The organism is Chryseobacterium carnipullorum (genome assembly GCF_900142785.1).
In the GTDB taxonomy this organism is placed as follows: domain Bacteria; phylum Bacteroidota; class Bacteroidia; order Flavobacteriales; family Weeksellaceae; genus Chryseobacterium; species Chryseobacterium carnipullorum.
This window is the reverse complement of record NZ_FRCD01000023.1, coordinates 1-57,671: the sequence shown is the minus strand read 5'-3', so window position 1 is coordinate 57,671 and position 57,671 is coordinate 1. Positions and strand designations below refer to the sequence as shown.

Sequence of the window (57,671 nt, the reverse complement as noted above, 5' to 3'; positions counted from 1 at the left end):
ATTCTTTATTTTCATGGAAATAAAAAAATTAGAAAAACTGACTGAAAACCCTGCTCTGAAATGGGGATTGAACGGCTATACCACTGACAAAATACTATCAATCTCTTTTGTTGAGTATTCCGGTTCTTTTGAATTTGTATTGAGAGAAAAATCACTGAGCTACAGCAAGATCTGGGAAACCACTTCTGATGACATGGACGATCTTAATGAGAGGATTCAAAAAGGACATTCTTTCGGAGTTTTTGAGGACGGTGAACTTATGGGCTGGATTATTGGTGAGCACAGAATCTGGAATAATAGTTTTTATATTGAAAATATCCTGATCAGCGAAAAATTCAGAAGAAACGGAGCCGGAGCCCAGCTGATCAAAAGTACGGTGCGCGAAGCCAGAAACTTAAACTGCCGCATCATAGAGCTGGAAACACAGAATACAAATTATCCTGCAATACAGTTTTACAGAAGACTAGGCTTCAGCATTACGGGATTGAATACAAGAATGTATGAAAACCCTGAAGAAACAGCTGTGTTCATGACCTTGGATTTGTAAAAAAACAAACCTGGAATCAGCCGGCAAGTTGAACGATCGACAAAAACTATAAAACCTATTGAAATTTTTATTTTGTACCGAATGGTACAATTATATACCTTTGTCTCAGAAAATGAATCCCGATGGCAGGAAGACCTAAAATATTTAACGAACAGGAAGCTGTGGCAAAAGCCACTGAAGTTTTCAGGGACAAAGGTTATGATACAGCCTCTGCCGAAGAATTGCTGGGCGCTATGGGAATTGGAAAAGGCAGTTTTTATCTTGCTTTTAAGGGTGGGAAACAGGAGCTTTATGTGCGCTCCATCACTCAGTTTTCAGAGCGTTTTTATCAAAAGCTTTCCCAAAGTCTTGCTGCATCTGAAGACAAGATTCAGTTGATCAAAGATTTTTTTATAAGTCTGGCGTATGCTTCGGATTGTGATAAAGAGCGTGGCTGTTATTTAGGTAATGCTTTGGTCCAGCTTTCTGAAAAAGATCAGGAAATTAAAAAGGTCACGGCCCAATTACTTAAAGAACTTCAGTCTCTTTTTGCTAAAACCATCAGACGTGCCCAGGAAAAAGGTGAGATGAACAGCACAGAAGATCCGGAAATCATCGGATGGCACCTCAGCAATCTGTGGAACGGAATTCATGTTACCAGAAGAATGGAGAGTTCACCGGAAATCCTGAAAAGCATCATTGAAATGAATCTTAAAATACTGGATTAAAATTTTTCATTCAATTTTGTACCGATTAGTACAATTTAAAATACTTATTAATTTAATACAAAAATGTCATGAACATTACCAACAACATTATTCTTATCACGGGTGGAGGCTCAGGAATCGGATTAGAAATTGCGAAAGCACTTCACACCTCCAACAAAGTTATCATTGCAGGAAGAAATAAAGCTAAACTTGATGCAGCATCAGCGGGTCTCGAAAATATCTTTACCATCCAGGCAGATATTACTGATGAAAAAGATGTAGAGCGACTGGTTGAAGAAATCAAAGTCAGTTTCGGTGGTCTGAATATCTTAATCAACAATGCCGGACACGCTTACGTGTATACTCTTTCTGATACATCAGACACGTACCATAAGGCAACAGCAGAATTTGAAACTAATTATTTCGCTCCGATACGTCTGACCGAAAAACTCCTTCCATTACTAAAAAAACAGGAAAACGCAGCAGTTGTGAATGTCTCTTCCATCGTCGCACTGGCCCCGGGATCACATCTTCCTACCTATTCTGATTCTAAAGCGGCTCTTCATTCCTATACGAAACTTTTAAGATATGAACTGGCCAAAGACACCCCTATTAAAGTTTTTGAACTGATGCCGCCATTGGTTAACACTGATTTTTCTGTTGAAATCGGAGGCCGGGAAAATGGTATTCCTGCTTCGGAAGTGGCAGAAAACCTTGTGAAAGGGCTCCTTGAGGATACTTATGAAATCCGAGTAGGGAATACAGAAGTTTTATACAGCAGTTTCTTTGCGGACTCTGAAGGTGCTTTTGATGTGATGAACCAATAGCCGTTTACATCCATTCTATACTGCGGGAGAAAGAAGAATCTTTGCCCGCAGTTTTATTAGTGAAGTATCCTAACCCACTACTTTATCATCATTTTTTTCAATTATTTCAATATTAAATCTTTAAATATTAAATCATATTGATTAAATCACATCATCGTGTATTAAAATTTCTTATATTAGTAATCAACAAATTAAAAACAGTAACTGCTATGAAAAAATTTAAAGAAATTAACTAGAAAGCAGCTTGAACTCATCAGCGGAGGAGATACTGCTTACGCCATTTGTGATGCTGACGGTTATTGTCCGCCCACTATCGGATCCTATTATTGCAGTGGCGGTATGTGCTACAGATCTTCAGAAGGAGGAGGCAATCCGGGAGGAAGCTGCACGGAACCTAAGCGTTTATGTCAGCCGTGGGAAACGGGATGTGGATGTGTTTACTTTTAAAGGAAATATTGTTAGATAAAGAAGGGGGCGGTTTTTACTGCTCTTTTTTTGTCACTTTTAATGATGAACACAGGTCTTTTACCAGGGTCTTGTGCAATAAAATATAATCTTGCAGGAAATCAACAATCTCTGACAGATGAACAGTCCCTTAAGAAAGATAATTGAAGTGTGTAAGAATCATTCGGACGAAACTCTTTTAAAAGGTTTTAAATTTCTTCCTAACGGAAAAAAGTTTATAATGATTCTTTTGATGTGAACTACTGGCAAAGAAAAGAACTGATTTTTGAACTGTAATACGTAATAAATATTGTCTCTCAAATGTTATTACTATATGAAAACCATGCACTTAATTCTATCCATCTTCCTTTCTTTGACGTTTGCTTCAGCTCAGAAAAGCAGTTACAAAAGTGTTTTTGAGACTTCCGATCACGTTAAAATCAACTATAAAGTTTCGGGAAACGGAGAAGCCTGCATCTATGTTCCGGGAGGTCCTGGACAAGGATACCCGTCATTTGAGCTCATGGGCGGAAACCGTCTTGAAAAAAACATGAAAATAATCTATATGGATCAACGGGGATCCGGTGAATCGGGAACATCAGAGAATTATCATCTGGAAACTATGGTAAGGGATATTGAAGAACTGAGGCAGCATCTGAAACTTGACAGAATTTTTCTGCTGGCGCATTCTTTCGGTGGCATTATTGCAGTTAATTATGCTAAAAAATATCCTCAGCATACCAAAGGATTGATTTTAACTAATGTGACGCTTCATTTTCTCAATAATGAATCCGTCAAAGAACAGATTGAATACGGAAACAACCTTCTTCTACAGGAAAATAAAGCTGTTCCTGAAGACCGTCTTTCTGCAGAACTTTCAAAAATAAGCGCTGCATTAAGAAAGAAGAGAATAGGCTATAAGTTTCTTACGGAGGATATTGAAACCATCAAAAAAATGGACAAAATAGATTCCCTTCATCCAAGGATTATAGATTTTGGAATGGCTGTGATCTCAAAACCGAAGGAATATCCGGAATATTATACTGATTATGCACCGGTTACAAAAGACATTCGTGTTCCTGTATTAATTATCACCGGAAAAAAGGATAAAGCTGTAGGAAGCAGACACTATCAAACGTTTCAGTTTCCCTGTCAGAAGGTAGTTTCTATCGATGGCGGACATATTTTGTATTACGAGAAAAACAGGAAATTCATCAATTCTGTTTGGAATTTCGTCTTCAGACATTATTAAACTTAAATAATAAACACTCAACACCCCCCCAATAAGTGTGTTGTATTTTTTATACTGACTTTGAAATTGTATCACCATAAAATCATATCTTTTCCCCGTTATTTACAGTAAAAATATGAAAAAACTACTATCCATTTTTTGCATAATTCTTGTCCAGTCATCAGTTTACGGTCAAAAAGACCAATATCGTCTTTTGATAAAAACATGGAACTTTCTAAAATATTACCATCCGGATCTGGCCAGCGCAAAAAAAGACGCTGACAGTTTATTTTTAACGACTGTGGAGAAAGTAAATGATCAGTCAGACGCCAACTCAGTAATTAAAGTCCTGACTGAAAACCTGAATCATAAATTTTCAGGAACTCCTGTTAATGATCAGGAAAAAGATATTCTTTCTGCCAATCAGGATTTCAAATGGTACCAGAAAAATAAAAAGATCAGTACCGAAAATAAAGCACTTCTTAAAGACATTTATGATCACAGATTCATTAGTGATACAGGGGGAAAACAAAAGCCCGGAGATAAGAAAAAAGATTCATCTCCTAAAGATAAAAACTTCGCTTTACCAGAAAGACTGCTGATATTTGCAAAAATTCAGGGATCCATCGATTATCTGTATCCTCACAAATATCTGATGCCAAAAAATTCTGATGCCTACTTTACGGATCTTTTGGATCAAACCATTCACTGCTCGTCAAGAAAAGATTTTGATATCATTCTGGCTAAAGCGGTTGCTAAAATGGAAGACAGCCATGCATTCAATTTTTATAATCAGCTGAATTATAAGAATGAAATTTACCATCGGTTGTATTATCCTCCATTTGATTATGTGATTTTTGATGATCATCTGCTCATTACCGATCTTATTTTTCCTGAAATCTGTTCTAAAGCCAATATCCATACGGGAGACAGGATCATGAAGATCAATGGCAAGAGTATTCCTGAGGTCATTAAAGAAAAACAGGAATTGCTTTCATCCTCCAACAGAGAGACTCTTTTACATATGCTTTCAGATTATCAGAGAAATCTGATCTGGACAGACGACAATTTACAGAAAGAACTTACAATACAATCAAAAGAAAATCATACATCCTACCCGGCAAAGGTTGATTTTCTCAATTTCACCGATAAGCAGCAACTGGCAACGGTTACGGAATACATAAAAGGGAAAATCCGCACCAAAGATAATCATACGATGAATCATAAGGATATTGCTTATTTTAAAATAAATGACGTGATCTCCTTCAGTACTGTTCCGGAAGATAAACAGGATGGCTATATGGACAGTATCTTTACGGAAGCGTCATCCAAAAAAGCAATGGTATTTGATATGAGAGGTTATCCCGATTGGGGTGGATTTGTATTTCACTATATCTACAAATACTTTTCTCCTGTAAACAATCATTTCGGAAAATACTACAAACCCAATATTAAAAATAGAGGCACTTACATTGCCATCAGCTATAAAGAGTTTGGACATTACTATCCAAAGATTGAAGATAAAACCGTTCATCCATACAAAGGAAAAGTTTTCATCATCGTCAATCCAGAAACATTAAGCATGAGCGAATGGAATACCATGAATCTGCAGAAGGTCTTCCCTCAAGCCCTTACAATCGGTCAGAAAACAGCCGGAGCCGATGGTGACACCACCACTGTACCCCTCACCGATGATTATGATCTTGTATTTACCGCGAACGGCATTTTCTATGATGACAATACACCCACTCAAAAAGTCGGCGTACGAATCAATGAAATGATAAGATATACGGATGATGATCTTATCCGGAAGAGAGATCTGGAATTTGAAAGGGTTTTGAAGGAGATAAAATAGAAGATTATTAAAAGGTAACTAATTTCGGAGCGGCCTTTGGCCGCTCCGAAATTAGTTACCTACTTATGAAACCCTTTATAAAAAAGCTCAGCGCGGCCTTTGGCCGCGCTGAGCAAATATTATGTAGAGCTAATCTAATTAAAACTTAAGATCTCCGTTCACCTCTCTTACCGCATTAGCAGCTTCAGCAAACTTCAACTGCTCCTCTGCAGTAAGCGTTACGTTAACAATTTTTTCTACTCCGTTGGCTCCGATAATAGCTGGAACACCTAAGCAGATATCATTTTGTCCGTATTCACCTTCAAGCATTAAAGAACATGGGATCATTTTTTTCTGGTCGCAGGCAATCGCCTGAACCATTACAGAAACCGCTGCACCTGGAGCGTACCAAGCTGAAGTTCCTAATAATTTTGTTAAAGTAGCGCCTCCTACTTTAGTTTCTTCAATAACATATTTCTGCTGCTCATCATCTAAGAATTCAGTTACAGGAACACCATTTCTTGTAGCTTTGCTTAATAATGGAAGCATTCCGGTATCACTGTGTGCAGCGATCACCATACCGTCTACATCAGAAATAGGGCTTTCCAAAGCTTCAGCCAATCTGTATTTGAATCTTGCAGAGTCTAATGCACCCCCCATTCCGATGATTTTGTGCTTAGGAAGACCTGACGTTTTGTGTACTAAATAAGCCATAGTATCCATTGGATTAGATACTACGATGATGATCACTTCCGGAGAGTTTTTTACTAAGTTTTGAGTAACTTCTTTCACGATACCAGCATTGATACCGATAAGTTCTTCTCTCGTCATTCCAGGTTTTCTTGGAATCCCTGAAGTGATAACCGCTACATGAGAACCTGCAGTTTTGCTGTAATCTCCTGTTGTTCCGGTAATTTTTGTATCGAACCCGTTCAGCGATGCCGTCTGCATCAAATCCATTGCCTTACCTTCAGCAAATCCTTCTTTAATGTCTACTAAAACTACTTCTGAACAGAAGTTTTTCATTGCGATGTATTCTGCACAGCTTGCTCCTACAGCGCCTGCACCTACTACAGTTACTTTCATATGGTATACTTTTTTTAAATTATTTTTTAGTTTAGTCTAAAAATTGAAACGCCCAAATTTAACAATTCCTGAAAATGTGGGCAATTTTTCAGGAATTTAGTTAGGGTTCAATGAAATTAATTGACGTTCAGTAAAAACGTATATAGCTTTTTTGCTCCTGAAAGGACTTCATTATAGTTTTCTTCAGTTACTTCAGTATCCAGAACCTCTTTGAAATTTTTCCACATTGGTCCTGTATTTTCCTGATAGCACCCAAAGAAATTGAATGTTACATGATCAAAACCTTCCGTTTTAGAAAGCTGTTTTGCAATTACGTTTCCACCTAATGTAGAACCTTCGATCACATACATTGCTCCTAAAGCCTCATGTTCATTGTCCAGCTGAAGTTCGTGTGAAGCTGTCTGGTTTTCCAAAGAAAGACTTTCAAGGTCTTTCTCGATAAGAGGAAGTTTTACTCTGCTGTTAAGCTGGAGCCTTTCCGAATATTTATCAGCAAGACTTCCGAATATTTTGTCCTCACTGTGAAGAAGCATCAGATAATTCGTACTGATGATCTTTTTATAGTCCTCTAAAGTGAACGTTTTATTAAAAATTTTTTCCGAATTGAAAAGTTTCTCTGCAGCATCGTGATACTCCGCTGTATTTTGCTTAAGATACTCTGATACCATAAATAAGGTTTTTAAAGTTGCCCAAATTTACGGTTTTTTGAACGTTAAAATGAAACAAGTCCCCTCTTTATTGCTATCATATTCCACATTTCCACCAATCCTTTTCATAATACGGTGTACAATGGACAGGCCTACTCCGTTTCCTTTAAACTTTTTAGCATTATCCATTCTGTTGAAGATTTTAAACATCTTGTGCTTTTCTTCCTGTGGAATTCCGATTCCGTTATCAGAAATCCTGTATACAATATTTCCTCCCTCTTCCGTGCCCCAGATTTCCACTTTCGGCTCGTCCCGGTGGGAAGAGTATTTCACAGCATTGTTGATGACATTCAAAAATACCTGATGAAGCATCGTTTTGTCAGCAAGTACCTCAGGACATTCTTTAATAATAATCTCACTTTTAGGACTTTCGAAAGTGATCTTTGCATTTTCCGAAATCTTAAGGATTGTATTCGCAGGCTGCAAACGTTCCAGCTCTATCTCGCTGTGCTTCGCGCGGCTGAGTTCCAGTACATCATGCATCATTTCCGCCATATTGTCGATTTCTTCAACAATAGAGGTCAGTTTATTTCTATTTTTTTCTGTCTTTTCAAAATTCGAAAGCAGCATCTGTGCATTCAGTTTCATGACGGTCAGAGGGGTTCCCAGGTCATGTGAAATGGTATAAGAGAAACTGTCAAGTTCCTCATTTACTTTTCTCAGTTCATTGTTAAGCGCTTTGATCGCATTATACTGCTTGTGAGAAGTTTCAAGGATCACATCCCTAACTGCTTGTACAGAACTGATATCTCTGGAATTCCATCTTTTTGAATTTCCTTTTATATTTTCAGTAAAAAGATGAAAAGATGTTCTTGGTGAAATAATGTGTTTCTCTTCCCCATTCTGCAAAAAGACTCCTAATTTTCTCTCTGGATTTCCCGCCCAATTGATGTGCTCACTGAACTCCTTACGGAACCAGATCAGCATTTCTTTTTTGCTCCTTTCAATAAAATAAATAATGATTCCGGCTGCATTTTCAGTCAGTTCCAGTTCCTCTCCGTAATCCTTAAGAAAAGTTCTGCTGACATACATACTTTCTTTCGTATTTTCAAGAGCCCAGTGCGCAATTCTGTCAATCGTTTCACGTTCCGGCACAGTTCCTACCGTTACTGGTTCTCCGTCTGAAATAATCACCAGACCATCTGCTTCAGGAAGCTTTCGGATCTTTCCTTTATTGTCTGCCAGGGAATCAAAAAGATTATTATGTTTTAAAAATTCTGCTTTCAGCTGTGAAGCTCTTTCGTTCAGTTCAAGACGGTAGTTCAGTTCATTTTTAGATTTAAAGGAAGAATAGGCATTGGAAGCAAGGGCTGTAAAGATCCCCGCCTGCACTCTGTCTTCAAGATCAATATGCTTAGCCTCCGAGTTCTGACAGGTAACCAGTCCCCAAAGATAATCATCAATAATAATGGATACACTGAAACTGGAAGAAGCTCCGGAGTTTTTGACATACTGTCCGTGAACCGGTGACATTCCCCTTGAACCTACAAAAGTAAGATCAATATTTTCATCTGTCCTGCTTATAAGCGGAACGGTCTCCGAATAAACATTACTGAATATTCTTTTCCTTTTCTTTAAATAAAGATCTCTGGCTTGTTTCGGAATATCAGACTCCGGATAATGAAGACCGAGATAACTTTCCATATTCTCATCTCTTTTTTCTGCAATCACTTTACCAGAGCCGTCCATCATAAATTTATACACCATCATCCGGTCATAATTGACGATCTTGGATAGAGTACTCAGCAGCTGCTCCCAAAGCTCCTTCTCATTGTCGATAACATAAAAATTATCATACTTATTGGAAATACGCTTATTGGGATTTTCCTGTACCGCTTCAAATTCAAGAAAAATATGTTTGCCACTTCTTAAGATGGAAAAATGATATTCCTTTCCACTGATGAATACCTTATCAAAATGAGTTTCATTTTCTCTTTTTGTAAAATCATGAATAGAGGTATAAAGGTCCGAATCTATAACAGACCGGAAGATTTCAGGAAAATCCGTAAGCTTCCTGTCAAAAAGCTGTTCTGCATTTTCGACCCTAAATATATCCTCAATATTCCTGCTGAAAAAAGTAATGGTATGAGATCCTGCGTCAATGCCAATCAGATATCCAAAACTTTGTATATACCCAGGGATATGGATGGGTTCTTCATGACACTCTACAAAATTCATATAATTCTTTGATCAATCAAAGATAACGATTTTTTTAACGACATATTGCTTTGTGGTATCAAATCCTGAAAGTACGTAAAACACAGTACCCAAAGATGCCACAGAGGTATAACACCTTGAATTTCAAATAAAAAAAACTTTAATTTTTCAATACCTCCAAAGCATTTTCACCTTTAATATACTAAAATTTTTACGGCAGATCAAGTTTAATTTTCTGATCATGATTCATTACATGAATTTTACATTAATATCCGAAATACTTATGTTAATTAAACAAAATTTATTAAATTTATATCACCAAATAATGAATACATTTAAAAATTCCTGAATTTCTTTGTATTATTTTCAATGAAATATTCTTTAAAATTCAAATAATAGCACTATGAAAAAGTTCCCTTTAATTATCTTCACATTGATCCTTACATTAGGAATTGGAAGCGGGTATGAGGCCTGTACGAGAGTAGTCTACAAAGGTACTGACAACACGGTGATCACTGCAAGATCCATGGACTGGCGTGACGAGATCCCCGCTAATCTATGGGTTTTCCCGAGAGGCATTCAGAGAACCGGCGAAGTAGGACCATCTTCAATACAATGGACTTCAAAATACGGAAGCATCATCAGTTCCTCATGGGACATCACCTCTGCCGACGGGATGAACGAAAAAGGACTTGTAGCCAATATGCTATGGCTGGGTGAATCCCAATACCCCGAGTTCAATCCTAAAGGACGACAAAAAGGACTCGCTATTTCTCTTTGGGCACAGTATTTTCTGGATAATTTCGGAACCGTAAAAGAAGCGGTAGACCATCTGAAAAAAGATCCTTTCATTATCGTAAGCGACTATATTCCCGGCACGGAAAAATTTGCTACCGTACATCTTTCACTGTCCGATGCTTCAGGTGATAATGCCGTATTTGAATACATCAACGGAAAACTGGTTGTGCACCACGACCCCAAATACACCGTAATGACCAACTCTCCTGTTTTCGATGAGCAGCTGGCTTTAAATAGTTACTGGCAGGGCATTCCGGGAACCATCATGCTTCCGGGAACCAACCGTGCAGCAGACCGTTTTGTAAGAGCATCCTATTATATCAATGCGATTCCTAAAACCAATGATACACGTACCGCAGTAGCCAGTGTATTCAGCGTGATCAGAAACTGTTCAGTACCTTACGGAATCACTTCCGATACAGAGCCTAATATTTCATCCACAAGATGGCGTTCGGTTTCTGACCAAAAAAATCTCGTTTATTATTTCGAAACCGTATTTACGCCTAATACATTCTGGGTAGATCTTAAAGATTTTGACCTGAATCCAAAAGCCAAAGTAATGAAACTGGATCTGAGTAATTTCCAGACTTACAATGGAAAATCCAACAAAGATTTTAAGGAATCAGCCCCTTTTAAATTCTTAGGGATCTAAATCATATACTCATTAAACACAAATACTATGACCCCTTTTTCAACAAAAAAAAGAAGCCTGATCTTTTGTGCCCTACTGGCTGGTTTTTTCGCCAGTGCACAGACCCGGGACTCTCTGCAGCAGAACAAACAGGAGGAAGACAACGTTAAATATCCGGTGCTTCAGATTAAAGGCCTTTTCCAGGCCCGCTACCTTGTCGATATGACCAAAGATGTAGACGTGAACGGCTTGCATCATGCAGACGGATCAGGAACCAGTAACAATTTCATGCTCAAATACATGAGGGTTCAGGTACGTGCACAGATCAGCAAAAGAACAGAAGTTGTGGCACTCGCAAATCTGGCTGACTTTAAAAACGATCCTAAAAGCCGGGTTCTTGAAAATGCTTACCTTAAATATACTTTCAATCCTAAACTAGCCCTTACTGCAGGACAGTTCAGACCCTGGTTCGGTATTGAGGAGACCTATCCTATTGATATCATCAAGTCTCTGGACTGGTCCAATCAGTATACAGAGTTCGGAAAACTGGGCTGGACAAGCTTCCAGATCGGACTTTCTGCCACCGGACAGCTTCAATTAGGTAAAATTCCTTTTCAGTACGCTGTTTCAGTCGTCAACGGAAACGGGAAAAATCAGGTAAACGATAATGATAACGGAAAACAATATTCTACAAGACTGGTTTTCGGTCTGTCAAAAAAATATAATTTCAATGTAGGACTGAATGGTGGTATAGGTGAAGTTTTCAGCAAAAAAGTATATGCAGTAGGAGTTGATCTCAGCTCACTGATCCATTTTGATCCGAAATGGAGTCTGGATATGCAACTGGAAGCCAAACAGGCAACCAATCACGTTTTGTATAATGCTGTCAGTCCTGAACTGAGACCTGACAATCCAGATCAATACCTGATCCGTGGAGCTTATTTTCTTCCGAATGTAAGATACGAGATCAATCATAAAAACCTCAGCGCCTTCGAACTTTCTTGCCGTTATGAATATCTGGACACCAACTTCAGACTGAATTCCAACCCAAGACAGACGATCACCCCCATGCTCGGACTTGAATTTCTGAAAAATTATGGGGCAAGGATACAGCTGGGCGTACAGTTCGACCGTTACAAGCATCAGGTAGAAAACACCTCACAATACAACAACAATCTATTCATTGTTCAGGTACAAAGTAGATTTTAACCGCTTAAATATTTAGAGATCATGAAAGAAATTAATATCAGAAATATCGCGATAACGTTTGCCGTTGCGCTGATCATATGGTTTATTCCTGCCCCGGAAGGAGTTGCTGAAAATGCCTGGCATCTGTTTGCTATTTTTGCAGCCACCATCTTAGGAATTATTCTTAAAGCGGCTCCCATGGGAACAATGTGTATGATGGCTATTGCATTTACAGCGCTTACTCAGGTAGTGGCTCCCGGAGATGCAGGAAAGTCAATTACAAAAGCCCTTTCCGGATTCGGGGATAAAGTCATCTGGCTGATCGGAATCTCATTCTTTATCGCCAGAGGATTTATCAAAACAGGATTGGGAAACCGAATCGCTTTTTTATTCATCAGAATATTTGGTAAAAGCTCATTGGGACTGGCCTACGGACTTGGGCTTGCCGATGTATGCCTTGCTCCTGCTATTCCAAGTAATACGGCAAGAGGCGGCGGAATCATTTATCCTATTATGAAATCTATGGCTATAAGCTTTGACTCTGTTCCTGAAAAGCCGGAAACCCACAGAAAACTGGGTTCTTTCCTTACTTTGAACAGTTATTATATGAACCTCATCGCTTCTTCCATGTTTCTTACCGGAACAGCAAGTAACCCGATGTGTCAGAAATTTGCAGCAAATTTAGGAATCAATATCACGTGGATGTCATGGGCTGCCGCCGGATTCGTTCCCGGAATGGTAGCCTTCTTTGTGGTGCCTTTGGTTTTATACAAATTGTATCCACCTGAATTGAAAAAGACAGGGGATGCACCGAAAATGGCAGCTCAGAAATTAAAAGAAATGGGACCTATTTCCAGAAACGAATGGCTGATGTTATTAGCTTTCTTTATCCTGTTGGCCCTTTGGATATTTGGAGGAACATTATCTATTGATGCTACGACAACCGCTTTCATTGGACTTACCATGTTACTTCTTACTTCAGTACTCACGTGGGAAGATATCAAAGGGGAAAAAGGAGCCTGGGACACGATCGTATGGTTTGCGGTTCTGGTGATGATGGCCAGTTCTTTAAATGAGCTCGGTTTTATTGGCTGGTTCAGTGATCTGATTAAAGTAAAAATAGGTGGACTAAGCTGGCAGATTGCCTTTCCGGTGATCATTGTTGTCTATTTCTTCAGTCACTATATTTTCGCAAGTGCAACGGCCCATGTCGCAGCGATGTATGCTGCCTTATTAGGGGTGGGTGTTTCTTTAGGAATCCCACCGATGCTACTGGCCATGATGCTGGGTTTTCTAGGTTCAATTTATGGAGTACTTACTCACTATGGTCACGGTCCGGCTCCGGTATTCTACGGAAGCGGCTATGTAGAGCTGAAAGCCTGGTGGCTGCGGGGTCTTGAAATCGGGATCGTGTTACTCATCATCTATATGGTCGTCGGAGGACTTTGGATGAAAGTTTTAGGATATTATTAATCAAATAAATAAAAAAATATGCTGTCAACCTTGTCAAGAAAAATGCTGATGTGCCTTACAGGACTATTCCTGAGCTTCTTTCTGTTGATCCATTTCTTGGGAAATCTTCAGCTGTTTCTTCCACCGGAGCAGGCGCACCTGCAGTTTAATGCCTATTCGCATTTTCTGTCCGGAAATATTCTGATCAAGATGGTATCCTATGTATTGTATGCAAGTATTATTCTGCATGCACTGGACGGATTGGTCATTACTTTAAAGAATAAAAAATCGGGAGGCAATTATCAGTCGGAAAGACGGGGAAGAGCCAGCAAATGGTATTCCCGGAATATGGGAATTCTGGGTACTTTAATTCTGATCTTTCTGGTGATCCATTTTCAGAATTTCTGGTATGTGTACAAATTTGGGAATCCTCCGCTGGACGATAACGGAAATAAAGATCTGTACATTCTGGTAGTAACTGTTTTCAAAGAATGGTGGTACGTCATCATTTATGTATTGTCTATGATCGCTTTATGCTATCATCTGATTCACGGGATTCACAGTGCGGCCAGAACGCTTGGATTATACCATCCTAAATTCGTAAAATGGTTCAAAACCGCTGGAATCGTCTATTCAGTCATTATCAGTGTCGGTTTTGCGCTGATGCCGGTGTACATATTCTTTACTGCCCATTAAACAGAAAAATTATGATCTTAAATTCAAAAATACCACAAGGCCCGTTAGAACAAAAATGGGATTATTATAAAAAGAAAGCCAAACTGGTTAACCCTGCCAACCGTAAAAAGCTGGACGTTATCGTTGTAGGAACAGGGCTTGCAGGAAGTTCTATTGCGGCTTCTATGGGTGAAATGGGCTATAATGTCAAATCATTCTGTTTTCAGGACAGTCCGAGGAGAGCGCATTCCGTAGCTGCACAAGGTGGTGTGAATGCCGCTAAAAATTATAAAAACGACGGAGACAGTGTCTACAGAATGTTCGTAGACACCCTTAAAGGCGGAGATTTCCGAGCCCGTGAAGCGAACGTCTACCGTATGGCAGAATGCTCTTTAAATCTTATTGATCAGGCCGTAGCACAGGGCGTTCCGTTCGGGCGTGAATATGGCGGCTACCTCAACAACCGTTCTTTCGGTGGGGTTCAGGTAAGCCGGACGTTTTATGCAAGAGGACAGACAGGACAGCAGTTACTTCTGGGGGCGTATCAGGCCCTCATGAGACAAGTGGGAAAAGGTACCGTACAGTTATATTCGAGACATGAAATGCTTGATCTTGTCATGATTGATGGCAAAGCAAGAGGAATTATCGTCAGAAATCTAGACACCGGAGAAATTGAAAGACATGCTGCCCATACGGTAGTTCTGGCCACCGGAGGGTATGGAAAAATCTATTATCTCTCCACTCTGGCGATGGGATGTAACGGTTCTGCGATCTGGCGTGCCCATAAAAAGGGAGCTTTAATGGCTTCCCCAAGCTGGATTCAGGTACACCCTACTTCGCTTCCTCAGTCCGGAGATTATCAGTCCAAATTAACCCTGATGTCGGAATCATTGCGTAATGACGGAAGGATCTGGGTGCCTTCAAAGACGGATGAAACCAGACTGCCTAATGATATTCCTGAAAACGAAAGAGATTATTACCTGGAACGGAGATATCCTGCTTTTGGAAATCTTGCTCCCAGAGATATTTCATCCCGTGCCGCCAAAGAAAGAATTGACGCCGGTTTTGGAATCGGACCTCTGAAAAATGCGGTCTATCTTGATTTTTCAAAAGCAATAAGAGAGCAGGGAAAGGAAAAGATTCAGGAGAAATATGGAAATTTATTTGACATGTACCTTAAAATCACAGGGTACAATGCTTATAATGAACCGATGATGATTTCTCCCTCCGCGCACTTTTCAATGGGTGGACTTTGGGTAGATTATGAGCTGATGACGACTATTCCCGGCTTGTTTGCCTTAGGAGAAGCCAATTTTGCAGATCATGGAGCCAACAGACTGGGAGCCAACTCACTTCTTCAGGCTTCTGTAGACGGCTATTTCATTGCTCCTTATACGATTGCCAATTATCTGGCTGATGAAATTCATACGGGAAAAATTTCTGTGGATGCTCCCGAGTTTGAAGCGGCAGAAAATGCTGTAAAAAAACAAATTAACGATTTTATGAGTATCAGAGGAACCAAAACCGTTGACTACTTCCATAAAACATTGGGTAAAATTTTATACGATTATTGTGGTCTGGCCAGAAATGAAGAAGGCCTGAAACATGCCATTGAAGAAATCAGAAAATTAAAGCATGAATTTTACAAGGATGTGCGGGTTTCCGGAGAGGGAGACCAAATGAATACGGAGCTTGAAAAAGCAGGCCGCATCGCCGATTATTTTGAAATCGGAGAATTAATGTGCTATGATGCTTTAACCCGAAACGAATCCTGTGGTGCTCACTTCAGGGAAGAATTTCAAACTCCGGACGGAGAAGCTTTAAGAAATGATGCTGAGTATCAGTTTATCTCCGCATGGGCATGGGTAGGTGAAAACAATGAACCTGAACTGATCAGAGAACCGCTGGTATTTGAAGAAATACAGCCAACGGTAAGAAGCTACAAATAAAAAACAAAAATTATGGATTTACATCTTAAGATATGGAGACAGAAAGACAAACAGAGTGAAGGAAAACTGGTCAGTTATGATCTGAAAGAACTGAATCCTCACATGTCTTTTCTGGAAATGCTGGATACTTTAAATGAAAAACTCATTACGGAAGGCGACGAACCTGTAGAATTTGATCACGATTGCCGTGAAGGAATCTGCGGACAGTGCGGCATGATGATCAACGGAATTGCCCACGGACCTTTAAAAAATACAACGACCTGCCAGCTTCACTTAAGGTCTTTCAAAAACGGGGAAACAATTTTAATAGAGCCTTTCCGGGCAGAGGCTTTTCCTGTAAAAAAAGATCTTAAAGTCGACCGATCGGCTTTTGACAGAATTATTTCTTCAGGAGGATTTGTTTCTGTGAATACAGGTCAGGCTCCAGATGCTACGGCCATTGCGGTGACCCATCAGATTGCCGAAGAAGCATTTGATTCTGCCGCGTGCATCGGATGTGGTGCCTGTGTGGCTACCTGTAAAAACGGAAGTGCCGCTTTATTCACTTCTGCGAAAATCACGCACATGGTCCTTCTCCCTCAAGGGAAGGAGGAGCGGAGCAGCCGTGTTCTGAATATGGTTTCTCAGATGGATCATGAGCTTTTCGGACACTGTTCGAATACAGAAGCTTGTGAAGTAGAATGCCCACAGGGAATTTCTGTGCTGAATATCGCCAGAATGAATTACGAATTTGGAAGGGCACTGTTCTTCAGGAAAAAGTAACTTGAAAATATCTTTGAATATTCATGGCAAGGTTGTGAACCTTGCCATGGATAATTTCCAGCCTAAGGATTGATGATGGCCACCACTCTGGCAGGAGCTGCGGAACCGCCCACAATTTTCAACGGAAATACACTGACTTTAAATCCTGAAGGAGGCAATGCGCCAAGATTGGTAAGCTGCTCAATATGTAAGTATTCTTTTTCAATGCCTACCCGATGACCTTCCCAGAAATATTCGGGATCATTGAGTTCTCTTGCTTTTTTAGCCATATACTTTAGCGGAAGATCCCATCCCCACTGATCGATTCCCATGACTTTTACTCCCTGATCAATCAGCCATTCTGTAGCTTCTTTACTCATTCCTGTTCCTTTTTCTACAAAATCTGCGGTTCCCATCATTTGATCCCGGTCTGTCCTGATGAGGACAATATTTCCTTCCTGAATGGAAAGTCCGTTTTTATCAAGATCTTTTTTCAGATCATCAATGGTGATGGCTACGAAATCTTCTTTGTGGGTGCAGTCGATGACAATCCCATCGCCATAGCACCATTCCAAAGGGATCTGATCAATTGTTTTGGCGGGTTTCCCTTCTACAACAGGTCCATAATGCCATGGAGCATCAAGGTGTGTTGTTGCATGAAGTCCCATATTTTTGATGGAATCATCTGCCCATCCTGTCCAGTTTTTGGGAAAAAGCCTGAAGGGAAGATTCAATGCCAGACGAATTAACCAGTGAGATTTTTTATGGGCTTTATGTTTAATCTTAACTCTCATAAACCAGGGATCTCCGGCATTATACTGAATGGGTTTGGACAGATCAATAATCGTTGTTTTCATTGAATAAATATAGTGAAAGGTTAAAAAGGTAAGTACTTCCAATCAAACTCCCGGAATGGTTATTTTCTTAGGATTATTTTGATCATACAGGATCTCGATGGTACCTTGTTGCGGGACAGAGGCCAGGTCAAGAAGCCTCACTATTTTTTTGTAAACGGTGATATGCTCAATGCCTTTAAAATCTTTGAAGCTTACCTGAAACAGGAGCTGCGGCTGATCATTAACGGTCAATCCGGTCTGGCTTACGCTGATAATCTGTGCCTGTGCATTTCTTCCGGCAAAAAGAATACGTTCTTCTTTTTTATTTTTCACAAATTTTCCTACGATTTGCTTGTAGACTAAGATCGTCAGCAAAAACATGACCCCACTAAAAATAATAGGATGCATAAAGGTTAGAAACCTCCATCCAAAATCAAATGACTCCCTGAGGTAAAAGTAACTGTAAAGACCCATGATATAAACTATCATGAAGACAACAAACACGATCCTTAAGATCATATTTTTAATTTTAAATCTGGTCTGTACACCGCTCAGAATAAAATAAGGCTCTTTCGACGTGTCAGGATTCAGAAGGACTTTAACGGTCTTTCCCACATCAAATCTTTTTTCCTGTGGTTTTGTATCATAGAACATCATTTCATGCCTGATCTGTATATTGCTGAGATTCTTAAAGGAAAGGACAATATGGATTATATTGATATTCTTCCTGGCATCATACTTTATGAGTTTGTAACTGATAATTTCAGCCTCTCTTGGAATTCCGTTCTGTGCAATATAAGTGATTGTGTTTTTCTCTTTAAAGGTATTAATGAATAGATTTTTAATAAAAAAGAGGAGAACATAAAGCCATACAAGCAAAGAAAAACCGAGATATACATAGCTCAAAGCAGGTGTATTTCTCGGTTCAGTTGTGATTTCCGAAGTCATCATATAGATAAATATCGGAAATGGTATGCAGAAAACAAGCATATAAAGCGTCCAGAAAATGATCATAAATTTCATAACTGTTATTTTGCGATGCATGATAAAGTTATGATATTATTATTTAACGGACTTTCTCTCTATTACACTTCTTTTTCAAAATAAAGTCTGTAGTATTTGCCTTTGTCATCCTCCCCCATTTCCAGTTTCTGTCTGTCGCCATGGATGTAGATATGGAAGTTTTTATCAAGTTTGATGATGCTTTTGAAATGACGTTGTGTTTTCTTCACTGCGGCTTCACTGATCGGGAATTCTTCCGCAATATTAACCTGCATATCCTGCTCGTAATCGGTTTTGAAATTCACGAAACTTTCAATGACATGCTCGTCTCCCAATACTTCTGTAGCAAATTCATCCAACTTAAATTCTTCTTTTTCTTTGAAGAAATTGATGGATTTATTTAAGAAATCGGCCTGATCCGCTTTTGACACTTCAAATTCCTGTGGAAGCTGTTTGGTAATGTAGTCTTTGTAAACCATCAAAGCTTCCTGAGTGTGGAAATATTCGTCGTCACGCTGTTTTACTTTCAGGAAATCTTCAAACCAGTAGTACATATCTCCGTTTTTATTGTTGTCAACCACGGAAAGTACATAGCCGGTCTCTTTGTTATTGTTGTAAATCAAAGCTGCTTTGTCAATTTTAGACAAACCGATTCCCTGATCTTTTTCGATATCAAAAGTTTCTTCCTGAGGGGAAATTTTAAGGAAAGATTCTCTCTTTTCTGTTTTAAAGATTCCAATCTTATCTACTTTATCCGGACGGTCGCTTTCTTCTTCAAAAAGCACAATAAACAATTCTCCGCCCTGAACTCTTGGATTCTCAGCTGCTTCGAAAAGGTGTTTGGCAATATTTTCAGATTCCCAAAGGAATTTCGATTTGTCTTCAAAAATCTCGGATACGGAACTGTAAACCGGATTATTGACCAAATACGTATCGCTGTAAAAATTGAAGGTCTCTTCCGATTTAAAAGAACCTAAAAAATAATCTTCCAGCAGCTCTGCCATTCCTTCTTCCAGCTTGAGCTCTTCCTGAGACAGCGTTAAAGACTCTCCATTGATTTTATTTCCTACTCTGTGTACTATAATTTTTGAAAACATGTCCTGAATAATTTGGAGTGCAAAGATATTCATTCTATTCTTTCTATCATACAAATAAAAAATACAGAAGAAGCTTATTTTCGGGGAACACAGTATCTTTGGGTGAAAATATAGATTAATTATCTTTTTGTATTATATCTGAATTGTAATCAGGCTATAATTTGGTTACCATCTATTTTATACACCCATTTATTTGAAAAAAAACATTAAAAATATCAGGTTCAATCATGAGAAAGCACCGTACGGATGTGAAGTACTGGAACTGGATGATTTATTAAAAAAAATTTCTACCTTCACTTATTTCGGCAAAACAGAACGAATCCATTTTTTCATCGTCATGATTATTACAGAAGGAAAAGGAAAACATTTTGTAGATTTTAAGGAATACCACCTTGAAAAAGGAACGATTCTGTTTATAGCTCCCGGTCAGATTCAAGCCTATGAAACCAAACCCCAATATAAAGGATATATGCTCCTATTTACTGAACATTTTTTCCGTAAACAGGCCAATGAACTTAGTTTTCTGAATCAATCTTCCATATTTGACACCACTTTATCCAATGCCTTAGTAAAACCTGATCCGGATACGTTTTGTCAAATGATTCAGCTTGTACTTTTATTGATGAAAGAAATTTCATCCCACTATACCTTTTCTAAGGAAGAAAGCCTTCAAAAGCTGACCAGTTTATTTCTTATTTACTCTGAAAGGCAAAAACAAATGGATAATAAAAATATTCCCAACCACCACTATTTGTCCCAATACTATCACTTCAAACAATTACTCGAACAGCATTTTCTACAAGAACGCAGTGTAGACTTCTATGCATCGCTAATGGCAATTACTCCCAAAACACTCAACAGGATCACCCGGTCTGCTATTCAGAAATCCGCAAAACAATTCATCGACAACAGGATAATAATCGAAATAAAACGTCTTTTGTTGTTTGAAAGACTCAGTATAAAAGAGATTGCTTATACGCTTCATTTTAATGAACCCACCAATCTCATCAAATATTTTAAGAAACATACAGGACAAACCCCAACATCATACAAGGAATAAAATGTCCGTTTTTTATCATTTTTTGTCTGCTTTAAACCTTTTAAGATTCACCCTAATAATACATCTTTGTGTTTATAACATCTCCATGAAATTATTTCAGATTTAAAAACACAAATTTATTCTACATAAAATCCGGGAGGTTATACAACTTCATACAAACTGATTGCATGTCTTAAACATAAGCTTGCGGGAAGGTAAAAACACAAACAAAAGCTGTCTCTACTATTGAGGCAGCTTTTATTGTTTCAGGTACGGCTTTGCATACCATCTTTTTATCATATTCCCTATTTTCAGTAAAAATCTGTCTCATTTTGATAGCAACCTTATCATTTTGACAGGATTTATAGAATATAAAACCTCAGCGAAAACAAATTAACTAATTGATATACTGATAATTAATAAAATTAAATTCTCAAAGGAACGCCATTCGCTTCATCATCTTCAAAACCTACACAATGGACTTGAAGACTTTAAACCGCATAGACAAGTTAAGAAGATTAAAAAGCAGAGGACCGGCGACTCCAAAGTGGCTAAAACCTTATCACCTGATTCTCATGGCTTTTCTGACTGTTTTAGTCTTTGGAACAATCATTAAACTTTTAGAACAAAATCATTAATTATATGAACTATTCAGAAGCCGTCCGGGAAATTGCAGAAGTGATTCCCGACTTTGAAAATGAACTTACAACTACTACTCCCCAGAATTCTTACAGTGTGATCCGAACTTTCACTGAACGGATCAAAGGGATGATCCGACAGAATGACAGAAATGTATTATTTAAAAGTCTCCACAAGATGGACAAAATTTACACCAATGGAGATCTGGCTTTAAAAAATGCTGTGGAGGGAATTTTCATCTATTCACTGGACAATTTTACTGCTTTTTGCAGTGGCGAATACCGGAAAGTGATCTTTAGTCACATTTCAAAGGACTTGCAACAGACCTACTCGAGACAGATTTACAATCATGGCATTTAAAGTTTTATTACATTTTTCATCTGTTTCGTTACAAAAACAAATTTTGCTTAAAAATTAAAACTACTAAAAATCAATAGGTTATGAAATCAAAAATAAGAAGAATATCCGACTGGAAAACATGGAAAACCACGACCAACAGGCACAATACAGAGGTATTGCTTACTCACATCGCTGTGATTATAGGTGTTTTTATTTTTGCGGCCATGCTGTAAATTTTGGTACACATTTCGCTGCAAGATAAATACTGAAAAATATTAGTTATGATGAAAGTACAAATGCAAGCTATTAATAAAAAAATAGCCGTTGAATACTTAAAATTTTTCTATCCACCACTCCGAAAGGAAATCACACAGTTATCTGTGCAGGAAAACTTTGCCGGCATTATCCAGGCTACGATCAACTATTTAAAGGATATGCTGCAGGAATCGAAAATCTATATTGTAGCCCATCACATCAAACTGATGGACTGGATCTACAGAAACGGCGATTCTTACGTAAGAACCGTGATCGAAAACCTTTTTGTAAGATCATTGGAGAGCTTTAAAAAGCATTCTAAAATCCAGCAATGGAAGCTTCTTTATCAGAACATGCCTGATAATTTTCAGCTTATTTATAATGAGCAACAGAAACAGGACGAGATCTTTTTCGGTAAGTAAGAAATAATTTAATTTGTAAATAGGCTCTTCAGGCATTTTTGTCTGGGGAGTTTTTTATTTTCTAAACGTCAAAGTATTCATTTTCAACAATACAGCTTCTCAATCTTTAATTACTTCATAGCGTAAAAATGAATCTTCATATTCTTTACTATGCATCACTAATATTTTATTAAATTATATTTCACTATGTGGTGCAAAATAGATACTTTTGCAAAAATTATCCGATGAAATACTTTTCGCTCCTTATTCTTGCGGCGTTACCGATGATCTCATGCAGTGGAAATGATGATGCAGTAACTGAAAATATAATGCCTGCAGAAAAGCAGGTGTACACTTTTGAATATAAAAATTATACTGTACAAAGTATCTCAGTCTATAAAGGTCCGTCAGGTCAAAAGACTGATCCTTCAGAATCTTATCTGAACACCTATTGGAGTACTTATCAGCAACCGGCATGGAAGAAAATAAGTTTAGATCTGAAAAACAATTCTTTACAATTGATCTCCGGAACATCTTCAGATGTCACGTATGCCGTGAAGATTGAAAAAGATTCTGTATTTATCAGTGAAAATAATGAGCAGACTTTTGCAGGGATTTTTAGCAGAAGTGAATCTTCTTTCACGCTAAAAAGATCGTTTCGCTACATTAAAAAGATGCCAAGAGACCCTAACAGTGCTCTGACCATTTCCCAGAAAGCTGTTTTCGGAATAACCGGTTACCAGGATATTTTCGGTAATAATGTTTTCAGCAGTCCATCAGAAATGACCGCAAACGGAGATGATATTCTTTGGTCTAACATTGATTATCACTACAAAAACTTATAACAAATTTTGACGATGTGTACTCAGGTCCTAGAAATATCCTTTCATACATTTACTTGATCTGAGAACAGCCTCCCCTAACTAAGTGTTTGGGGAGTTTTTATATGATTTTTATCACTAACAAGAGAACTATATTAATTACAATCAATAAGTTATATTAAATTAATCTTTTATTAATAATGGTTAACAAAGATTTAATCATCATATATTTCACTACAATGTGTAAAAAGTATACTTTTAGGGTCTCAAATTAATTTATGAAAAGAATCATTGTACCTATTGCGCTATTGGTTGTAGCGACTATTTCTTCCATCTCCTGCCGTCAGGATATCAACGAAGAAACAACAACTGTTTTAGAAGGAGCAAAAGCTTCGAAAGGAATCAATCCTGTCGTAAGCGTACCTTCAAAATATTTAAATTATGATGAAGTATCTGTAGGAGGAAAGCAAGTGGCTTCCAAAACGACTACAGTAACTTTAAACAGCGACCAGATGGTGGTAACATCACCGAACAAAACGTTTATTGGCGGGGTTTATAATTCCACTACTCTGGACAATCTTTCGTACACCCCTATTTCTTATCCTGTAAAGCCGATCACGGTTTCTTATTCTTTCCCATCTGATTTTATTGTAGATACGATTGAAAAGCCTACACTTTCGAGCATGAGATCTTCGATCTTCAAAGCGATGCAAAGTGCTAATTTCAGTGGTCAGCAGTCTCTTGCTTTTGACTACAACATCAAGCAGTTCTCGTATTACAGCGAACTTAAGATTGCATTTGGAGCTAACGTGAATATCGGAAGTATTTTCAGCATTGATATCAGCGGAAGTAATAATAAGGTGAAAAGAAATACAGGGATCTTTGCCAAGTTTACCCAGAAGAATTTCACGATCGATATGGATCTTCCGGATAACGGCAATATCTTCAAAAATGAATCTGACCTGAACCTGGCAGCTTCTAAAAATCCGGTTTACATCAATTCTATCACTTACGGAAGACTGGGAATCATCTCTCTGGAATCTGACTATTCGTATAACGAAACAGCGTTTGCTTTAAAAGCGGCATTAAATGCTAAAATGGTCAACGGATCGATCAGCATTGATGTTCAGAGTAAAAAAATTCTTGAAGAATCTGACCTTAAAGTGTACATCCTGGGAGGTATCGGTTCTGATGCCGTACAAGTGGTACAGGGCTACACAGGCTTTATCAACTTTATTGTGAACGGAGGTCAGTTTACAGCCAATGCTCCGGGGGTTCCAATTAACTTTACTGCAGCTCACGCAGGAGACAATTCAGTATACTACACCACGTTTACTGTAGATAAATAAACATGAAAAAATTAATCTATTTAATGGCAGCTATTTCTATAGCTGCCTTACAAAGTTGTGCGAGTGAGCTTGAGGCCTCTGCAGAAGCTCAGGAAATGTCCCGCTCTCCCCAGCAGGTCGTAAATATTACTTCATTCGGAACTTATCCATCTGCTCTATCCGGTAAAAACAGAAGCATGCTCGCTAAAGGTGGTAATGCAGAAGAGTTTACGGAAACGAAGGAATTTGAATCTTCAGAATCGATCGTCCTTCCCCATCTTCAGATGTACATTTTCCCGGGATCTCTGTTGAAAGGTAACTCTATCCAGAATATGGATTTCAAGCCTATTTCAGCCTCTGTAAAGCCTGTTACCGTTTCTATGTCTATTCCTGCTTTGAACAAAAAGACAGCCTTCACCATAGACCAGCCTTCTTTATCCAAAACGAGACAGCTGGTACAGGATTATATTCAGTCTGCAGATTTTACACAGAACGGCACGCTGAGCTACAGTGTGGAACAGTTTACGTCATATGATGAGCTTAAAGTAGCTTTCGGATCAAATGTAAATACAAGGTCTTTATTTGGTAAAAATTCTTCCTCAACGAATATTGAAGAAGGGATGATTGCCAAGAGAACAGGATTCTACGTGAAATTTTACCAGACCTCTTTCACACTGGATATGGATATTCCAGCCGGATCACTAGTTAATGATAACAACTTTGACAGTGGCGGTGTGGAACCTGTATATGTTAATTCTATTTCTTATGGAAGGATGGGTGTTTTAACGATCGAAACGAATGAGCTGGCAGAAACAGCAAGAACCACTATTAATGAATCATTCAGCAAATTGTTTGTAAAAGGAGAAAGCTTTCTGACTCAGGAGGAAAAAAATTTCCTGAACGGAGCCGACTTTAATCTTTACCTGATAGGCGGAAGTGGCGTTACCGCTGCACAATCTTTTAAAGGATATGAAGCTTTTGTGAATCACATTTCAAAGGGAACTTTCTCTAAAAGTCAGCCCGGTGTACCGATCTTCTGTACCTATTCTTATTTAAAGGATAATTCGCCGGTGAAGACTACGTTTAAATTTGATATTAAAAATCCACCGGTTTATGTAAAGCTTGTGAAAGAAAATATAACCAGCGGACGCAACAGAAATGTGGATCTAAAACTGTATTTCTATTCCAGTAAGAGCCAGACGAATACGATTGCCCACCCAAGCATCCGCTTTGTGATCAACAAAATATCAAAAGTAGGGAGAAAAAATGGCGGTATGAACGGACCATGGACTTACACCACTACCAATGAACCTATTATTCTTCAAAATGCGGGAATGAATATTAATATGAGTATTCCCAATCAGGTACTATCCCGTGAAAACGGGCCTTGTGTACCAAGAGGAAGATTCGGGTGTGAGGTTGTACCGATCTACACAGAGGATGTGGAATACAGCATAGCACCAAGTGATAAGTACAATTACCTTGTCATCGATTAAAAAACAAACTTTATAAATGCACGATCAGATTATAGAATATTTTTGGTTTAATCTGAACAAGAACTCCCCGGATAGTGTCCGGGGAGTTTCTTTTTATTTATCCTTTTTGACAAAGACTTTCTGAATAGTCTGAAGTTCTTCTTTATTCATTTTTGAACTCTTTTCGAGCTTGGCCAGAAATGAGGAAACTTCTTCGGGAGTTGCTGGTGATCCCAGGTTATCTCCTTTACTGTCAAAAGAATCGGCAAGCACCTCTCCTTTTGGATTTAGGATGAGCCAGAAAGGAAGTCCGGCATTTTCTCCTTTGTATTTATTCATCAGTTCCTGTCCGCCCGGGTTTTCAAGTTTCTTTTTTTCTCCTCTTTCCTGAACATCGATGTAGGTGGTCACAAATTTCTTCTCGAAAATAGGTTTGGTTTCAGGAAGGTTCATATTTTTTTCCATCAGCTTGCACCAGCCACACCATGAAGCATGGAATACCAGCAAAACATTTTTCTTCTGGGCTTTAGCTTCTTTAAGGGCTTTATTCAATTCTATATCTGCTTTTTCCTGTGCTATACTTAGCTGAAACAGCAACAGGGCAGCAATGACAATAATTTTAGAGTATTTCATTCTGAATTTTGCTTTAATGTTACACGAATGTAGGTATTTTTCTGTAAAAAACGGCTGGTGTTTTTGTATTCAGAATTTGATTGGGGCTGTTCCTTATCTGTAAAAACTCCGGGACTATAAGAATCACCAACATTGGTTTTTTCTTCCGGCAATTATGCAAAAAAAGATAAACCCAGTAAAAAGAATTCAAATGATTATTAATTTCTGATGTTTTCTTTTTTTAGAAGTGTTATGATTTGGGTAATTCCGGTGGACGCATTTTGTATTTATAGCTGTTAAGGGTTTTTAAAAATGCTACAATATCAAAAACTTCTTCATCCGTCAAATGAAGTTTTTCCACCATTTCTGATTTATGGGGAAACTTAGGATCATTGATCTGATCACCTTTTGGAGTTTCTCTGCCCATTCCGGCATTGTACATCATGACAATATTGGCCAGTTCAGGAAAAAGCCCGTTATGCATATAAGGCTTGTTTTCGGATACTTCTCTCAGTGTAGGGGTTTTAAACTTTCCTACATCTTCGTTTTTTTTGGTAACCACATATCTTCCGAGATCCTCATATTTTCTTCCGTAATAGGTGAGCCCAAGATTATGAAATTTCTGATCAGAGAAATAAGGGGTATTATGGCAATTGATACAGTTTGCTTTAGTTCTGAACAGGTGAAGTCCGTTCACTTCAGCATCTGTTAATGCATCTTTCTTCCCGGAAACAAATTTATCAAACTTAGACGGCGGACTTATCACGGAACGTTCGAAAGTTGCGATGGCTTTTGCAATTCTATCTTCTGTCACGTCTCCATTTCCAAAAGCTTTTGCAAAGAGCGGTTTATAATTTTTAATTTTCCGGATATTCTTTACCGCCATTGACATATGAAGATTCATTTCCACAGGATTTTCAATAGATTCTTTCCATATCCAGCATCTAAAAGCACCTTAAACGCTTCGTTTCTGTGATTGAACCATACCAAGCTATTCTTCCACAAAAGATTCTGCTGCTCCAGACGATAGGTTCTATATTCTAAAGGATAATTATAATTGGTATCAAGCTGATCTTTGTAGGTAATTGCCGAAGCCCATCTTTTTCCGTTATAGTTTCCTAAGAAATTAATGTAGAAGCTGTGTAAATCAGTCTTTAGCCCTGAGTATTTTGTATAATCTTTATGGTATACGTAACTGGCATCCTGGTATTCATAGATCTTATAAAAGCGTTCTATCACATTGGTATAATCATATCCGGCAGAAAAGTGAGTATTGCCATTATTGAAAGCATATTCTCCACCCTAGATATAACCTCCCATCTTATATTCGGAAGTTTTATATTGTGTATTACCGATATACTGGTTACCATAGCCTTCGTTATAGCGGATATAAATGCTGTCGTTAGCAGGTATATTTCCCCCTTGATTCACAAAAATAATATCATTATTCTTGTAATGGTTAACGTAACTCAATTTACCAAAAACAGAGTGCTGTAAGTACAGAACTCTTTTAACTTATTATTAATTCAAGAATTTTAAAGTTTATAAACAGTACCTACAAACTTAAGGCAGATGTATTAATTAGGAAAACCAACAATGTAATAAGGAAATGTTTTAATGGAGTCTGAGCTCAAATATTATAAAAAAAAACGACTCCTATTGTAGAAGTCGTTTTCTTATATTTTCCGGAAAAATTATTTTTTTAAATCTGCCTTTACCTCTTTATAGCCATCTGCAACTGCATCTGCTCCTTTTACAGCGGTCTTTTTAACACTTTTCGCACCTTTGGTTGCTGTTTTACCAACCCATTTTGTGCTTTTTTTCACCCCTTTTTTTGTCGCTTTTGCTCCTTTTTGAGCTTTGTCACCCACCCATTCTGCACCATCTTTAACACCTTTTTCTGTTGCTTTCGCGCCTTTTTGGATCGCAGTGCCTACATTTTTTGCTTCTTGCTTTACTGTTTCCTGGGCATTAACAGCTACTGCAAATAAACCGAACGCTAATAAGGCCAATACCTTCTTTTTCATGTTGTATTTTTTTTAAATTAATATAATAAATATAACATAAAGCAAGCCAAACTTGTATGACAAAAAAAAGATTAATGAAAATAATTCAATCAAATTCAAAAAAGACAGTAACAATCGTTTTCTGTACCTGCTTTCTGTGCTAATACATCACTTAAGGACAGTTTCATCTCCTGAAATACTTTGAGGGAGAGTTATTGACTTTTTCTTCTTTAAGATATCCAATAATGCCTGAACTGTAAATGTTAGAATCAAGTATAATAGTATAAGCATTAATACAAATGCAATTCCATGTTGTCTGTATCCAAAGATTCCTTTTCCCCAGGAAATCAATATCCACTGTATCATATACATCGACGTTAGGTTTCTACTGCAGTATTTTAAAAGGCTGGTGAATTTATTTTCTTTCATTTTTGTGGTTATTCTGAAAATAGCCCACAGAAAAATCAAGGTCCATCCTGCAAAATAGATAACACCGCCCGGTCCCATGTGGTAAAAACCATTGTAATGATAGTCGCCGTATAAAAATACTAAAGGGGCACCAAGCGCTACAAACAAAAGTCCCCCATATAACATATTCCTAAATAATTGTTTGCTGTTGTAATTGAGCTCCAGATACCACTTTCCAAAAAACATCCCGATGATAATAAAAGACATCCACGGAAAGACAGGAAAATAAATGTAGGCAGGATAATCATTACTGAAAAAAAGATCTGAGATATAATTAAAGACGGGATAATCTACATGAATTCCGCTCACTTCTCTCGAAACTAAGGCTATCAATAATGCTATAGCCAGAATACCATATTTGTTTTTTACATATTCCCGGATAAAGCCTACAAATAGTAAAGAAATTCCTGCTAACTGCAAGATGTCTCCCAACATGACGAGGTACATGTATTGTTGTTCGATAGGACCATGCCAACCATATTTCTGAATAAAATTATCGGGAGCAAACCCCAAAACCGCGGGAACAATAAACTTCATGAAATTCATAAAAAAAGCGGCTAAGAGAAGTAAAGCTCCCCGTTTAACAGAGCTTTTAAGACTTTGATGGGTAGAAGTCATAAAGGTGATCCCCATGCAGATCATAAAAATTGCCGTTCCTCTGCCCAAAAAGACAATAAAACTGCCAACAGCCGATTCTGATTGTGATTTTACATTCGCAAAAATGAGCATGGTGTGTATAATAATCATTCCGATGACACTCATTCCCTTGATAAGATCCAGGGCTGCGATCCTTTTACTTTTCTGTTCCATAGTTTTTTTTAGTTTTTAACAAGTCTGCAAATCAAATCGAGAATAATTGATTGAGAGGTTCCGATGACCATTTTGCAGAAACACAAAATTAAGTTTTTTCAATATTAATATTTATTTATTCTAAATAAAAACAAATATACCTATTAAAAGTAAATAATAATTGAGTTCATTAATAAATTATTCTGATGCAGATTAAAAATTCCCTAACGATGCTTACACTTTATGTCATATCAACTATAAAAACCTAGTCTACACGTATGTTTTAAACATGCAGGCATTGGAAACAAAAAAACCGCCGCAAACATGGTTTGCGGCGGTTGTATAATCAAATGTAAGTATTATGGTACTTACAATGTACTTATTTCACTTCTTCGAAGTCTGCATCCTGTACATCATCTGCACCTCCTGCATTACCTCCAGGATTTTGAGCGCCTGCACCTGCATTAGCACCTTCAGCCTGTTGTCCTGCTGCATACATTTCTTCTGAAGCGGCCATCCATGCTGCATCTAAAGCTTCTGTTTTAGCTTTTACTTCGTCAACATTTTTAGTTTCAAAAGCTGCTTTCAATTCTGTGTGAGCTGCTTCTACAGCTGCTTTTTTGTCAGCAGAAAGTTTATCACCGAATTCTTTTAACTGCTTTTCAGTCTGGAAGATCAATCCGTCAGCTTTGTTGAAGATTTCAACTTCTTCTTTTTTCTTGGCATCCGCTGCAGAGTTTTCCTGAGCTTCTTTCTTCATTCTTTCGATTTCTTCGTCAGAAAGACCTGAAGAAGCCTGAATCTTGATCGTTTGCTCTTTTCCGGTTCCTTTATCTTTAGCAGAAACGCTTAAGATACCGTTAGCATCAATATCGAAAGTTACTTCGATCTGAGGAACTCCTCTTGGTGCTGGTGGGATATCTGCAAGATCAAATCTTCCGATCTCCTTGTTGTCGTTGAACATCGCTCTCTCTCCCTGTCCTACTCTGATGCTTACAGCTGGCTGGTTGTCAGAAGCTGTAGAGAATACTTCAGATTTTTTAGTTGGGATCGTAGTGTTGGCATCAATTAATTTAGTGAATACAGAACCCATTGTTTCGATGCCTAGAGAAAGTGGTGTAACGTCAAGAAGCAATACATCTTTTACGTCTCCTGTCAATACTCCTCCTTGAATAGCAGCTCCTACAGCAACTACCTCATCCGGGTTAACTCCTTTTGAAGGTTTTTTACCAAAGAATTTTTCTACTTCTTCCTGGATGATCGGGATTCTTGTAGAACCTCCTACCAAGATTACTTCGTCGATATCAGAAGTTGATAAACCTGCGTCTTTCAATGCTTTTGCTACCGGCTCCATAGATCTTCTTACAAGATCAGAAGCTAATTGCTCGAATTTAGCTTTAGTTAAAGTCTTTACCAAGTGCTTAGGACCTGTAGCTGTAGCTGTGATGTAAGGTAAGTTGATCTCAGTCTGAGCAGAAGAAGATAACTCGATTTTTGCTTTTTCAGCAGCTTCTTTTAGTCTCTGAAGTGCAATAGCATCAGTTTTTAATTCTACTCCTTCTTCAGCTTTGAACTCATCTGCCATCCAGTTGATGATCACATCATCAAAGTCATCCCCTCCTAAGTGCGTATCACCGTTTGTAGACAATACTTCGAATACACCGTCACCTAAATCAAGGATTGAGATATCGAAAGTACCACCTCCAAGGTCATATACAGCGATCTTCTGATCTTTATGACTCTTATCCAAACCGTAAGCTAATGCAGCAGCGGTAGGCTCGTTGATGATTCTTTCTACGATAAGACCTGCAATTTCTCCAGCTTCTTTGGTAGCCTGTCTCTGTGCATCATTGAAGTAAGCCGGAACAGTGATTACCGCTCTTGTTACTTCCTGTCCAAGATAATCTTCTGCCGTTTTCTTCATTTTCTGAAGGGTCATTGCAGAAATTTCCTGTGGCGTATATTCTCTGTCGTCGATTTTTACTTTTACGGTATCGTTTGGTCCTGCTACTACTTCATAAGGTACTCTTGAGATTTCTTTAGCATCTTCTTTGAAATGAGTCCCGATAAATCTTTTGATAGAGTATACCGTTTTCTTTGGATTCGTTACAGCCTGTCTTTTTGCAGGATCCCCTACTTTTCTTTCACCATCTTCTGTAAACGCTACGATAGATGGAGTCGTTCTTTTACCTTCAGCGTTAGGGATAACAACAGGGTCTTTTCCCTCCATTACAGCAACACAAGAGTTGGTTGTTCCTAAGTCAATTCCAATTATTTTACTCATAATATTTATATTTTTTCTAATTTTTAAATTTTAATTTACACTCTCAATTTCTCAATATCTGTACCATTTAAAATTTTGTGACAAAATGACAGAATCAAAAATATCTGTAGTTAGTATCGTCTTCCAGATTATGTTAAATTGTACTATTCAAGACAGTTTGAACATCGGATATCTAAAAAAATTAATCAAAGTTTAACTTTAGAAACAAGAATTAAACTGTACGAATTGCTATTTTTGATAAAATATACACTTTAGAATGTCAGTACACTTTAATCCGCGAGATATTACATGGCTTGCCTTCAATGAAAGGGTCTTACAGGAGGCCATGGACGAAAATGTCCCTTTACATTTAAGAATACGTTTTCTGGGAATCTTTTCCAACAATTTAGATGAGTTTTTCAGGGTACGGGTAGCAGGATTGAAGCGTGCAATGGATTTTAAGGAAAAAGTAATTGCAGAATCTTTCTATCAGCCCCCTTCAAAAATCCTTCAACGGATTAATGAAATCGTGATGAGACAGCAACTGAATTTTGATAAAACCTGGAAACATATTCAGGTAGAAATGGCTAGCCTTAAAGTTTCTATTAAAAACTCTAAAAATCTCACCGCCAAGCAGAAAGAATTTGTAAGACAGTATTTTGATGAAGTGGTGGAATCCAATGTCATCCCTATCCTGCTCCATGAAAATACTCCGATGCCTTATCTTAGGGACAAAAGTCTTTACCTGGGGGTAGCCATGAGAAAGAAAGACTGGCAGTATTCCAGCAATTATGCAATTATTGAGATTCCGTCACGATTTGTAGGAAGATTTGTCTTACTGCCAACGGAAGATCCGGAGGAAAAAAATGTCATGCTGCTTGAAGATGTCATCACCTTCAACCTTCCGCATATTTTCTCTTATTTCGGGTATGACGAATTTGCCGCTAATGCTTTTAAAGTAACAAAAGATGCCGAACTTGACCTGGATAATGATATCCGAACCAATTTCGCAGAAAAAATAGAAAAGGGGCTTAAAAACAGAAGAAAAGGAAAGCCTACCCGTTTTGTTTTCGATAAAGATATGGACAAAGCGCTATTGGAGCTTCTGATCCGAAAATTAAATCTAACCAAAAAAGACAGCATTATCCCAGGAGGAAAAATTCATAACTTCAAACATTTTATGGATTTTCCAGACGTTTTTGAAACCTATGAAAGACCGGCCGAAAGATCTTCTTTTACTCATCAGGCTTTTGAAAATGGTGAAAGAGTGACCGACGTTATTTTAATGGAAGATGTTCTTCTTTCTTTCCCCTATCATAAATACAATCCGGTGATTGATCTTCTGCGTGAAGCAGCCATGGATCCTGATGTAAAATCGATTCAAATTACGGCTTATCGTCTGGCGAGCAACTCCAAGATCAGCAACGCTTTGATTTACGCCGCGAGAAATGGTAAGGAAGTAACGGTGATGCTGGAACTTCAGGCAAGATTTGATGAAGAATCCAATCTTAAATGGAAAGAAATGTTTGAACCCGAAGGAATTACCGTACTCGTAGGTCTTCCGAATAAAAAAGTGCACGCTAAACTGTGCATCATTAAAAAAAGATCTCATAACAAAACACTTCAGTATGGCTTTGTGAGTACCGGAAACTTCAACGAAAAGACCGCAAAGATTTACGGCGATCAATTATTAATGACATCGGATCGTGGAATTATGGCAGATATCAACAAGGTATTTAATGTGTTGAAAAAACCAAAAGATGATTTCCTTCCGGTTTTAAAGACCTGCAAAAATTTACTGATCTGCCCGCAGTTTATGCGTGAAAAAATCGTCCACCATATCGATAAGGAAATAGAAGAAGCTAAAGCCGGACGAAGAGCAGAAATCATTGTCAAAGTCAATTCTATGAGTGACCGGGCCTTGATTGAAAAACTTTATGAGGCAGCAAAAGCAGGAGTGATCACAAAAACCATTGTAAGAGGAATTTACTGCCCCGTCAATCAGAAAGAATTTAAAGAAAAAATAAAAGCAATAAGTATTGTAGATGAATACCTGGAACATGCCAGGGTGATGTATTTCTATAACAAAGGGGCGGAAGATCTTTACATCTCATCTGCCGACTGGATGACGCGAAATCTTGACTATAGAATTGAGGCGGCTGCTAAGATCACAGACAAGAATCTAAAGAAGGAATTGAAAGATATTCTCGACATTCAGTTGAGAGATAACGTAAAAGCTCGTATTTTAGACAAAAAATTGAGCAACGAGTATGTCAGGAATGATAAAAAGGAATGCCGTTCTCAAATAGAAACCTACAAGTATTTAAAAGCTAAAACAAGCAAGAAATGAAGATTGCAGCGATAGATATAGGAAGCAACGCCGCCAGACTTCTGATCAATGAAGTAAAGATCAGCAACAGAAAACCGGAATTTATAAAACTTAATCTCTTAAGAATTCCTCTAAGACTTGGCATGGATGTTTTCACCATGGGAATGATCGGAGAGGAAAGAGAAAAAATGGTCATCGATTCCATGAAGATTTTCAGTGACCTGATGAAGATCTATAAAGTAGATCACTACAGAGCCTGTGCCACGAGTGCGATGCGTGATGCCTCCAACGGCAATGAAATCATCAAACAGGTAAAGGAGACTTCCGGGATTAATATAGAAATCATCTCCGGTGATGAGGAAGCCACTCTTATTTATGAAAACCATGTTGCAGAAGGGCTTGATAAAGAATTTGCCTATCTGTATATCGACGTGGGCGGAGGTTCCACAGAGCTGACCTTCTATGAAAACGGAAAAATGGTGTATGAAAAATCATTCAACATAGGAACTATCCGACTTCTGAACAACCTCGTCACTCCGGAAAACTGGCAAGAAATGAACGACGAAATCAAGAAGAATATTGTCAGTAAAAAACCGATCGTTGCCATCGGTTCAGGAGGAAATATCAACAAGGTTTTCTCGATGAGTAAGACCAAAGACGGAAAACCGATGACTCTGGCGCATCTTAAAAAAGTGTATAAAGAGTTCAATGAACTTTCTGTAGAGGAAAGAATGACCAAACATACCCTGAGAGAAGACAGAGCCGATGTTCTGGTGCATGCTTTGAGAATCTTTAACAATGTCATGTCATGGTCTGATATCAGCAGAATCTTTGTACCGAAGATCTCCGTGGCAGACGGGCTTATCCACAACATTTTCAGTCAGCTGCACGAAAAGAAATAGATTTCTGACACCTATATATTAAAAACCAGCTATCCATTAGCTGGTTTTTGCTTTGTATACACTGCCATTGCTAGCAAAACAAAGCCTTCCAACTTATATTTTAAAAAGTAAGAAGGATTTGAATATGTAAAACAATACAATAGGTTACAGATCCATCCTCTCCATCTCTAAAACTTCAATAGATTCATATTATTTTCAAAAATGTAGATTTTTTAATGTAAATTTAAAGTAATACTAAAAGTTAATACGTCATACATACTATCAAGAGAAAAAAATGAATCCGATCAAAATAATTCTTACAGGAGCAACCGGTATGGTAGGTGAAGGGGTTTTAATGGAATGCCTTGAAAATCCTGCCGTTTCTGAAATATTAAGCATAAGCAGAAAACCTTCGGGAAAAACACATGCCAAACTCAAAGAATATTTAGTTCCGGATTTCCTGGCCATCGATCTTCATGATGAACATCTGAAAGGCTATGATGCGTGCTTTTTCTGTGCCGGGATCAGCAGTGTAGGAATGAATGAGGAAGATTATACAAAGATTACCTATGACACTACCCTTCATTTTGCTCAGGCCGTTCTGAATGAAAATCCGGATATGGTATTCAACTATGTTTCAGGCGCTCATACCGACAGTACGGAAAGCGGAAAGCTGATGTGGGCCAGAGTAAAGGGCAGAACTGAAAATGCTCTGAAGAAACTGGGTTTTAGAAATGCCTTCAATTTCCGTCCCGGATTCATGAAACCTGTTGATGGTCAGACCCATGTAAAATGGTTCTTCAAACCATTTATTTGGTTTTTTCCTGTTTTTTTTCCTTCAAAATCATTAACTTTACACGAAGTGGGCAGAGCTATGATTAATGCTGTATATAAAGGCTATCCTACGTCTGCTTTGGAAATTAGGGACATCAAAAACTTAACTATATGAGAGAAATGGTAAAAAGAATTGTTCTGGTGATTTTTGTACTATTGGTTCTGACTGCAATTTCAGGATTTTTCTATATGCAGAAAAATCCCCTGGACGGAAAATCCTCCGTCAATAAAGCATCAATTTTGTCAGGAAATCATGCAAAATAAATAAAAGACTATCCTCTGAAAATTCAAATAAGCTCATTTGCTGTTTTGCTGATTCATTTTTTATATTTTCCCATTTAATGTTTTCTATTTTCATCTCTTTGTAATATTTGTTCCCTTTTTATTAAACATTTATTAAAATTCCATTAAAATACTTGCGAAGTATAAAGTTCATTTTTGCATACATCTAATTGTAAGTAAAAATGATCAACAACTATTTTTTAAAAGGATCTGTCATTGCCGCATTTTTCCTTCAGGGCGGACTTTTCGGACAGAGCCTTATCCATTACTGGAATTTTAATAACAATGCATCTTCAGCATCCATTACAACTCCTTCTTCCACTTTAGTCAGCGGATCTCTTGCTCCGGTACCTGGAGGTACCAGTGAAATAGATTTTGCAGGCGGTACCGGACAAAATTTTAGTGATGCCAATTTAAATACGAGAAACGGTGATCCTTCGGGAACTCATTTAAGATTCAATAATCCTATTGGCGGAGCATTACAGTTTAATCTTCCTACCACAGGGTATCAAAATGCTGTTGTAAAATTTACAACCAGAAGATCGGGACAGGGCGCAGGAACCCAGACCTGGTCTTATTCAACCGACGGAACGACCTTTGTTCCGTATCAAACCGTCAGTCCGCAGGATGCCAGTCCTCAACTGATTACTTTTGATTTTTCTGCGGTTTCCGGAGTTTCCAATAATCCGAATTTCAAATTAAAAGTAGAATTTTCTGCTACGGGAGGCGGAAGTGGAGGCAATAACCGTTTTGATAATTTCACGGTAGATGCTACTCCTGCGGGAGGACCAGATACGACCGCTCCTACAACTTCATATCTTCCTTCACACAACACAAATAATGCTTCAACATCTGTAAATCCAACCATCTCTTTTAATGAAAATGTAAGACTTACAGACAATTCCGCGATCAACGATTCTAATGCACAAAATCTTGTAGATTTCCGTATCGGAAATGCTTCAGGTACTCCAGTTCCCTTCACGACAACTTTTAACAATAATAAGATTACAGTCATTCCGGTATCATCCCTTAGCCCAGGGCAAACTTATTATCTGGCTCTTAAAACCAATACCGTTGAAGATTTAAGTGATAATGGGATTACAACCACAACATCCAGCACCTTTACAACGGCCGGAACAACAGTTTCTCTGGATAAGAATTTTATTAAGGCGAATGAAAATGCAGGAACTCTGGCATTCAAGATCAATGTTTCCAATCCTTCTGCGGCCACGGTCAATCTAGTGGTAAAACCTGCTCCTTTCAGTACTGCCAACAGCGGTGACTTTACATTATCCAATCAAACAATTAATATTACACCTTCCACAACCAGCTATACCGTTAATATCCCAATCATTGATGATACCCTTGAAGAACAGCAGGCAGAATATTTCGTGGTAAGTTTAGAAAACCCAACGGGAACAACCATTTCAGGAGATAATTCGGCGACAGTTTATATTGTGGATAATGATCAGCCTGCACCGGTTCCTTCCGGACAAATCCAGCTGAACTATATCGGCAGCTTTGATCCTTCCGGAAATAATAACAGTTCTACCGAGATTGTAGTTCATGATCCTGCTTCACAGAAACTGTTCACCATCAGTTCGATTACAGATGTTTTTGATATTATTGACTTCAGCACTCCAACTGCTCTATCGGTGGTAAAAACCGTCAATATGGCTCCATATGGTGGAATCACAAGCATCGCGGTTAAAAATGGTATCATTGCTACGGCTTCTCCGAATGCAGATCCACAACAAAATGGTTCTGTCGTTTTCTTTGATATTAACGGAAACTTTCTGAAACAGGTAACTGTGGGTGCTCTTCCAGATATGGTGGCTTTCACTCCGGACGGAACAAAAGTGATCACGGCTAATGAAGGTGAGCCGAACGATGCCTACACGGTAGACCCTGAAGGAACAATCAGTATTATTGATATTTCAGGTGGTATTGGAAATATTACCCAAGCCAACGTCACGACTCTGAATTTCAATAGTTTCGATTCTCAAACCGCTGCTTTAACAGCAACAGGACTACGCAAAGTGAGAACCAATAATACGCTTTCTCAGGACCTGGAACCTGAATATGTTACGGTAAGCGCAGACAGCCAGAAAGCATGGGTAACGCTTCAGGAAAACAATGCGATCGCTGAAGTTAATTTAGCAGCGAAAACGATTTCAGGCATCTGGGGATTAGGAAAAAAAGATATGAGCCTGCCTGGAAATGGTTTTGACGCTTCTGATAATAATGGAGAAATCTTAATTGCCAACTGGCCAGTGAAAACGTATTACACGCCGGATGCTGTTCAAAATTTTAAAGTTGGAAATACCCATTATATTGTAACAGCCAATGAAGGTGATGAAAAAGATCTTTCCGGTTTCAGTGAAAGAACTACTGTTGGAGCCAATGCTTATACTTTAGATCCTGTTCTTTTTCCTCAGGCGTCTGTCTTAAAGGCATCTCATAATCTAGGCAGATTCAGGGTTTCCAGTGCGACCGGAAATACGGATGCAGATTCAGATTTTGAAGAAATTTCAGCTTTAGGCGCCCGTTCATTCTCGATTTTTAATGCAGACACAAAGCAATTGGTGTATGACAGTGGCGACCGATTTGAAAGATACATCGCAACCTATCATCCCCTGATCTTTAATGCCGACAATGAAGGCAACGGTGCCAAAAACCGAAGCCGTGCTAAAGGTCCTGAACCGGAAGGAGTTGCTCTGGGAACGATCAACGGCCAGACGTACGCTTTTATTACCTTAGAGAGAACCGGCGGAGTGATGGTTTATAATATCACCGATCCTAACAATCCTACGTTTACAGATTATAAGCATTCCCGATCTACGTCAGCTTACGGTGGTGATAATGGCCCTGAAGGCATCACGTACATCGCTCTGGGAAACACCACCACCGGAAAGGGTTATGTCATTATTGCGAACGAGATCAGCGGAACATTATCCATGTATCAGGTTGCTTTCCCTGCTACCTTAGCAACGGGAGAAATAAAAACGGAGAAAGCTCCATTTAATGTATTCCCCAATCCGATAACGAAAGGAAATATACTGTATTTCAACAGGGCTCAGGATTATGAACTGTACGATATGTCAGGAAAAATGCTTGGAAAAGAGAAAAACACATTAACCATCGATACTTCAAAACTATCTGCAGGCGTTTATCTTTTGAAACCTTCAGAAGGACCCATTAAAAGGGTTATTGTAAAATAGCCTATAAATATAATTCAGTTGATAGGGTCCCGGATTTTCCGGGGCTTTTTTTTGATCTGCAAATTCAGTAGATTTAAGGCCGTACTATGTCTTGAAATAATTTAAAAAAAATGTTTGGATTTACCTTTGATAGTGAAACAGAGCCGGAAATCATTGCACTTATGGATGATGTAAGAAATATTGAAAGCCCAGCGGGCATTATTTACCGTACCATACGATTAATTAATGTTGACGACGCTCACAATCTTTTATCAGCAATAGAAAATGCTGCAAAAATCTATGAAAACAATGGTTTCATTTGTATGCTTGATGATACAAAATCTATTGTAGCCAGAACTTTTATTAGTAATATCAGAATATTAAAGTCCAAAAAAAATAATATCACTTTATATGGACAGGTATGGTGTCATCCAAATCAAAGAAGTAAAAAATTATTTAAAACTAAGTTTGATGAAATACTTGAAATTTTTGAAGATTACCGTGTACAGGTTGTTTTAAAATAAAAAGTTCCGGGCGGAAAGCTTCGCTTTCTGCCCGGAACTTATCTCTATACTTCAATATTATGCTTTCGGAACTTCAGTTTCCGGATTCATATCATCAAAATTCTTTTTCTCTTTCTTCTCTGGAACGATTACAATCTCCTGTTTAGCCTCATCCGGCTTTCCTTTTAAATACTCCGGTAAATTAAGTCCGGCCATATTAAACAGGTCGTTCAATGGAGGTACAGATTTCATCATTCCCGAAACAAAATTGGCGGTAGAACCATTTCCATCCTGTCCGTTTCCACTGTCCCAAACCGTGATTTTATCGATTTTAATATTTTTAACAGCTTCTACCTGCGTTTTAACCAATTCAGGAAGTTTTTCAATTAAAAGCAACTGGAAAGCACTGTTGGTATCTCCACCTGCAGCCTGTACGATTTTGTCATACCCCTGAGCCTGTTTGGTCAGGATTTCATAAAGCCCTTTTGCTTCAGCTTCCATTTTAGCGAAAATAGCATCAGCCTCTCCTTTCGCCTGCAATCTTATTTTCTCAGCTTCTGCCTCTGCGTCAATGATGGCTTTCTGTTTAGCAATTTCTGCATGTACTACAATATTGGCCTGTTGCGTAGAACGTTCTCTTTCTCCTCTGGCAACTTCCGCTTTCTGTTCTGCAAGGTAAGATTCTTCCAAAGATCTTGCTGCCTGTACTTTTTCCGCAGCGGTAGCAATTCTTAAGGCTTCCGCTTCTTTTTCTCTTCTTTCAGCATCAGAGTTCGCGATAGTGATCTTGGCTTCATTTTCCCCTTTTACCGCAATAGAGTTGGCTAGTGAGGTGGCAATTCTTGATTCCTTTGCGGCTTCTGCTTTACCGATAGACTCATCTTTTATGGCCGAAGCAATACTGATTTCTTTATCTTTTTGCGTGATGGCAATTTTCACATCTCTGTCTCTTTGGGTTTCAGCAATCTGAGTGTCTTTTTCCCTGTCGGCAATTGCTTTACCCGTTTCCCCGATTTTAGTCTGTTCCGCAACACTGATGATGGCTTCGTTAATCGCTTTTGCAGCGGCTTCTTTACCCAAAGCTTCAATATATCCGGATTCATCTCTGATATCCGTAACGTTCACGTTGATCAGCTTTAAACCGATTTTCTTTAATTCCGTATCGACGTTTTTAGAAATATTGTCTAAAAATTTATCCCTGTCTGAATTGATCTCTTCAATGGTCATTGTTGCAATAACCAAACGGAGCTGACCGAAAAGGATGTCTTTAGAAAGTTCCTGAATCTGCTCCTGAGCCAGACCTAGTAATCTTTCTGCAGCATTTCCCATAGAATCAGGTTCTGTAGAGATGGCAATGGTGAACCGGCATGGTACATCTACCCGGATGTTCTGTCTGGATAAAGCATTGGTAAGATTAGCCTCAATGGAGATCGGTTTCAAATCAAGATAAGCAAAATCCTGAATAACAGGCCATACGAAAGCACCACCTCCGTGGATACATTTTGCAGAGCTGCCTCCTGTTTTACCGTAAATCACTAAAATTTTATCCGAAGGACATCTTTTGTACCTTGATATAAGGGCCAAAAACGTGACGAATAGTACAAGTACAATAACTAATGTTAAAATAAGACTTCCTGGTATTGCCATAAATAGTTTTTATAAAATGGTTGATAATGAATTAAATTTTTGAAACGACAAGGATCTTGTCATAAATGTAAGTAACCCTCACAGAATCGCCGGACGGGATTTTTTCTTTTTCTTCTGTCATAGCCGGAAGTTCGTGGCTGGTGCCATTGACAGAAATGGTAATCTTTCCTTTACCACTCATATCCGGAGGAATGGTAAGATAAACTTCGCCTGCCCTGCCAATGAGATTTTCCATCTTAAAGGTATTATCTTCCGTAAGTTTCATGATCTGAAGGATCAAAATAAAGAATAAAAATATAAATCCTGCCCCAACAATGACGGCAACAAATACCAGCAGCGATTTGTTTCCTATGGAATGATAAAATGCAACACCACTCCATCCAAATCCTAAAAGGAAATTGATAAGGTTTCTGAAAGAAAATAACTGAAAAGGGCTGTCAGCATGACTGTCTCCGCTAAAATCAGAATGCATTACGTCTCCATGACTGCCTCCGACAAAAGTAAGAACTGTTTGAATTAAAAAGATAAAGCTGGCAGCTATGGCTGTATACCAGAAGCCTTGCTGAAGGGGTTCTAAATTTTGAAGAAATTCAAACATAAGATGCGTTTTTAACAAATATACTTAAAAAAAACTGATCTTTTAAATTGAAAATAATAAAAAACGAGAAGGCCTGATGGGATAATAAAACGTCACTATTTAAAGCTATCAGTCAATATATCATGTTTCAAACAGGATTGGTTTTTAATATCTTCGCTGCTTTAAGATAACTATGAATAAACTTTTTACAAGTGTAGCAATGGTAGCTTCTTTTTATAGCAACATCAATGCTCAGACAATCAATTTAGACCCCAATTTTGGAAGTGGAGGAATTGTCTCACTTCCATTAAATGGAGAAGCAGATGACCTGCAAATTACCCTAAGTTCTGATAATAAAATCCTTGCGTACGGAAAGGACATTATGACATCCGGGAATGTCAATCCCAATAAAATTTATAAATTAAATCTTGACGGGGCTTTAAACACAAATTTTGGAAATGGCGGAATACTCACACTTCCCGACTACATAGGTGATTTTATTGTCCTACCTCAGGGAAATGGGAAAATTCTTGTGACCTTCCAAAGAACATCCGGTAGTGCTTCTTCTGAAACAAGTATTCTGAGATATGACCTAAATGGTATTTTGGATAACAGCTTTGGAAATAATGGGGAGTTTAAAACTTCTTATAACGGACCAAATGGTTTCAGATCTAACAATGCGGTTGTTCTTTCTGATCTTTCTATTATTTTAGCAACCGGAAGCCAATTCATTAAATTAACTCCGAATGGAAGCATTGATACTTCTTACGGAAATAATGGAAGCATCAGTCAGGTTAACAGTGGGAATATCCAACTATCAAATTCCAATATACTCGCCTTTTACGATCATAAGATTGATAAAATAACTTCCACCTTAACTCCGGTCAGTACATTTGGAACCAATGGAACCTTTACGTACCCTGACTCAGGAAGCTACTTTTCAAAACAGGCTACAGATAACAGTATCTATACTTTAGATTTAGATGGTAACACTTTCTACAATATCAGTTCCAATGGAAACTTATCCAGTACCGTTTTATTGACTGATGACAATAATAGTCTTGATTTCTACAGCAATTTTGACTTTTCAGGAAATAAAATATACTTTGTAGGAACAACATCTGCAGAGATTCCATTCATTGTAAGCTATGATCATTCAGGCAATCTTGTTCCTCTTAATTCCCAAAATTCTTACAAGGAGACATCTTTAGCACAAGGAAATTATACTTCTGTTTTAGCAAAAGACAATGTCATTTACGTAGGAGGTGACCAAAAGGATCTTTCAACCAATAAGTGGTATTATGTAGTGACAAAATACAATGTATCAGCATCTACTTTATCAGCGAATGGAATCCAGCCTGAAAATTCCATTTCATTTGAGAATCCTGCTCAATCCCATTTGGTGTATTCCTCAAAAGAGAAAGTAAGAAAAATTGAACTCTATTCTACAGATGGAAAATTGTTAAAAATAATAACTGAAAATCATTCCAATATTTCAGATCTATCTAAAGGTGTTTATCTTTTAAAGGCTGAATTTGATCATGGAAAAATAGTGACCCGGAAACTGATCAAAAACTAATGCTGTTATAAAAGGACATTAAAGTTTATCATCCATTAGTTTTGAGTCAACACAAAAGCGCAGGGAATTCTGAATAAATCTATTTTAAGGGGAAATCCTTGTGCCTTTTGTTTAAAAGTTTTTAGCAAAGAAGTGATCGTCTACAGTCATCTCATCTTTTTATAAAATGTTTTTATACTTTTAATATCATTCATTTTGTACAAATTATACAACCTGAAAAAGGTAAAAAAATTTAGGTGATCCGTAGGAGATTTTACACCTATACTCTAAATGAAATCAGAACAAAAAAAAGACAGGCTGAAAAAACCTGTCTTTAAAAAATATTTCGTGTAATTTTTTACTCTACATTGATTACTTTTTGAATCTCCGGAGCGTGTTGCTTGATGGTATTTTCAACGCCCAGTTTCAGGGTTGAAAAATTCAGCGAACATCCGGAACAGTTACCCAAAAGTTTTACAAAAACCTGGTTATCCTTCACGTCAATAAGCTCGATATCCCCTCCATCCTTATTCAGGAACGGTCTGATGCTTTCCAGAGCTTCCATTACTCTTGTTACTGTATCTTCGTGTTTTATATTTGTTTCCATATTTCTTTAATTCAATTCGGTTTTTTTTCAAACTTAATTGAAAATCATTATTTTTTAGCTTTCGGCGAGCATCCTGCCATGGTGGAAATCTTTACCGCTTCTGTAGGGGGAAGATTTTTATTTCTTTCCAAAAGACTTTCTACCATTTTTCTTGCGGTTTCGGTGTAGATTTCTGCAATTTTAGAACCTTCCTGAAGGGCTGCAGGTCTTCCTACGTCTCCAGCTTCTCTGATACTTTGAATCAACGGGATCTCTCCCAATACCGGAATTCCCAGATCTTCAGCAAGATACTGAGCGCCCTGCTGTCCAAAGATGTAGTACTTATTGTCCGGTAATTCTTCCGGTGTAAAATACGCCATATTTTCGATTAATCCAAGAACCGGAATATTAATACTTTCCATCTGGAACATCGCAATCCCTTTTCTTACGTCTGCTAATGCCACGTGCTGAGGGGTACTTACGATCACCGCACCCGTTACAGGCACTTCCTGAATGATAGACAAGTGAATATCTCCTGTTCCCGGAGGAAGATCGATCAATAAAAAGTCAAGTTCTCCCCAGGCTGCATCTCTGATCATCTGGTTCAGCGCTTTTGAAGCCATTGGGCCTCTCCACACCACTGCCTGATTGGCACCTGAGAAATATCCTATAGAAAGCATTTTTACCCCGTAATTTTCAACAGGTTTCATCATGCTCTTTCCGTTGACTTCTACAGAGATGGGTTTTTCACCTTCAGTATCGAACATCGTAGGAACTGATGGTCCGTAAATATCGGCATCCAGTAATCCTACTTTGAAACCCATTTTTGCTAAGGTAACTGCCATATTTGCAGCAACCGTAGATTTTCCTACGCCTCCTTTTCCGGAAGCAATAGCAATAATATTTTGAATTCCCGCGATCTGTTTACCTTTGATCTGGCTTAGCTGAATCTCACTGGGTTCCGGAGAAACTATTTTAAGCTTCAGATGAATATCTTCTCCAAACTCACTTGCAAAAGCCTGCTTCATCGCTGCTTCCAGCTTTTTCTTTTCGTGCATCGCAGGAGAATGGGCAGTCATGTCAATATAAACATCATTACCCATGATCTGAAAGTTATTCACCAAATCATCTACCTCTATCTCTTTAAGGAAATCTTGAACCTTTTCTTTCGTCAACATACTAAATATAAATTGTTCACAAATTTACGGATTTTTTTGATAATTTAGAATCAATAAAATCTATAACCCAATGTGATAAATAACATGACAAAACAAACTTTCTCTATATTCTTATGCTCATCTTTAAAACACATTTTCATCATTAAACATATTACCTATGAATTCTACTATCTACCCCTCTAAATATACATCTCCGAAAGGTATTTTCGCGCTGGGAACAACCAGATTCAAATGGTATGACCTCGCAGAAAATCTGGCTGACATCTCACCTCTGGATATCAGTAATGCTAAAATCTGTATTGAAAATGCTGTCGAAAATTTTCAGAATAAAGAAGATCTGGGATTTGTCATACTGCACAGATGTGGCAAAAACTATCTCTTGCTGGTCTGTACCTGGAGAAGTGAAAATGAGCTTTGGGAAAGTGTTTATTATGACGGTTCCGGAACATTTGAAGTCTGGGACAGAAATACAATTCATCTTCCTACGTATTGTGTTTGGGAAATGGGAATTGTATACCACGAATCCCAATCATGGAAAAAATTCCTGGGAACAGACCGTTCGGAAATTCATCAACAGTATTATCTGGATGACCTTTTCGAGGGAGAAGTTTAAGATCGTCTTTCAATTCAATAGCAACGGGCTTTAGCCCGTTTAGCAAATATACCGCCATTCACCTGGCTTTAGCCAAAACCTATTCAAACACAACCATTGTCATATCATTATTACATTCTGTTCTGCCGTTTTTTCAATATATTCGTTGACATAAATTGATGATATGAAAAAAAAATTGGCAGTTTTCTCCTTATTCATTGCTCAGATCATATATTCCCAGAATTACGCTCAATATGTAAACCCTTTTATAGGAACCGGGGGCCACGGCCACACCTTTCCCGGAGCCATTGTTCCTTTCGGAATGGTACAGCTTTCACCCGATACCAGGATAGACGGAAGCTGGGATGGATGTAGTGGCTATCATTATTCAGATGCGGTGATCTATGGTTTTTCGCATACCCACCTGAACGGAACCGGAGTTTCCGATTACGGGGATATCATGCTGATGCCTACGATGGGAAATGCAAGCTTAAACAGCAAAGACTATTCTTCAAAATTTTCGCATAAAAATGAAAAAGCATTGGCCGGATTTTATGCTGTGAAATTAGACAAAAACAATATTGATGTTCGCCTGACGACGACGAAAAGAGTCGGTTACCATGAATATACATTCAATAACTCAGGGAAGGCCAATATCATTCTTGACCTAAACCACAGGGATAAACTGCTGGAAGGCGAAGTAAAGATCATTGATGATAAAACGATTGAAGTTTTCAGGAGAAGTGAGGCGTGGGCTACCAATCAATATATTTACGCCAGAATTGAATTTTCAAAACCAATGAAGATCTCAAAAAAAGAGGTTAATGGCAAGCAGGAAGACCGGTTTTTCACAGGAACAAAACTAGCTCTTGCCCTTTCTTCCGATGTTAAAAAAGGAGAAAAAATCAGCGTAAAAGTTGCCATTTCCCCAACAGGCTATGAAGGAACAGAAAAAAACATGCTCGCCGAAGGACAATCCAATGATTTTGAAACGGTAAAAAAGCAGGCAGAATCAGAATGGAACAAAGAGCTTTCAAAAATTGAAGTTAAGTCTGACGATAAGGATAAACTTTCTGTCTTTTATACAGCCCTTTATCATGTTTTTACCCAACCGAACATCAACATGGATGTGGATGGAAAATACAGAGGTCGCGACAACAAACTATACACCACCACAGGGTTTGATTATTACTCCGTCTTTTCACTTTGGGATACATTCAGAGCTGCCCATCCGCTGATGACCCTGATCGACAGAAAGAAAACAGCCGATTTCATCAATACTTTTATCAAACAGTATGAACAGGGTGGAAAACTTCCGGTCTGGGAGCTGGCTTCCAATGAAACGGAATGCATGATCGGTTATCATTCTGTTTCTGTGATTGCAGATGCAATGGCTAAAGGAATTAAAGGTTTTGATTATGAAAAAGCATTCCAGGCCTCTAAAAATTCTGCCATGCTGGATATTTTTGGGTTAAATGCTTACAAGCAGAACCATTATATCAGCATCGATGATGAACATGAAAGCGTTTCCAAAACGGTGGAATATGCCTACGACGACTGGTGTATTGCACAAATGGCTAAGATTTTAGGCAAAAAAGAAGATCATCAGTACTTCATGAAACGTTCTCAGAACTGGAAAAACCTATACAATCCAAACAGCGGCTTTATGCAGCCCAGAAAGAATGGAAACTGGTATGAGCCTTTTGATGCAAGGGAGGTAAACAATAATTATACGGAAGGAAATTCATGGCATTATTCCTACTCCGTTCAGCAGGACATTCCAGGATTGATCGCAGCACATGGCGGAAAGGAAAAATTTGAACAGTTCATTGATGCTATTTTTGCAGCACCGGATAAAACCACAGGCAGAGAACAGGTAGATATTACAGGATTGATGGGCCAGTATGCTCAGGGGAATGAGCCGAGCCATCACATTGCTTACTTATATAACTATGTAGGCAAGCCGGAAAAGACCGATGCCAAGATCAAATATATCCTTGATCATTTCTATAAAAATACTCCGGACGGGCTTATAGGAAATGAAGACTGCGGCCAGATGAGTGCCTGGTATATCCTAAGTTCACTGGGAATCTATGCGGTTACTCCGGGGCTACCTGAATGGCAGACCACGACACCTTATTTTGATGAGGTTAAAATTCATCTGGAAGATGGCACCACAAAAGTGATCACCAAGAATACCAGTAAATCTGAGCTTCAAAAACTAGGTTTTGAAAACAGCAAACCAACAAAGGATTTCAAATACACCCTACTCACCGCATCACCCGTTATCGCTTCCGACAGGATTTTCGATTTCTCTTCAAAAGTACAGATCACTCCACTGAATTCTGGTGATAAAGTTTATTATATGACCCTTAATTCAGATGATGCGAATGTTAGAAAAACGTTTACGGCATACAAAGGTCCTTTCACCATTAGTAAAACCACTCAGGTTCTCGCGTATTCGGAAAGAAATGGTGAAAAGAGTTCAGTGACCGTAGCCAATTTTAACAGAAGGCCTAATTATTGGGATATCGACATCCACTCAAAAGCAACGCCGCAGTATACGGCTAATGGAAAACTGGCCCTGATCGACGGGATCAACGGTGATGTAAACTGGAGAAAAGGTGAATGGCACGGCTATCAGGGACAGGATTTTGAAGCCGTGATTGATTTAAAATCGCCTCAGCAAATCACCCAATTATCCTCTACTTACCTTCAGGACAGCAGAGCATGGATTCTGATGCCTAAGAAAGTGGAATATTATGCTTCCATGAACGGGAAAGACTTTGTTCTTCTGAAAACTACAGACCATACCATCGATCCAAAAGATGAAAAAGTACAGATCAAAGATTTCGGAGCAGAGATCCTCCCGACGGAAGCCCGCTACATTAAGGTAAAAGCGTACTATTTCGGAAAACTTCCCGAATGGCATCAGGGAGCTGGCGGTGAGGCTTATATTTTTATTGATGAGATTTCTGTGAAATAAATGATCAAACTCAATAGTATAAAAATTCCCCTTTGAAAAGTTCAAAGGGGAATTTTGTTTTTTAATTCATTCTCTCGGACCACTGCAATTCTTCAGGCAGCTCCATATCAGAAAATTCTATATGAATCACTCTTCTTCTCCTGCCATCAGTCGTTCTGTTGGAACCGTGCAGGGTAAGGGGCTTCATGATCATGATACCCCCCTTCTGTACATCGCAGAATTTTTCGATTTCCGTTTTCCAGTCCATGGTTTCCGGTCTGTAGATTCCTTTGGTGTGAGATCCCGGAATGACTTTCAGTGCTCCGTTATACTCATCCGTATCATCCAGATGGATCCTGATGGTACAGATATTTTCAAGAAATGGTAGTGGCGGCTGAACAGCAAACTGATTTTGCTTTGCCGTCCAGGGTCCGAAACCCGCTATTTCCATTTTTTTATCTACTGAAATTGTGAGATCCTGATGATAGGCCACATACCAGTTGGACGTTTCGGGTTTGTCAAAATAAATACTTTTTACAGCAAAATATTTGTCTCCGAAGAGTTTTCTGACAATGGTTTTAATGGTATCATTAAATACCAGATCTTTAATTTCCGGAATTTCTTTCAGGAACTGTCTTATGGCAAAAACGTCAGCAGACTTTCTGAAATTTTCTTTTGAGGCATCGGCCTTTGCGATACTCTTTGTTATCTTTTCAATCTCATCATCAGAAAAGATTGAATTGATTACGGTAAGACCTTTTTCAAGGAAATATTGTTTATGGTTCTCTAAATATTGTTTTGTCATGTGCGTTTTAAACTTCCTGAGGTGTATTTTCAAGCTGTCCTTCCCATTTGGAGACAGCAGAAGTGGCCAGGGCATTTCCTAATACATTGGTCATACTTCTTCCCATATCACAGAAGTGATCGATTGGCAGGATCAAAGCGATCCCTTCCGGTGGAATACCAAACATCGAGCAGGTCGCTACGATGATAACCAGTGAGGCTCTTGGAACTCCGGCAATACCTTTGGAGGTAAGCATCAGTACTAAAAGCATCGTAATCTGCTGACCCAATGACATTTCAATACCATAGATCTGAGCAATAAAGATGGAGGCAAACGTCATATACATCATACTTCCGTCAAGATTAAAAGAATAACCTAATGGCAGAATGAAAGATACAACCCTGTTATTGCATCCGAATTTTTCAAGCTCTTCGACCAATTTAGGGAAAACAGCTTCTGAACTCGTTGTAGAGAAAGCGATCAGCAAGGGTGCCTTGATTCTTTTAAGCAGTTCGAAAAGGCGGTTTCCAAGGATCAGGTAACCTACCAACAGAAGAACCAGCCAAAGAACGGCTAATGCGAAGAAAAAGTCCCGCAGATAGACCGCATAAACGATAAATATCTGGAATCCGTTCATCGCTACTACTGCGGCAATTGCTCCCAAAACTCCAAGGGGCGCAAACCACATAATGTAGGCTACCATTTTAAGAATAGCATGGGCAATAATATCAAAAAGTTTAACCACCGGTTTTGAGTATTCTTCACCCAAATTGGCAAGCGCTACCCCAAACATAATGGAAAAAACCACGATCTGAAGTACTTCATTGGTGGCAAAAGCTTCAAATAAACTTTTAGGGATCATGTGTTTTACAAAGTCTTCCAGAGAAAAACCTTTACTGCTTTTCAGAAGATCTTCTGCAGCAGCAGCATCCTGGATGGGAAGTTTGGTCACATGACCAGGCTCAAGCCAGTTTACAAGTATCAGCCCGATAAACAGGGAAACCAGTGAAGCAGAGATAAACCACAACATGGCTTTTGTCCCTACCCTTCCGATCATTTTGATATCACTCATTTTGGCAATTCCTACCACAAGCGTGGTAAACACCAGCGGTGCGATGATCATTTGTACGAGTCTGATAAAAACAGTTCCCAGCAGTTTGATATTCTTGGAAAAAGGTTCCGCACTTTCAGGATATTGTGTGTGTACAACACCTCCAATGACTACTCCCAGGATAAGCGCAACGATAATGGCTACAAAAAGTTTATTTTGTCCTTTCATATATATTGTTCAATTCCCACAAATATAGCAGTTTTTCAATTGGTACAAGATTTTGTCCGAATCCGGTGAAGTTGAGATTAAGTTTATGATCCATTAAAATTAAATCCCTGATTTATAAAATATTGCAAAAAAATTAAGAAACATTTATTGATTTTTTATTCTTTTGATACAAATTTTATTATTACATTTGATTGTATTAACAACATTAATAAATATACAATATGAAAAAAACTATCGCAATGGCTGCCTTAGCTGTAGCTGTATCTTTCGGAGCAGTTTCTTGTAAAAAGAAAGTTTCTGATGCCGATCTTCAGACTCAGGCTACAACCATCGTAACTTCTAATCCCAATGCTTCTGTAGAAGTAAAAGAAGGAGTGGCTCATTTAAGCGGAACTTTCGCTGACCAGCAGTCTAAGGATGCTATGATCACACAATTAAAAGCGATCAGCGGAGTAAAGGAAGTAATGGACATGTCTACTGTAGCTCCTGCTGCACCAGCACCTGTTGAAACGACATCTGCTGTAGATCCTGCAGTTCAGAAAAAAGTTCAGGATGCTGTTAAAGATTTCCCTTCTGTAAAAGTAGAAGTTGTGAACGGACAGCTTACGCTTACAGGAAATGTTTCAAGCCTTCAGGCAAGAAAAATCAAAGAATCTGTAGATGCTTTGAAAATCGGAAAGTATAACAATAACCTAGTCGTAAAATAATTTTAGAGATGAGTACATTACAAGATAAATATTCAAGCGTAGTTTCAGCAGCACAGTCTGCAGGAATTTCTAACCTTCAGGTTCAGGAGCAGGATGGTATTCTTTATGTTTCAGGAAGTGCTTCCAATACAGCTGCAAAAGATGCAGTATGGAATGCTTTAGGAACTATTGACTCTACTTATTCAGCTTCCGATATCAATATTGACGTACAGGTTTCAGGATTAGCTTCAGGTGCTGCTTTAACAGTAGCTACGGAAGATTCTAATCTTAACATCAGACAGGAGCCTTCTACTGAAGCTGCTGTAGTAGGAAAAGCGGCTAAAGGTACATCGGTAACTTTGATTGAGCAGACTTCTGATGACTGGTGGAAAGTAAAGACTGATGATGGTCAGGAAGGCTATGCTTATTCAAGATATTTGAAAGCATAATTTTTCGAAATATAAAACTTTTGAAAAAATCAATACAGACATCCCCGATCGGGGATGTTTTTTTTATATTTTTACGCCTTTAAAGAAAGCACTGAATGAAGAAAATCTTATGGCTGCTGTTACTGGCATTCAATGGTATGGTCCTGTATGCACAAAATTTACAGATCAACGGGAAAGTGTCTGATTTTGATCAAAAGCCGGTGGAAAACGCCACCATTTACCTCCTTAAAGAAAAAGATTCCTCCATCATCAATTATACCGCTACGAATAAGGAGGGCAAATTTTCTCTGAAAACAGATGACCTGAATGAGCCTTCTATTTTAAAAATCAATGCTGAAAAGCTTTCGCCGTATTCTAAAAAGCTGGAAAAAATCAGTCAGTCCCTTAATTTGGGGGATATCGAACTGGAAAAAAATAATGTAAAAAATATTGAGGAGATCAAAATTACAGTGTCCCCTGTGAAGATCAGGAAAGATACCATAGAGTTCAGCGCTTCATCCATCAAAGTCCGTCCGGACAGTAAAATTGAAGAATTATTGAAAAAAATCCCGGGTGTGGAGATCGACAACGACAAAAAGATTACGGTGAACGGAAAAGAAGTCGATCAGATCATGATCAACGGAAAGCCGTTTTTTGATAAGGACGGTAAAATTGCTCTTCAGAATCTTCCGGCCGATATCATTAAAAATATTCAGTTTACGACTACCAAGACGAAAGAGGAAGAATTAAGCGGTAAGAAACCTAAATCCAATACGACCACCATCAATTTTAATATTGACGAAAAAAAGAACAAGGGACTCATGTCCAGACTTACACTGGGCTACGGTTCAGACAAACGTTATGAAGGCAGCGGGCTGCTGAGTTATTTTAAAAATGACACCAAAATAAGTCTTATCGCTTCATCGAACAATATCAATTCTCAGGGCTTTTCCAATGATGATGTGTTCGATAATATGGGGGCAGGCAGAAATTCGTCGGGAATGCAGGGTGGAACTTCCTCAACAGGCAGAGGAAGAAAAGGAATTCAAAAATCTACGACCATCGGAATCAATTACAATGATAAATTCGGAAAGAATGCCGATCTGGACAACTTCAGTTTAAGCCATTCCAATTCTGACACGGAAACAGCATCCAAATCTTCAAGAACCACTCTCCTTCCGGAATATACACTCACTACGCATTCTGAAAGTAAGGGTGAAAGTGAAACCCAGCAGTACAGTGCAGATGCATCCGCAAAAATTGTACTGGATTCTTTAAGTACGATTTACATTTCACCTCGATTTAACAATAGCCACAGCACCAGTATTAGCAATTCAAAATCATCTACGCTAAGGGATAATAAACTGCTCAACGGAAATACGTCCTATACGGGCAGTGAATCCGAAAGCAATTCATTTAATCCCTACCTCTATTTTTCAAAACAATTCAGAAAGGAAAGACGTTCGCTGAATGCTAAAATGAACAGTACACTTTCTGAATCCAACAGAGATAACCTGAACAGATCGGAAACTTTATTTTACCAGGGTAGTGAACAGAATGACAACAGAAACCAGCTGTCAAAAACAAAAAACCAGAACAATACCTATAATTTCAGTGCCGGATATACTGAACCTGTTTCAGATTCTGCAACCGTAAGTTTTGAAGTCACTTATAATTCAAAAATTTCAAGAGACTCTAGGGATGTTAATGATTTCAATGCTGCCACAGGACGATATTCTGATTACAATTCACCTTTATCCAACAGTCTGAGGCAGAAAATCAACCAACTAACTCCAGAACTTTCTTTTGATCTCAATAAAAAGAAATTCAGCATCTGGGCTTCTTTGAATTTTGACATCTCAGAGATGAAGGTCAATTCTGTCTACAATGGACAGCACTATCGTCTGCAAAAAGATTTTGTACTTCCGGGATATAATTTTAATTTACGTTACCAGTTTTCTGAAAGTAAAATTCTGAATCTTTCGAACTATGCCAATTTTACGATTCCCGGAGCCGAGCAGCTTACTCCCTATGAAGACACTTCAAATCCCCTGGTCACTTCTACCGGAAATCCTAATTTGAGAAATACATGGACTAATAGCAGCTCTTTATTTTTTAATAATTACAATCTGATAAAAAACATGAACTATTACGTCAGTCTTAGCTTCATGTACAGAAATAATGATGTGGTTAATTATTCCCGATATGATAATTCAGGAAAACAGCTTGTGACGTATGACAATGTGAGTGGAAATAAAAACATGAATCTTGGAGGCGGATTTAGCAAAACTTTTAAATGGAAAGACAGTAAACTTACTGTAAACCCAAGGTTTAGCATGCAGTATAACTACAATAAAGGGTTTATAAACGGACAGTTTTTCACGAACGAGTCTTACAGCCTTAATCCTGGTTTGAATGTGACCTACGAGCTTAAGGATAAACTGAGCATAAAACCTTCTTACAGGCTTGGCTATAATTTCTCGAAATACAAGAATTACAGCATTGACAATATAAATACCGCCAATCAAACCCTGAAACTGGAACTCACCCAGTATCTTTTCGACAGCAGAGTGGTTTTTGGAAATGATTTTGAATACAATACGAATTCTAACATTGCCCCCGGCTTCAAAAAAGATTTTTACTTCTGGAATATGAGTTTAGGATATTCGTTCTTTAAAAAACAATTGACGGCAAAAATGAAAATCTATGATGTTCTGAATCAAAATCAAAGTGTCAGGAGAACCATTTCGAGTTCTTATATTGAAGACCGGGAAGATCTTATTCTGAAACGGTATATCATGTTCTCTCTGAGTATGAAACTGAACAGATTTGCAGGAAAAAAGATGCAGTAAAAAATCCCTTTAATCTATAAAATCAGCAAGTGTAAAAAATCTCCCGCAGATCGCACAGATGAAAATCAAACTTCTTTTTTAGATTCTTCTGTATTTTCATTGAAAGTTTGAGCATAGGTAGTATACCGGAGCTATTTTATTTTTAAATTAGCTGCAAATTTTATTTATGAAGATCCATATTTCAATTTTATTTATTTTCTTTTTTATCCTTGGACGTTCGCAGACTCCAGATCAGAAGGATACATTCGTAAAAGATAATTTCACCAAAAAGGAATTTTACATTCCGATGCGTGACGGAGTAAAGCTTTTCACAGCAATCTACGTCCCGAAAGATATCTCAAACAAAAACAAATATCCTTTTCTGATGCAGAGAACCTGCTACAGCATTGCTCCTTACGGTGAAAATGAATACAGATCCAAACTGGGACCTAACCAGTATCTGATGAAGGATAAGTATATTTTCGTATTCCAGGATGTACGCGGAAGATATATGAGTGAAGGAACTTTTACCAATATGACCCCTCAGGTGGACCGCAAAACAAAAAAAGATGTAGATGAAAGTACGGATACGTACGACACGATAGAATGGCTTTTAAAGAATGTTAAGAACAACAATGGTAAGGCGGGACAATATGGAACTTCATACCCTGGATTTTATACTGCGGTAGGAATACTGGCTCAGCACCCGGCATTGGTAGCTTCCTCTCCTCAGGCGCCTATTTCTGATTTCTGGAATGATGATTTTCTTCACAATGGCAGATTTATGCTGGGCTATTTCAGAACGTTCCCTGTTTTTGGGATTCAGAAAACAAAACCTGAAAACAAAGCCTGGTATATGGATACTTTCGTGAAGCAGACTTCGGAAGATGGTCTTAAGTTTTACAGAGATATGGGAACATTAAAAGATGGCTACGAAAAATACTACAAGAACAATTTCTTCATGACGGAGATCATGAATCATCCTAATTATGATGAGTTCTGGCAAAAAAGAAATCTTCTTCCTCATTTAAAAAATGTCAACCACGCAGTAATGACTGTTGGAGGCTGGTTTGATGCGGAAGATCTTTCAGGACCTCTGAATATCTATAAAACGATAGAAAAGACCAGCCCTAAAGCTAAAAACACGATTGTGATGGGACCTTTCTCTCACGGAGCATGGGCACAGGAGCAGGGGAAACATTTCCATAACCAGATTTATTTTGGAGACAGCATTGCAACCTATTACCAGAAAAATATTGAAACTAAGTTTTTCAGTCATTATTTAAAAGGAAATACAAAAGAAGATGCGGGGCTTCCGGAAGCTTTGATGTATGATACAGGATCCAAAGAATGGAGAGAATTCGCTTCTTATCCTCCAAAAAATGCCCAAAAGGTTAATTTCTACTTAGCTGACGGAACATTGAAGAATGCTTCAGGACAAGGTTTTTCAGAATACTATAGCGACCCGAACAATCCTGTATTGAGTTCTGACAATCTGAAAGATTTTAACGGATTCACTCCTAAAAATTATATGTCGGAGGATCAGAGATTTGCAGTAGGCAGACCTGACGTTTTGACGTTTACTACAGATGTTTTGACAGAAGACATGAGTTTCGCGGGAGAGATCATGGCTAAACTGAATATCGCTTCGTCTTCTACCGATGCAGATTTTGCAGTAAAACTGATTGATGTTTATCCTGAAGATTTTAAACCAAAAGAAAAGAAAGACGGGGTGATCTATCCTAATTATCACCAGATGGTAAGAAGTGAGATTATGCCTGCCAGATTCAGAAATTCGAGAGAAAAGGGCGAAGCTCTGGTTCCTAACCAGAAAACAGCTGTTAATTTCAGACTGCAGGATGTGATGCATACGTTCAAGAAAGGACACAAAATCCAGATCCAGATCAGCAGTACATGGTGGCCGCTTTTCGCTATAAATCCTCAGAAATTCATGGAAAATCCTAATTTCGCCACGAAAGCAGATTACACGAAAGCTTTTATCAAAGTATATAATGACAGCTCTATTGAAGCTGAAGTATTGAAATAAATTAATGTGTCTAAAGCCACAAATGGCAATAGACACTTGTTTATAAAACATAGAATCCGGTCGCTTTGGACTGCCCCCAAAAAGTTAGACACTTTTTAGGGGCATTTTTTATGTATAGAAAAGAAAAATTTAGCGTTGCTTTCAAATTAGAATGTATTAAA

Annotated in this window: 50 protein-coding genes; 31 read left to right on the top strand and 19 right to left on the bottom strand. The window is 38.3% G+C overall.

Annotation, left to right across the window (positions count from 1 at the left end; genetic code table 11):
- Window positions 1-13: 13 nt before the first annotated feature.
- The 5 genes from BUC06_RS20925 to BUC06_RS20900 all read left to right on the top strand — a co-directional run bounded on the left by BUC06_RS20925 (window position 14) and on the right by BUC06_RS20900 (window position 5,590).
- The gene (locus BUC06_RS20925) at window positions 14-547 is read left to right on the top strand and encodes a GNAT family N-acetyltransferase (protein WP_073336193.1); all 534 of its coding nucleotides are present in this window, start codon (window positions 14-16) and stop codon (window positions 545-547) included.
- Between the two features lie 122 nt (window positions 548-669).
- The gene (locus tag BUC06_RS20920; protein ID WP_073336191.1) at window positions 670-1,254 is read left to right on the top strand and encodes a TetR/AcrR family transcriptional regulator; all 585 of its coding nucleotides are present in this window, start codon (window positions 670-672) and stop codon (window positions 1,252-1,254) included.
- A gap of 68 nt (window positions 1,255-1,322) precedes the next feature.
- Window positions 1,323-2,060, top strand: a complete 738-nt coding sequence (locus BUC06_RS20915) for an SDR family oxidoreductase (protein ID WP_073336189.1) — start codon at window positions 1,323-1,325, stop codon at window positions 2,058-2,060.
- 787 nt (window positions 2,061-2,847) lie between these two features.
- Window positions 2,848-3,756, top strand: a complete 909-nt coding sequence (locus BUC06_RS20905; protein WP_167367455.1) for an alpha/beta fold hydrolase — start codon at window positions 2,848-2,850, stop codon at window positions 3,754-3,756.
- Window positions 3,757-3,871: 115 nt separating this feature from the next.
- Entirely contained in the window at window positions 3,872-5,590 is a 1,719-nt protein-coding gene (locus BUC06_RS20900; RefSeq protein ID WP_083564152.1) for a S41 family peptidase, read from the top strand.
- Between the two features lie 138 nt (window positions 5,591-5,728).
- Here the strand turns inward: BUC06_RS20900 and BUC06_RS20895 are convergent, their stop codons facing one another.
- The 3 genes from BUC06_RS20895 to BUC06_RS20885 form a co-directional block, all read right to left on the bottom strand.
- The gene (locus BUC06_RS20895; protein ID WP_073336180.1) at window positions 5,729-6,655 is read right to left on the bottom strand and encodes a malate dehydrogenase; all 927 of its coding nucleotides are present in this window, start codon (window positions 6,653-6,655) and stop codon (window positions 5,729-5,731) included.
- A gap of 116 nt (window positions 6,656-6,771) precedes the next feature.
- On the bottom strand, window positions 6,772-7,323 hold the full coding sequence (locus BUC06_RS20890; RefSeq protein WP_073336178.1) for a biliverdin-producing heme oxygenase: 552 nt from the start codon (window positions 7,321-7,323) through the stop codon (window positions 6,772-6,774).
- Between the two features lie 27 nt (window positions 7,324-7,350).
- Window positions 7,351-9,540: an ATP-binding protein gene (locus BUC06_RS20885; protein ID WP_073336177.1), complete on the bottom strand. Its 2,190-nt coding sequence runs from the start codon at window positions 9,538-9,540 to the stop codon at window positions 7,351-7,353.
- Window positions 9,541-9,922: 382 nt separating this feature from the next.
- On the opposite strand from BUC06_RS20885, the gene BUC06_RS20880 reads away from it, so the two are divergent.
- From BUC06_RS20880 to BUC06_RS20855, 6 genes are read left to right on the top strand one after another with little or no spacing between them, the layout of a single operon-like run.
- Window positions 9,923-10,969: a linear amide C-N hydrolase gene (locus tag BUC06_RS20880; RefSeq protein ID WP_073336175.1), complete on the top strand. Its 1,047-nt coding sequence runs from the start codon at window positions 9,923-9,925 to the stop codon at window positions 10,967-10,969.
- Window positions 10,970-10,996: 27 nt separating this feature from the next.
- Window positions 10,997-12,157, top strand: a complete 1,161-nt coding sequence (locus tag BUC06_RS20875) for a porin (RefSeq protein ID WP_073336173.1) — start codon at window positions 10,997-10,999, stop codon at window positions 12,155-12,157.
- 21 nt (window positions 12,158-12,178) lie between these two features.
- Window positions 12,179-13,609, top strand: a complete 1,431-nt coding sequence (locus BUC06_RS20870; RefSeq protein WP_073336171.1) for an anion permease — start codon at window positions 12,179-12,181, stop codon at window positions 13,607-13,609.
- A gap of 18 nt (window positions 13,610-13,627) precedes the next feature.
- Complete coding sequence (locus tag BUC06_RS20865; protein WP_073336169.1) at window positions 13,628-14,284, top strand: succinate dehydrogenase cytochrome b subunit; 657 nt, start codon at window positions 13,628-13,630, stop codon at window positions 14,282-14,284.
- Window positions 14,285-14,295: 11 nt separating this feature from the next.
- Complete coding sequence (locus tag BUC06_RS20860; protein WP_073336167.1) at window positions 14,296-16,212, top strand: fumarate reductase/succinate dehydrogenase flavoprotein subunit; 1,917 nt, start codon at window positions 14,296-14,298, stop codon at window positions 16,210-16,212.
- 12 nt (window positions 16,213-16,224) lie between these two features.
- Window positions 16,225-16,974 carry a succinate dehydrogenase/fumarate reductase iron-sulfur subunit gene (locus tag BUC06_RS20855; protein ID WP_073336164.1) on the top strand — a complete coding sequence of 250 codons (750 nt, stop codon included), beginning with the start codon at window positions 16,225-16,227 and terminating at the stop codon, window positions 16,972-16,974.
- A gap of 62 nt (window positions 16,975-17,036) precedes the next feature.
- On the opposite strand, the gene BUC06_RS20850 is transcribed toward BUC06_RS20855, so the two are convergent.
- The 3 genes from BUC06_RS20850 to BUC06_RS20840 all read right to left on the bottom strand — a co-directional run bounded on the left by BUC06_RS20850 (window position 17,037) and on the right by BUC06_RS20840 (window position 19,888).
- Window positions 17,037-17,810 carry a cyclase family protein gene (locus BUC06_RS20850; RefSeq protein ID WP_073336162.1) on the bottom strand — a complete coding sequence of 258 codons (774 nt, stop codon included), beginning with the start codon at window positions 17,808-17,810 and terminating at the stop codon, window positions 17,037-17,039.
- A gap of 42 nt (window positions 17,811-17,852) precedes the next feature.
- Window positions 17,853-18,812 (bottom strand): hypothetical protein, encoded by a 960-nt coding sequence (locus BUC06_RS20845; protein ID WP_083564151.1) that lies wholly within the window; start codon window positions 18,810-18,812, stop codon window positions 17,853-17,855.
- Between the two features lie 62 nt (window positions 18,813-18,874).
- Entirely contained in the window at window positions 18,875-19,888 is a 1,014-nt protein-coding gene (locus BUC06_RS20840; RefSeq protein ID WP_073336235.1) for a nucleoid-associated protein, read from the bottom strand.
- A 193-nt stretch (window positions 19,889-20,081) separates the two neighbouring features.
- Between BUC06_RS20840 and BUC06_RS20835 the strand changes: the two genes are divergently transcribed.
- The 7 genes from BUC06_RS20835 (at window position 20,082) to BUC06_RS20805 (ending at window position 26,206) form a co-directional block, all read left to right on the top strand.
- Window positions 20,082-20,948 carry a helix-turn-helix domain-containing protein gene (locus tag BUC06_RS20835; protein ID WP_073336158.1) on the top strand — a complete coding sequence of 289 codons (867 nt, stop codon included), beginning with the start codon at window positions 20,082-20,084 and terminating at the stop codon, window positions 20,946-20,948.
- 621 nt (window positions 20,949-21,569) lie between these two features.
- Window positions 21,570-21,926 (top strand): DUF7674 family protein, encoded by a 357-nt coding sequence (locus BUC06_RS20825; protein WP_073336154.1) that lies wholly within the window; start codon window positions 21,570-21,572, stop codon window positions 21,924-21,926.
- Between the two features lie 80 nt (window positions 21,927-22,006).
- The gene (locus BUC06_RS24335) at window positions 22,007-22,138 is read left to right on the top strand and encodes a hypothetical protein (RefSeq protein ID WP_262484544.1); all 132 of its coding nucleotides are present in this window, start codon (window positions 22,007-22,009) and stop codon (window positions 22,136-22,138) included.
- A 48-nt stretch (window positions 22,139-22,186) separates the two neighbouring features.
- Complete coding sequence (locus BUC06_RS20820; RefSeq protein WP_073336152.1) at window positions 22,187-22,582, top strand: DUF7674 family protein; 396 nt, start codon at window positions 22,187-22,189, stop codon at window positions 22,580-22,582.
- Between the two features lie 224 nt (window positions 22,583-22,806).
- Complete coding sequence (locus BUC06_RS20815; protein ID WP_073336150.1) at window positions 22,807-23,406, top strand: DUF5376 family protein; 600 nt, start codon at window positions 22,807-22,809, stop codon at window positions 23,404-23,406.
- 254 nt (window positions 23,407-23,660) lie between these two features.
- The gene (locus BUC06_RS20810) at window positions 23,661-24,731 is read left to right on the top strand and encodes a thiol-activated cytolysin family protein (RefSeq protein WP_073336147.1); all 1,071 of its coding nucleotides are present in this window, start codon (window positions 23,661-23,663) and stop codon (window positions 24,729-24,731) included.
- A gap of 2 nt (window positions 24,732-24,733) precedes the next feature.
- Window positions 24,734-26,206 carry a thiol-activated cytolysin family protein gene (locus BUC06_RS20805; RefSeq protein ID WP_073336145.1) on the top strand — a complete coding sequence of 491 codons (1,473 nt, stop codon included), beginning with the start codon at window positions 24,734-24,736 and terminating at the stop codon, window positions 26,204-26,206.
- Window positions 26,207-26,299: 93 nt separating this feature from the next.
- On the opposite strand, the gene BUC06_RS20800 is transcribed toward BUC06_RS20805, so the two are convergent.
- The 7 genes from BUC06_RS20800 to dnaK all read right to left on the bottom strand — a co-directional run bounded on the left by BUC06_RS20800 (window position 26,300) and on the right by dnaK (window position 32,344).
- The gene (locus BUC06_RS20800) at window positions 26,300-26,818 is read right to left on the bottom strand and encodes a thioredoxin family protein (protein WP_073336143.1); all 519 of its coding nucleotides are present in this window, start codon (window positions 26,816-26,818) and stop codon (window positions 26,300-26,302) included.
- A 229-nt stretch (window positions 26,819-27,047) separates the two neighbouring features.
- The gene (locus BUC06_RS20795) at window positions 27,048-27,701 is read right to left on the bottom strand and encodes a cytochrome-c peroxidase (protein ID WP_262487938.1); all 654 of its coding nucleotides are present in this window, start codon (window positions 27,699-27,701) and stop codon (window positions 27,048-27,050) included.
- Window positions 27,698-28,036 (bottom strand): hypothetical protein, encoded by a 339-nt coding sequence (locus BUC06_RS20790; protein WP_073336142.1) that lies wholly within the window; start codon window positions 28,034-28,036, stop codon window positions 27,698-27,700. Before BUC06_RS20790 ends, BUC06_RS20795 begins: the two co-directional genes overlap by 4 nt.
- A gap of 63 nt (window positions 28,037-28,099) precedes the next feature.
- Window positions 28,100-28,270, bottom strand: coding sequence for a hypothetical protein (locus tag BUC06_RS23955; protein ID WP_167367453.1), 171 nt, complete (start codon window positions 28,268-28,270; stop codon window positions 28,100-28,102).
- 221 nt (window positions 28,271-28,491) lie between these two features.
- Window positions 28,492-28,824, bottom strand: coding sequence for a hypothetical protein (locus tag BUC06_RS20785; protein WP_073336140.1), 333 nt, complete (start codon window positions 28,822-28,824; stop codon window positions 28,492-28,494).
- 147 nt (window positions 28,825-28,971) lie between these two features.
- On the bottom strand, window positions 28,972-30,081 hold the full coding sequence (locus BUC06_RS20780; protein ID WP_073336138.1) for a heparan-alpha-glucosaminide N-acetyltransferase domain-containing protein: 1,110 nt from the start codon (window positions 30,079-30,081) through the stop codon (window positions 28,972-28,974).
- 358 nt (window positions 30,082-30,439) lie between these two features.
- A complete protein-coding gene (dnaK, locus tag BUC06_RS20775) occupies window positions 30,440-32,344 on the bottom strand; it encodes a molecular chaperone DnaK (RefSeq protein ID WP_073336136.1) in 1,905 nt (634 codons plus the stop codon).
- 256 nt (window positions 32,345-32,600) lie between these two features.
- On the opposite strand from dnaK, the gene ppk1 reads away from it, so the two are divergent.
- From ppk1 to BUC06_RS20750, 6 genes are all read left to right on the top strand, one after another.
- On the top strand, window positions 32,601-34,673 hold the full coding sequence (ppk1, locus tag BUC06_RS20770; RefSeq protein WP_073336134.1) for a polyphosphate kinase 1: 2,073 nt from the start codon (window positions 32,601-32,603) through the stop codon (window positions 34,671-34,673).
- On the top strand, window positions 34,670-35,554 hold the full coding sequence (locus tag BUC06_RS20765) for a Ppx/GppA phosphatase family protein (RefSeq protein ID WP_073336132.1): 885 nt from the start codon (window positions 34,670-34,672) through the stop codon (window positions 35,552-35,554). The genes ppk1 and BUC06_RS20765 overlap by 4 nt, the downstream gene beginning before the upstream one ends.
- A 274-nt stretch (window positions 35,555-35,828) precedes the next feature.
- A complete protein-coding gene (locus tag BUC06_RS20760) occupies window positions 35,829-36,482 on the top strand; it encodes an NAD-dependent epimerase/dehydratase family protein (RefSeq protein ID WP_073336130.1) in 654 nt (217 codons plus the stop codon).
- Entirely contained in the window at window positions 36,479-36,631 is a 153-nt protein-coding gene (locus tag BUC06_RS23950; protein WP_167367452.1) for a hypothetical protein, read from the top strand. The genes BUC06_RS20760 and BUC06_RS23950 overlap by 4 nt, the downstream gene beginning before the upstream one ends.
- A 200-nt stretch (window positions 36,632-36,831) precedes the next feature.
- The gene (locus BUC06_RS20755; protein ID WP_073336129.1) at window positions 36,832-39,870 is read left to right on the top strand and encodes a choice-of-anchor I family protein; all 3,039 of its coding nucleotides are present in this window, start codon (window positions 36,832-36,834) and stop codon (window positions 39,868-39,870) included.
- A gap of 110 nt (window positions 39,871-39,980) precedes the next feature.
- Complete coding sequence (locus BUC06_RS20750; RefSeq protein WP_073336127.1) at window positions 39,981-40,373, top strand: hypothetical protein; 393 nt, start codon at window positions 39,981-39,983, stop codon at window positions 40,371-40,373.
- A 57-nt stretch (window positions 40,374-40,430) separates the two neighbouring features.
- Here BUC06_RS20750 and BUC06_RS20745 read toward each other — a convergent pair whose 3' ends face one another.
- Window positions 40,431-41,999, bottom strand: coding sequence for a flotillin family protein (locus BUC06_RS20745; RefSeq protein WP_073336125.1), 1,569 nt, complete (start codon window positions 41,997-41,999; stop codon window positions 40,431-40,433).
- Window positions 42,000-42,030: 31 nt separating this feature from the next.
- Entirely contained in the window at window positions 42,031-42,597 is a 567-nt protein-coding gene (locus BUC06_RS20740; RefSeq protein WP_073336123.1) for an NfeD family protein, read from the bottom strand.
- Between the two features lie 172 nt (window positions 42,598-42,769).
- Here BUC06_RS20740 and BUC06_RS20735 point away from each other — a divergent pair, with 172 nt between their 5' ends.
- Complete coding sequence (locus tag BUC06_RS20735) at window positions 42,770-44,155, top strand: T9SS type A sorting domain-containing protein (RefSeq protein WP_073336121.1); 1,386 nt, start codon at window positions 42,770-42,772, stop codon at window positions 44,153-44,155.
- A gap of 337 nt (window positions 44,156-44,492) precedes the next feature.
- On the opposite strand, the gene BUC06_RS20730 is transcribed toward BUC06_RS20735, so the two are convergent.
- Window positions 44,493-44,741 carry a NifU family protein gene (locus BUC06_RS20730; RefSeq protein ID WP_073336119.1) on the bottom strand — a complete coding sequence of 83 codons (249 nt, stop codon included), beginning with the start codon at window positions 44,739-44,741 and terminating at the stop codon, window positions 44,493-44,495.
- Between the two features lie 47 nt (window positions 44,742-44,788).
- Window positions 44,789-45,898 carry an Mrp/NBP35 family ATP-binding protein gene (locus BUC06_RS20725; RefSeq protein WP_073336117.1) on the bottom strand — a complete coding sequence of 370 codons (1,110 nt, stop codon included), beginning with the start codon at window positions 45,896-45,898 and terminating at the stop codon, window positions 44,789-44,791.
- A gap of 157 nt (window positions 45,899-46,055) precedes the next feature.
- Between BUC06_RS20725 and BUC06_RS20720 the strand changes: the two genes are divergently transcribed.
- On the top strand, window positions 46,056-46,511 hold the full coding sequence (locus tag BUC06_RS20720) for a hypothetical protein (protein ID WP_073336115.1): 456 nt from the start codon (window positions 46,056-46,058) through the stop codon (window positions 46,509-46,511).
- Window positions 46,512-46,674: 163 nt separating this feature from the next.
- Complete coding sequence (locus BUC06_RS20715) at window positions 46,675-49,476, top strand: GH92 family glycosyl hydrolase (protein WP_073336113.1); 2,802 nt, start codon at window positions 46,675-46,677, stop codon at window positions 49,474-49,476.
- 61 nt (window positions 49,477-49,537) lie between these two features.
- Here the strand turns inward: BUC06_RS20715 and BUC06_RS20710 are convergent, their stop codons facing one another.
- Window positions 49,538-50,260: a phytanoyl-CoA dioxygenase family protein gene (locus tag BUC06_RS20710; protein WP_073336111.1), complete on the bottom strand. Its 723-nt coding sequence runs from the start codon at window positions 50,258-50,260 to the stop codon at window positions 49,538-49,540.
- Between the two features lie 7 nt (window positions 50,261-50,267).
- Window positions 50,268-51,518, bottom strand: coding sequence for a dicarboxylate/amino acid:cation symporter (locus BUC06_RS20705; RefSeq protein WP_073336109.1), 1,251 nt, complete (start codon window positions 51,516-51,518; stop codon window positions 50,268-50,270).
- Window positions 51,519-51,739: 221 nt separating this feature from the next.
- Here BUC06_RS20705 and BUC06_RS20700 point away from each other — a divergent pair, with 221 nt between their 5' ends.
- The 4 genes from BUC06_RS20700 to BUC06_RS20685 all read left to right on the top strand — a co-directional run bounded on the left by BUC06_RS20700 (window position 51,740) and on the right by BUC06_RS20685 (window position 57,510).
- The gene (locus tag BUC06_RS20700) at window positions 51,740-52,225 is read left to right on the top strand and encodes a BON domain-containing protein (protein ID WP_073336107.1); all 486 of its coding nucleotides are present in this window, start codon (window positions 51,740-51,742) and stop codon (window positions 52,223-52,225) included.
- Between the two features lie 8 nt (window positions 52,226-52,233).
- The gene (locus BUC06_RS20695) at window positions 52,234-52,653 is read left to right on the top strand and encodes an SH3 domain-containing protein (RefSeq protein WP_073336105.1); all 420 of its coding nucleotides are present in this window, start codon (window positions 52,234-52,236) and stop codon (window positions 52,651-52,653) included.
- Window positions 52,654-52,748: 95 nt separating this feature from the next.
- Window positions 52,749-55,484 (top strand): outer membrane beta-barrel protein, encoded by a 2,736-nt coding sequence (locus tag BUC06_RS20690; RefSeq protein ID WP_073336103.1) that lies wholly within the window; start codon window positions 52,749-52,751, stop codon window positions 55,482-55,484.
- Window positions 55,485-55,650: 166 nt separating this feature from the next.
- Window positions 55,651-57,510, top strand: coding sequence for a CocE/NonD family hydrolase (locus BUC06_RS20685; protein ID WP_073336101.1), 1,860 nt, complete (start codon window positions 55,651-55,653; stop codon window positions 57,508-57,510).
- Window positions 57,511-57,671 lie beyond the last annotated feature (161 nt).

Coding starts and splice junctions, on each gene's coding strand:
- BUC06_RS20925 (WP_073336193.1), top strand. CDS start 14: ATGGAAATAAAAAAATTAGAAAAACTGACTGAAAACCCTGCTCTGAAA.
- BUC06_RS20920 (WP_073336191.1), top strand. CDS start 670: ATGGCAGGAAGACCTAAAATATTTAACGAACAGGAAGCTGTGGCAAAA.
- BUC06_RS20915 (WP_073336189.1), top strand. CDS start 1,323: ATGAACATTACCAACAACATTATTCTTATCACGGGTGGAGGCTCAGGA.
- BUC06_RS20905 (WP_167367455.1), top strand. CDS start 2,848: ATGCACTTAATTCTATCCATCTTCCTTTCTTTGACGTTTGCTTCAGCT.
- BUC06_RS20900 (WP_083564152.1), top strand. CDS start 3,872: ATGAAAAAACTACTATCCATTTTTTGCATAATTCTTGTCCAGTCATCA.
- BUC06_RS20895 (WP_073336180.1), bottom strand. CDS start 6,655: ATGAAAGTAACTGTAGTAGGTGCAGGCGCTGTAGGAGCAAGCTGTGCA.
- BUC06_RS20890 (WP_073336178.1), bottom strand. CDS start 7,323: ATGGTATCAGAGTATCTTAAGCAAAATACAGCGGAGTATCACGATGCT.
- BUC06_RS20885 (WP_073336177.1), bottom strand. CDS start 9,540: ATGAATTTTGTAGAGTGTCATGAAGAACCCATCCATATCCCTGGGTAT.
- BUC06_RS20880 (WP_073336175.1), top strand. CDS start 9,923: ATGAAAAAGTTCCCTTTAATTATCTTCACATTGATCCTTACATTAGGA.
- BUC06_RS20875 (WP_073336173.1), top strand. CDS start 10,997: ATGACCCCTTTTTCAACAAAAAAAAGAAGCCTGATCTTTTGTGCCCTA.
- BUC06_RS20870 (WP_073336171.1), top strand. CDS start 12,179: ATGAAAGAAATTAATATCAGAAATATCGCGATAACGTTTGCCGTTGCG.
- BUC06_RS20865 (WP_073336169.1), top strand. CDS start 13,628: ATGCTGTCAACCTTGTCAAGAAAAATGCTGATGTGCCTTACAGGACTA.
- BUC06_RS20860 (WP_073336167.1), top strand. CDS start 14,296: ATGATCTTAAATTCAAAAATACCACAAGGCCCGTTAGAACAAAAATGG.
- BUC06_RS20855 (WP_073336164.1), top strand. CDS start 16,225: ATGGATTTACATCTTAAGATATGGAGACAGAAAGACAAACAGAGTGAA.
- BUC06_RS20850 (WP_073336162.1), bottom strand. CDS start 17,810: ATGAAAACAACGATTATTGATCTGTCCAAACCCATTCAGTATAATGCC.
- BUC06_RS20845 (WP_083564151.1), bottom strand. CDS start 18,812: ATGAAATTTATGATCATTTTCTGGACGCTTTATATGCTTGTTTTCTGC.
- BUC06_RS20840 (WP_073336235.1), bottom strand. CDS start 19,888: ATGTTTTCAAAAATTATAGTACACAGAGTAGGAAATAAAATCAATGGA.
- BUC06_RS20825 (WP_073336154.1), top strand. CDS start 21,570: ATGAACTATTCAGAAGCCGTCCGGGAAATTGCAGAAGTGATTCCCGAC.
- BUC06_RS24335 (WP_262484544.1), top strand. CDS start 22,007: ATGAAATCAAAAATAAGAAGAATATCCGACTGGAAAACATGGAAAACC.
- BUC06_RS20820 (WP_073336152.1), top strand. CDS start 22,187: ATGATGAAAGTACAAATGCAAGCTATTAATAAAAAAATAGCCGTTGAA.
- BUC06_RS20815 (WP_073336150.1), top strand. CDS start 22,807: ATGAAATACTTTTCGCTCCTTATTCTTGCGGCGTTACCGATGATCTCA.
- BUC06_RS20810 (WP_073336147.1), top strand. CDS start 23,661: ATGAAAAGAATCATTGTACCTATTGCGCTATTGGTTGTAGCGACTATT.
- BUC06_RS20805 (WP_073336145.1), top strand. CDS start 24,734: ATGAAAAAATTAATCTATTTAATGGCAGCTATTTCTATAGCTGCCTTA.
- BUC06_RS20800 (WP_073336143.1), bottom strand. CDS start 26,818: ATGAAATACTCTAAAATTATTGTCATTGCTGCCCTGTTGCTGTTTCAG.
- BUC06_RS20795 (WP_262487938.1), bottom strand. CDS start 27,701: ATGAATCTTCATATGTCAATGGCGGTAAAGAATATCCGGAAAATTAAA.
- BUC06_RS20785 (WP_073336140.1), bottom strand. CDS start 28,824: ATGAAAAAGAAGGTATTGGCCTTATTAGCGTTCGGTTTATTTGCAGTA.
- BUC06_RS20780 (WP_073336138.1), bottom strand. CDS start 30,081: ATGGAACAGAAAAGTAAAAGGATCGCAGCCCTGGATCTTATCAAGGGA.
- dnaK (WP_073336136.1), bottom strand. CDS start 32,344: ATGAGTAAAATAATTGGAATTGACTTAGGAACAACCAACTCTTGTGTT.
- ppk1 (WP_073336134.1), top strand. CDS start 32,601: ATGTCAGTACACTTTAATCCGCGAGATATTACATGGCTTGCCTTCAAT.
- BUC06_RS20765 (WP_073336132.1), top strand. CDS start 34,670: ATGAAGATTGCAGCGATAGATATAGGAAGCAACGCCGCCAGACTTCTG.
- BUC06_RS20760 (WP_073336130.1), top strand. CDS start 35,829: ATGAATCCGATCAAAATAATTCTTACAGGAGCAACCGGTATGGTAGGT.
- BUC06_RS23950 (WP_167367452.1), top strand. CDS start 36,479: ATGAGAGAAATGGTAAAAAGAATTGTTCTGGTGATTTTTGTACTATTG.
- BUC06_RS20755 (WP_073336129.1), top strand. CDS start 36,832: ATGATCAACAACTATTTTTTAAAAGGATCTGTCATTGCCGCATTTTTC.
- BUC06_RS20750 (WP_073336127.1), top strand. CDS start 39,981: ATGTTTGGATTTACCTTTGATAGTGAAACAGAGCCGGAAATCATTGCA.
- BUC06_RS20745 (WP_073336125.1), bottom strand. CDS start 41,999: ATGGCAATACCAGGAAGTCTTATTTTAACATTAGTTATTGTACTTGTA.
- BUC06_RS20740 (WP_073336123.1), bottom strand. CDS start 42,597: ATGTTTGAATTTCTTCAAAATTTAGAACCCCTTCAGCAAGGCTTCTGG.
- BUC06_RS20735 (WP_073336121.1), top strand. CDS start 42,770: ATGAATAAACTTTTTACAAGTGTAGCAATGGTAGCTTCTTTTTATAGC.
- BUC06_RS20730 (WP_073336119.1), bottom strand. CDS start 44,741: ATGGAAACAAATATAAAACACGAAGATACAGTAACAAGAGTAATGGAA.
- BUC06_RS20725 (WP_073336117.1), bottom strand. CDS start 45,898: ATGTTGACGAAAGAAAAGGTTCAAGATTTCCTTAAAGAGATAGAGGTA.
- BUC06_RS20720 (WP_073336115.1), top strand. CDS start 46,056: ATGAATTCTACTATCTACCCCTCTAAATATACATCTCCGAAAGGTATT.
- BUC06_RS20715 (WP_073336113.1), top strand. CDS start 46,675: ATGAAAAAAAAATTGGCAGTTTTCTCCTTATTCATTGCTCAGATCATA.
- BUC06_RS20710 (WP_073336111.1), bottom strand. CDS start 50,260: ATGACAAAACAATATTTAGAGAACCATAAACAATATTTCCTTGAAAAA.
- BUC06_RS20705 (WP_073336109.1), bottom strand. CDS start 51,518: ATGAAAGGACAAAATAAACTTTTTGTAGCCATTATCGTTGCGCTTATC.
- BUC06_RS20700 (WP_073336107.1), top strand. CDS start 51,740: ATGAAAAAAACTATCGCAATGGCTGCCTTAGCTGTAGCTGTATCTTTC.
- BUC06_RS20695 (WP_073336105.1), top strand. CDS start 52,234: ATGAGTACATTACAAGATAAATATTCAAGCGTAGTTTCAGCAGCACAG.
- BUC06_RS20690 (WP_073336103.1), top strand. CDS start 52,749: ATGAAGAAAATCTTATGGCTGCTGTTACTGGCATTCAATGGTATGGTC.
- BUC06_RS20685 (WP_073336101.1), top strand. CDS start 55,651: ATGAAGATCCATATTTCAATTTTATTTATTTTCTTTTTTATCCTTGGA.